The 57,671-nt window shown below is 72.4% G+C and carries 39 protein-coding genes and 1 pseudogene (2 of these 40 running past the window's edge); 15 read left to right on the top strand and 25 right to left on the bottom strand.

All coding sequences use genetic code 11. The features are described 5' to 3' along the window. The 11 genes from GGE06_RS43430 to GGE06_RS16600 all read right to left on the bottom strand — a co-directional run. Positions 1 to 965, bottom strand: partial view of a M28 family peptidase gene (locus GGE06_RS43430; RefSeq protein WP_184931144.1) — the 5' end (the start) only. It extends 1,447 nt beyond the left edge of the window; the window shows 965 of its 2,412 coding nt (coding positions 1–965); its start codon is at positions 963 to 965; its stop codon lies beyond the left edge, outside the window. A gap of 20 nt (positions 966 to 985) precedes the next feature. Next, on the bottom strand, positions 986 to 1,852 hold the full coding sequence (locus GGE06_RS16645; RefSeq protein ID WP_184931143.1) for an alpha/beta fold hydrolase: 867 nt from the start codon (positions 1,850 to 1,852) through the stop codon (positions 986 to 988). Between the two features lie 2 nt (positions 1,853 to 1,854). Further along, entirely contained in the window at positions 1,855 to 2,601 is a 747-nt protein-coding gene (locus GGE06_RS16640; protein WP_116159923.1) for a thioesterase II family protein, read from the bottom strand. Between the two features lie 9 nt (positions 2,602 to 2,610). After that, positions 2,611 to 2,802 (bottom strand): MbtH family protein, encoded by a 192-nt coding sequence (locus GGE06_RS16635; protein ID WP_116159924.1) that lies wholly within the window; start codon positions 2,800 to 2,802, stop codon positions 2,611 to 2,613. Then, entirely contained in the window at positions 2,799 to 4,079 is a 1,281-nt protein-coding gene (locus GGE06_RS16630) for an MFS transporter (RefSeq protein WP_184931142.1), read from the bottom strand. The genes GGE06_RS16635 and GGE06_RS16630 overlap by 4 nt, the downstream gene beginning before the upstream one ends. 2 nt (positions 4,080 to 4,081) lie before the next feature. Further along, positions 4,082 to 5,131 carry a cupin-like domain-containing protein gene (locus tag GGE06_RS16625; RefSeq protein ID WP_116159925.1) on the bottom strand — a complete coding sequence of 350 codons (1,050 nt, stop codon included), beginning with the start codon at positions 5,129 to 5,131 and terminating at the stop codon, positions 4,082 to 4,084. A gap of 55 nt (positions 5,132 to 5,186) precedes the next feature. Continuing rightward, positions 5,187 to 6,494 carry a diaminobutyrate--2-oxoglutarate transaminase gene (locus GGE06_RS16620; RefSeq protein ID WP_116159926.1) on the bottom strand — a complete coding sequence of 436 codons (1,308 nt, stop codon included), beginning with the start codon at positions 6,492 to 6,494 and terminating at the stop codon, positions 5,187 to 5,189. After that, the gene (locus GGE06_RS16615) at positions 6,491 to 11,062 is read right to left on the bottom strand and encodes a non-ribosomal peptide synthetase (RefSeq protein WP_116159927.1); all 4,572 of its coding nucleotides are present in this window, start codon (positions 11,060 to 11,062) and stop codon (positions 6,491 to 6,493) included. Before GGE06_RS16615 ends, GGE06_RS16620 begins: the two co-directional genes overlap by 4 nt. Beyond that, on the bottom strand, positions 11,059 to 25,872 hold the full coding sequence (locus GGE06_RS16610) for a non-ribosomal peptide synthetase (protein ID WP_184931141.1): 14,814 nt from the start codon (positions 25,870 to 25,872) through the stop codon (positions 11,059 to 11,061). Before GGE06_RS16610 ends, GGE06_RS16615 begins: the two co-directional genes overlap by 4 nt. 120 nt (positions 25,873 to 25,992) lie before the next feature. Then, positions 25,993 to 27,360 (bottom strand): serine hydroxymethyltransferase, encoded by a 1,368-nt coding sequence (gene glyA, locus GGE06_RS16605; protein WP_116159929.1) that lies wholly within the window; start codon positions 27,358 to 27,360, stop codon positions 25,993 to 25,995. 34 nt (positions 27,361 to 27,394) lie between these two features. Continuing rightward, positions 27,395 to 28,216: a TauD/TfdA family dioxygenase gene (locus GGE06_RS16600; RefSeq protein WP_181924571.1), complete on the bottom strand. Its 822-nt coding sequence runs from the start codon at positions 28,214 to 28,216 to the stop codon at positions 27,395 to 27,397. 345 nt (positions 28,217 to 28,561) lie between these two features. On the opposite strand from GGE06_RS16600, the gene GGE06_RS16595 reads away from it, so the two are divergent. Beyond that, the gene (locus tag GGE06_RS16595; protein WP_116159931.1) at positions 28,562 to 29,368 is read left to right on the top strand and encodes a 4'-phosphopantetheinyl transferase family protein; all 807 of its coding nucleotides are present in this window, start codon (positions 28,562 to 28,564) and stop codon (positions 29,366 to 29,368) included. On the opposite strand, the gene GGE06_RS16590 is transcribed toward GGE06_RS16595, so the two are convergent. From GGE06_RS16590 to GGE06_RS16580, 3 genes are all read right to left on the bottom strand, one after another. Continuing rightward, on the bottom strand, positions 29,328 to 29,540 hold the full coding sequence (locus tag GGE06_RS16590) for an MbtH family protein (protein ID WP_116159932.1): 213 nt from the start codon (positions 29,538 to 29,540) through the stop codon (positions 29,328 to 29,330). The genes GGE06_RS16595 and GGE06_RS16590 overlap by 41 nt on opposite strands. A gap of 58 nt (positions 29,541 to 29,598) precedes the next feature. After that, the gene (locus tag GGE06_RS16585; RefSeq protein WP_246532585.1) at positions 29,599 to 30,120 is read right to left on the bottom strand and encodes a helix-turn-helix transcriptional regulator; all 522 of its coding nucleotides are present in this window, start codon (positions 30,118 to 30,120) and stop codon (positions 29,599 to 29,601) included. Between the two features lie 199 nt (positions 30,121 to 30,319). Further along, complete coding sequence (locus GGE06_RS16580) at positions 30,320 to 31,315, bottom strand: helix-turn-helix transcriptional regulator (RefSeq protein WP_116159933.1); 996 nt, start codon at positions 31,313 to 31,315, stop codon at positions 30,320 to 30,322. A 159-nt stretch (positions 31,316 to 31,474) separates the two neighbouring features. Here GGE06_RS16580 and GGE06_RS43740 point away from each other — a divergent pair, with 159 nt between their 5' ends. Together GGE06_RS43740 and GGE06_RS16570 are read left to right on the top strand one after the other, a co-directional pair. Beyond that, positions 31,475 to 31,786 carry a hypothetical protein gene (locus GGE06_RS43740; protein ID WP_147321082.1) on the top strand — a complete coding sequence of 104 codons (312 nt, stop codon included), beginning with the start codon at positions 31,475 to 31,477 and terminating at the stop codon, positions 31,784 to 31,786. Positions 31,787 to 31,928: 142 nt separating this feature from the next. Then, positions 31,929 to 32,069 carry a hypothetical protein gene (locus tag GGE06_RS16570; protein ID WP_181924572.1) on the top strand — a complete coding sequence of 47 codons (141 nt, stop codon included), beginning with the start codon at positions 31,929 to 31,931 and terminating at the stop codon, positions 32,067 to 32,069. A gap of 579 nt (positions 32,070 to 32,648) precedes the next feature. Here the strand turns inward: GGE06_RS16570 and GGE06_RS43425 are convergent. Beyond that, positions 32,649 to 33,164 (bottom strand): MarR family winged helix-turn-helix transcriptional regulator, encoded by a 516-nt coding sequence (locus GGE06_RS43425; protein ID WP_116159936.1) that lies wholly within the window; start codon positions 33,162 to 33,164, stop codon positions 32,649 to 32,651. Between the two features lie 69 nt (positions 33,165 to 33,233). On the opposite strand from GGE06_RS43425, the gene GGE06_RS16560 reads away from it, so the two are divergent. The 4 genes from GGE06_RS16560 to GGE06_RS16545 all read left to right on the top strand — a co-directional run bounded on the left by GGE06_RS16560 (position 33,234) and on the right by GGE06_RS16545 (position 36,357). After that, positions 33,234 to 33,953, top strand: a complete 720-nt coding sequence (locus tag GGE06_RS16560) for a hypothetical protein (RefSeq protein WP_312883161.1) — start codon at positions 33,234 to 33,236, stop codon at positions 33,951 to 33,953. A 1-nt stretch (position 33,954) separates the two neighbouring features. Beyond that, positions 33,955 to 34,758, top strand: coding sequence for an SGNH/GDSL hydrolase family protein (locus GGE06_RS16555; RefSeq protein ID WP_184931140.1), 804 nt, complete (start codon positions 33,955 to 33,957; stop codon positions 34,756 to 34,758). Next, a complete protein-coding gene (locus tag GGE06_RS16550) occupies positions 34,755 to 35,405 on the top strand; it encodes an NAD(P)-dependent oxidoreductase (RefSeq protein ID WP_116159938.1) in 651 nt (216 codons plus the stop codon). Before GGE06_RS16555 ends, GGE06_RS16550 begins: the two co-directional genes overlap by 4 nt. 79 nt (positions 35,406 to 35,484) lie before the next feature. Further along, entirely contained in the window at positions 35,485 to 36,357 is an 873-nt protein-coding gene (locus tag GGE06_RS16545; RefSeq protein ID WP_184931139.1) for a Cof-type HAD-IIB family hydrolase, read from the top strand. Between the two features lie 111 nt (positions 36,358 to 36,468). Here GGE06_RS16545 and GGE06_RS16540 read toward each other — a convergent pair whose 3' ends face one another. From GGE06_RS16540 to GGE06_RS16525, 4 genes are read right to left on the bottom strand one after another with little or no spacing between them, the layout of a single operon-like run. After that, entirely contained in the window at positions 36,469 to 38,181 is a 1,713-nt protein-coding gene (locus GGE06_RS16540) for a sensor histidine kinase (protein ID WP_116159940.1), read from the bottom strand. A gap of 20 nt (positions 38,182 to 38,201) precedes the next feature. Then, positions 38,202 to 41,753 carry a thiol reductant ABC exporter subunit CydD gene (gene cydD, locus GGE06_RS16535; RefSeq protein ID WP_184931138.1) on the bottom strand — a complete coding sequence of 1,184 codons (3,552 nt, stop codon included), beginning with the start codon at positions 41,751 to 41,753 and terminating at the stop codon, positions 38,202 to 38,204. 29 nt (positions 41,754 to 41,782) lie between these two features. Then, positions 41,783 to 42,784: a cytochrome d ubiquinol oxidase subunit II gene (gene cydB, locus GGE06_RS16530; protein WP_184931137.1), complete on the bottom strand. Its 1,002-nt coding sequence runs from the start codon at positions 42,782 to 42,784 to the stop codon at positions 41,783 to 41,785. Between the two features lie 18 nt (positions 42,785 to 42,802). Beyond that, on the bottom strand, positions 42,803 to 44,311 hold the full coding sequence (locus GGE06_RS16525; RefSeq protein WP_184931136.1) for a cytochrome ubiquinol oxidase subunit I: 1,509 nt from the start codon (positions 44,309 to 44,311) through the stop codon (positions 42,803 to 42,805). A gap of 202 nt (positions 44,312 to 44,513) precedes the next feature. Here GGE06_RS16525 and GGE06_RS16520 point away from each other — a divergent pair, with 202 nt between their 5' ends. Then, positions 44,514 to 44,894, top strand: a complete 381-nt coding sequence (locus GGE06_RS16520; RefSeq protein ID WP_116159944.1) for a cyclophilin-like fold protein — start codon at positions 44,514 to 44,516, stop codon at positions 44,892 to 44,894. 40 nt (positions 44,895 to 44,934) lie between these two features. Here the strand turns inward: GGE06_RS16520 and hisC are convergent, their stop codons facing one another. Further along, positions 44,935 to 46,032 (bottom strand): histidinol-phosphate transaminase, encoded by a 1,098-nt coding sequence (gene hisC, locus GGE06_RS16515; RefSeq protein ID WP_116159945.1) that lies wholly within the window; start codon positions 46,030 to 46,032, stop codon positions 44,935 to 44,937. 391 nt (positions 46,033 to 46,423) lie between these two features. Between hisC and GGE06_RS16510 the strand changes: the two genes are divergently transcribed. The 3 genes and pseudogenes from GGE06_RS16510 (at position 46,424) to GGE06_RS16495 (ending at position 50,179) form a co-directional block, all read left to right on the top strand. Then, entirely contained in the window at positions 46,424 to 47,530 is a 1,107-nt protein-coding gene (locus GGE06_RS16510; protein WP_116159946.1) for a LacI family DNA-binding transcriptional regulator, read from the top strand. A 763-nt stretch (positions 47,531 to 48,293) separates the two neighbouring features. Continuing rightward, positions 48,294 to 49,390 (top strand): annotated as a pseudogene (locus tag GGE06_RS16500) (metallophosphoesterase). A 162-nt stretch (positions 49,391 to 49,552) separates the two neighbouring features. After that, a complete protein-coding gene (locus GGE06_RS16495; RefSeq protein ID WP_116159948.1) occupies positions 49,553 to 50,179 on the top strand; it encodes a hypothetical protein in 627 nt (208 codons plus the stop codon). A gap of 37 nt (positions 50,180 to 50,216) precedes the next feature. On the opposite strand, the gene thiC is transcribed toward GGE06_RS16495, so the two are convergent. Beyond that, on the bottom strand, positions 50,217 to 52,013 hold the full coding sequence (gene thiC, locus GGE06_RS16490; protein WP_116165419.1) for a phosphomethylpyrimidine synthase ThiC: 1,797 nt from the start codon (positions 52,011 to 52,013) through the stop codon (positions 50,217 to 50,219). Between the two features lie 199 nt (positions 52,014 to 52,212). Here thiC and GGE06_RS16485 point away from each other — a divergent pair, with 199 nt between their 5' ends. Then, a complete protein-coding gene (locus tag GGE06_RS16485) occupies positions 52,213 to 53,595 on the top strand; it encodes a YibE/F family protein (RefSeq protein ID WP_376773551.1) in 1,383 nt (460 codons plus the stop codon). A 98-nt stretch (positions 53,596 to 53,693) separates the two neighbouring features. Here GGE06_RS16485 and GGE06_RS16480 read toward each other — a convergent pair whose 3' ends face one another. The 4 genes from GGE06_RS16480 to GGE06_RS16465 all read right to left on the bottom strand — a co-directional run bounded on the left by GGE06_RS16480 (position 53,694) and on the right by GGE06_RS16465 (position 55,987). Continuing rightward, on the bottom strand, positions 53,694 to 54,134 hold the full coding sequence (locus GGE06_RS16480; RefSeq protein WP_116159950.1) for an SsgA family sporulation/cell division regulator: 441 nt from the start codon (positions 54,132 to 54,134) through the stop codon (positions 53,694 to 53,696). Between the two features lie 138 nt (positions 54,135 to 54,272). After that, positions 54,273 to 54,998, bottom strand: a complete 726-nt coding sequence (locus GGE06_RS16475) for an IclR family transcriptional regulator (RefSeq protein WP_116159951.1) — start codon at positions 54,996 to 54,998, stop codon at positions 54,273 to 54,275. Between the two features lie 282 nt (positions 54,999 to 55,280). After that, a complete protein-coding gene (locus GGE06_RS16470; protein ID WP_116165420.1) occupies positions 55,281 to 55,499 on the bottom strand; it encodes a DUF5326 family protein in 219 nt (72 codons plus the stop codon). Between the two features lie 170 nt (positions 55,500 to 55,669). Beyond that, positions 55,670 to 55,987 carry a cupin domain-containing protein gene (locus GGE06_RS16465; RefSeq protein WP_030685701.1) on the bottom strand — a complete coding sequence of 106 codons (318 nt, stop codon included), beginning with the start codon at positions 55,985 to 55,987 and terminating at the stop codon, positions 55,670 to 55,672. 51 nt (positions 55,988 to 56,038) lie between these two features. On the opposite strand from GGE06_RS16465, the gene GGE06_RS16460 reads away from it, so the two are divergent. The 3 genes in view from GGE06_RS16460 to GGE06_RS16450 are tightly spaced (at most 9 nt apart) and all read left to right on the top strand, a layout consistent with a single transcriptional unit that may run on beyond the window. After that, the gene (locus GGE06_RS16460) at positions 56,039 to 56,416 is read left to right on the top strand and encodes a phage holin family protein (RefSeq protein ID WP_116159952.1); all 378 of its coding nucleotides are present in this window, start codon (positions 56,039 to 56,041) and stop codon (positions 56,414 to 56,416) included. Between the two features lie 9 nt (positions 56,417 to 56,425). After that, on the top strand, positions 56,426 to 56,917 hold the full coding sequence (locus tag GGE06_RS16455; protein WP_116159953.1) for a low molecular weight protein-tyrosine-phosphatase: 492 nt from the start codon (positions 56,426 to 56,428) through the stop codon (positions 56,915 to 56,917). After that, positions 56,914 to 57,671: the 5' portion of a cystathionine gamma-lyase gene (locus GGE06_RS16450; RefSeq protein WP_116159954.1), read on the top strand. 382 nt of this gene lie beyond the right edge of the window; only the first 758 of its 1,140 coding nucleotides appear in the window; it begins with the start codon at positions 56,914 to 56,916; the stop codon falls past the right edge of the window. Before GGE06_RS16455 ends, GGE06_RS16450 begins: the two co-directional genes overlap by 4 nt.

The following is a 57,671-nucleotide window of genomic DNA, read 5'->3' as shown; positions in this document are numbered from 1 at the left end:
TGGTAGCCGTCCTCGAAGAGGGCGTAGTCGAGGCCCGACCACCCCTGGGCGCGCCACACCCGGCTGTCGGTGTCGGAGTTGATGAGGCCCGCCTGGAACAGCCACTGGCCGAGGACCGAGCCGTACGGCCGCGCGGTGTCGCCCGCGAGCTCGATCAGCCGGCCGTCGTCCTCGCCCGCCTGGAACAGGATGGGCAGTCCGCCCGAGCCGACGGCCTCCAGGTTCAGGAACCAGCGGACGTCCTTCGCCCACGGGTGCCCGGTGAAGGCGTCGGCGCCGGTGAGGCCGACCTCCTCGCCGCCGTTGAAGAGGTAGACGACCGTGCGGTGGTGGTCCTTGCCGGCCAGCTGCCGGGCGGCCTGGATCACCGCGCCGACGTTGACGCCGTCGTCGGCGGAGCCGGGGCCCTCCATCGCCGAGTCGACGTGGACGTTCACCAGGAGGGCGTCCTTGCTGTCGCCGGGCTGGCGGGCGATCACGTTCTCGACGGCGTAGTCGACGGCGCGGTCGTGGAAGCGGTACGAGCCGGTGGAGCGCTGCCGCTCCACCTCCAGGCCCGGGATCGCCTTCAGCTCGCGGGAGACGAGGTCGAGCCCCTCCGCGAGCTTCGGGCTCGCGGCGACGTGCGTGCCGAGGTCCTCCAGCCGCTGGGCCGTGGCCAGCGCGCCCCGGCCCGCCTCCCCGTCGGGCGCGGGACGGGTGGCCCCGTACGCCAGCGAGAAGGAGACGGCCAGGAGCGCCACGAGGACGGTCCAGGTCCCGGCGAACCGCCGGGCACCGGCCGGACGGCCGGAGGCAGCACCGGACCGACCGCCGGCCGCACCGCCCGGCCGACCGGCGTCCGCACCGCCGGGCCGACCGTCAGCCAGGCCGTCGGACGGAGCCGGGCCGTCGGCCCCGGAGGTTCCCGGGTCCTCCGACGGGGGCTCGTCGGCCGTTCCCGGCCGGGACTTCAGCATGCTCATCGCAGAGCCCTCTCCCTAGGTCATTCCCCGGACTGCGGCAGCTGCCGCAGTTCCCGCCACCACGTGCGCAGTTCGCGTACGACCGTCTCCTCGCGCTCGAGCGTGAGCGCGTGCGCCGCGTCCGGGACGCGGACCAGCGAGGCCTGCGGGACGGCGCGCTCGATCTCCTCCGCCGTGGCCCGCATGCCGAGCGTGTCGGCGTCGCCGACGAGCACCCGCACCGGCACGTCGAGCTTCGCCAGACGGTCGGCCGCGGGCTCGGGCCGCGTGAAGTCCGGAGTGTCCTTCTGCTGCGTGTAGTTGAGCCGCAGCATCTCGGCGACCGCCTCGCGCACGGCCGCCCGCTCGGGCGCCTGCTCGCGGCCGGGGCCGTCGACGAAGAGCCGCACCTCGAGGGCGATCAGCTCCTCGACCGTCCGGGGGACGTCGGCCGGCTCGGCGGTGTCCCAGGCCTCCTCGGCCTCCCCGACGGCTTCGAGCAGCGGGCGCTCCTCGTCCGCGACCGGGGAGTCGAAGCCCGAGACGTCGGGCGCGAGCAGGAAGAGGCCGTCCACCCGCTCGGGGTGCGCGAGGGCGAAGTCGATCGCGAGTCGCGCGCCGCGCGACTCGGCCACGAGCACGGTGGACTCGAGACCGTACGCGTCGAGGACGCTCCCGAGGTCGGCGAGGTCGGAGAACTCCCCGTCCAGCGTCGTCGTCGACCGGCCGAAGCAGCGGCAGTCGTAGGCGACGGAGAACATCTCCTCGCTCAGCGCCTCCATCAGCGGGTGCCACATCTGGCCGTGGGCGATGCCGGAGTGGACCAGGACGGCCGAGGGGCCGGCCGGGGCGCCGCTGCTCACGGCGTGCAGGGTGCCGCCGGGGACGGTGAGGGTACGCGTTTCCATGCTCATCCTTCGATTGACTGCAAGGGGCGGGTGTCGGACCGCTGATGACAGCCGACCACGAACGAGGCGACTTCCTCGACGTGTTGCAGGAGGAACATGTGACCGCCCTCCCACATCCGGACGGGGCAGTCGCCCTGCCCGTGCGCCGCCCAGGCCGTGAGGCCCTCGACGGGCACGCCGGGGTCGTCGGTGCCCCCGATCGCGTACACCCGGGCGGAGAGCTCGGGGCCCTCCGCGTACCGGTAGCCCATCGCCATCCGGTAGTCGGCGCGCAGGCCCGGCATGACGAGTTCGAGGAGGTCGGGCTGGGTGAAGAACTCGGGGGGCGTCACCCCGTGCGAGCGGAGGCTGGAGAGGATCTCGGCGTCCGTGGGCACCGGCCGGGGCGGCAGCACGATCGGCGCCACCATCCCGGACGCGATCAGGCAGTCGACCGGGCGGGAACGCTCCTGGAGGAGGCGGGCCAGTTCGAACGCGACGAGCGAGCCGAAGCTGTGTCCGAACAGGGTGGTCGGCCGCTCGTCCGCGCCGAGCTCGTCGGCCAGGGTGCGGACGAGCAGCCCCATGTCGTCCAGGGGCTCTTCGAGCATCCGGTGTTCGCGTGCGGGCAGATGGGGTGCCCACAGCTCCACCTCGGGGGGAAGCCATCGGGTCCAGCTCTCGTAGACCGTGCCGTTGCCGCCCGCGTAGGGCAGGCACACGATCCGGCTGGTTCCTTCACCGGCGCTGAGCCGTCGGAGCAGGGTCATGACGGACGATCAGCCCCGGGCGCAGCGCGGACGCATGTCGGTCCACACGGTCTCGATGCGGTCGAGGCACTCGTCCTTGCTGGCGGCCGGGCCGTCGGCCTCCCAGCCGGCGGGCAGCTCGCGGTCGCTGCGCCAGATCGAGTACTGCTCCTCTTCGTTGACCACGACGACGTAGTCGGGCTCTGCGGTGGTCACGCTCATGGGGTTACCTCTTCGGGTGTCGGACGGACGAGGGTGGGGGCGGCGGGGGCGGGCGCCGCGGAGAGCCGGCGGCCGTAGCCGGCGAAGACGAGGCTGATCGCGATGGAGGAGACCGCGATCACGGCCAGGGTCACGGAGCCGGAGGTCGCCTCCAGGGCGATGCCGGCCGCCAGGACGGACAGGGGTTTCAGGCTGAAGGCGGCGACCTGCGCGGTCGTCGTCACCCGGCCGAGGAGCTCGTCCGGGGTGAGCCGCGCCCGCAGCGTGCTGTAGACGATCGCGGAGAGCGACTCCCCGCCGCCGGCGAGGAAGACGACGCCGAGGGCCAGCGGTAGCGACGCGGTGCCGCTCAGGACGAGCAGCGCGACGCTCCCGAGGACCGTGCCGGCGCACATGACGGCGACGGTGGCGGCCTTCATCCGCGAGGCGAGCACGGCGCCGGCGATCGCCCCGACCGCGTAGACCGCGATGATCGACCCGAGCACGCCGGGCGACCAGCCGAGGTCCTCACGGATGAAGTACGTGGCGCAGATGACGACCGGCGAGGTGAAGAAGGTGACCGCCGCCCAGTAGAGCAGCGCCGCCCGGAGGAGCCGGTGCCCGGCGATGAACCGGAAGCCCTCCAGGACCTGCCGGCGCATCGGCGCGGGCGCCTGCTCCCGCGCGCTCTGCATCGGGCGGCGGATCAGCATCAGGGAGACCGCCGACACCGCGAAGGTCAGCGCGTCGACCGCCAGGGTGCCCGCCCCGCCGATGCCCGTCACCAGGACACCGGCGAGGGCGGGGCCGGCGATGTAGCCGAGCGCGTTGCCGATCGACAGGAGCGAGTTGGCCTCGCCGAGCCGTTCGCGGCCGACCAGCGAGGGCACGCAGGACAGGCAGGCCGCCTCGAAGACGGCGTACAGCACACCGACCGGCACGGCCACCGCGTACAGCACCGGCAGCACCGGCAGATCCAGCCAGGCGGCCAGCGGGACCGCGCCGACGAGCAGCGCGCGTCCCACGTCCGACCAGAGCATCATCCGCCGCCGGTCGAGCCGGTCGGCCCAGGCGCCCGCGGGGACGCCGATCAGCATCATGGGCAGCGCCGACAGCATGGCGATCACGCCCATGTGCAGTCCGGAGCCGGTGAGGGCCAGGACGAGCAGCGGCAGGGCGGTCTTGCTCAGCGCGTCGCCGAGCGCCGAGGCGCCCTGGCCGCCCGCGAACAGCAGGAAGTCGCGGTCCCGCAGCAGGTTGTGGCCCACGGCCGTGGCCGTGCTCGGAGGTGTGCTCACGGTCAGGCCCAGTCGTCCCAGTCCTTGGCGCCGGTCACGTTGCGCAGACCGCCCTGGGACTTGAAGTACATCTGCGCCAGGTAGCGCTCGGGGATGCAGGTCAGCCAGCCGAGCGCGTTGTCCTCGCCGACGATCTGGTGGCTGTACGAGATCGAGGTGTCCATGGCCTCGATGGCGTGCCAGTAGCCGCTGGGGACGTACAGCGTCTCGCCCGGGTGCAGGACGGTCTCCTCCACGACCACGTCCTTGAAGCGCGGGTGGCGCGTCAGGTCGGGGCGGCGGTAGTCGACCTGCGCCATGCCGAACTGGCGGCGGAACGGGCGCGGGTACAGCTTGGCGTGCTGGTCCGGGGAGACGAAGTAGCAGCGCTTGCGGCCGACGACCTGGCTCAGGTAGGCCGCGGTCTGCATGCCGTCGCTGTGGAACGGGGTGACGGTGCCCTTGCTGCCGACGAACATCACGGACGCGACCCGGGAGGACACGGTGGAGCGGGAGGCGCCCTTGCCGCTGCCGCGGTTGAGGAAGAGCTTGGCGAGGTACAGGCCGAACAGCTTCGCCGGGTTGACCGTGCCCGCCGGCAGCTTGGCCTTGAAGCGGATGTCGGCCCAGTTCGGCGCCAGGTCGGGGAGGTCGTAGTCCTCCTCGAGGCCCGGGTAGTGCTCGACCATCCGGTGGACCGGGTAGGCGCGCAGGTAGTAGGCCTTGCCCTCGTCGGTGTTCTTCTCGATCTCGTCGAGCAGGGCGGACAGCTTCATCCCGCGGAAGCCGCCGACGTTGCCGAGGATCAGCTCCTTGTCGAGCCGCTGGAGGTTGGCGTGGATGTCCAGGTCGCCGAAGTGCTCGCGGAAGTAGTCCAGGCTCCAGCGCTCCATGGCCGGCCACTCGTCCATCAGGCCGGTGATGATGGCGGGCTTGCGCTTGTACACGTACTCGCGCTTGAACATCTCGGGGTCGGGGTTGTGGAGCCGGTCGATGGCGTCGATCTTGACGGTCGCCTCGGGGAAGATCGTGCCGGCGACGGCCGCGTCCTGCTCGGTCTGGCTGATGGTCATCGTGGGTCCTGTTCGTAAGTCTGTGGGGTGACGGATGGGGGGACTGCGGGCCGCGTCAGTGGGAGAGCGCCGTGCGCAGGCCCTCGTGGATCAGCTCGCAGCCGTACCGGAGGACGTCGAGCTCCATGGTCAGAGCGGGCAGCAGCTTGAGGACGGCCTTGTCACGGCCGGTGGACTCGACGATCAGGCCGCGCTCGAAGCACCAGGCGACGACCTCGTCGGCGGCCCGGCGGCCTCCGGCGTGCGTCAGGTCGATGCCGATCGCGTGGCCCTCGCTGCGCACCTCGACGCCGGGCAGCGGGTGGCTCTCCCAGAAGTCGCGGAGCAGTTCGGCGCCGTTGCGGGCCTGGTCGAGGAAGGCGTCGTCCTTCCACAGGTCGAGGGCGGCGCAGGCGGCGACGAACGCCAGCTGGTTGCCGCGGAAGGTGCCCGGGTGGTCACCGGCCTTCCAGGAGTCGAGGCCCTCGCGGATGAGGAGGATCGACATCGGCAGGCCCAGGCCGCCGATCGACTTCGAGACGGTGATGAGGTCGGGGACGACCCCGGCCTGCTCGAAGGAGAAGAAGCCGCCGGTGCGGCCGCAGCCGGCCTGGATCTCGTCGGCGATCAGCACGATGCCGTACCGGTCGCAGAGCTCCCGCAGGCGGCGCAGGTCCTCGTCGGGGATGCGGTAGACGCCGCCCTCCATCTGGACGACCTCGAGGATCACCGCGGCGGGCACGTCGACGCCGGAGAGGTCGTCGCTCAGGAACTGCTCGAGGAGGTCGAGGGTCGGGAAGTGGCCGCGCGGGCCGACCGGGAACGGCAGGTGGGTGACCTCGCCGAGGGCCGTGCCGGCCACCTTGCGCAGCGAGTTGTCCGCCGTCGCGGCGAGGCTGCCGCGGCTGACGCCGTGGTACGCGCCGGAGAAGGCGATGACCTGGGAGCGGCCGGTGTGCTTGCGGGCCAGCTTCAGCGCGGCCTCGACGGCGTCGGTGCCGGTGGAGCCGCAGAACTGGACGCGGTGGTGCAGTCCGCGCGGCTCCAGGATCTCCCGGCCGAAGCGCTCCAGGAACTCGCGCTTGGCCGCCGTGTGGAAGTCCAGGGCGTGCAGGAGCCCGTCGCCCTGGAGGTAGGCCAGGACCTGACGCTTGATGTGGTCGTGGTTGTGGCCGTAGTTGAGGGCGCCGGCTCCGGAGAAGAAGTCGACGTACTCCGTGCCGTCCTCGGCGACCAGGGTGGTGCCGTGCGCCGAGGCGAGCAGCGTGGGGAACGCCCGGCAGTACGAGCGGACGGCGGACTCCCGGGTCTCGAACACCTCGGTGGACGTGGCGGGAGCGGAAGGGGCGAGAGGGGAGGCGGCGCGTTCTGCCATGACCGTCATCGGGGGTCTCCAATCGTGTGGGGGGCGAGCGGGAGCACCTGGCCGACGGTGGCGGCAGGTGTACGGGCGACGGAGGCGAGCAGCGCGAGGTAGTCGTCGAGCAGCTGCCGGGCGTCGGTGTCGGCGACGCGGTCGCCGTAGTACGACAGGGCGATACGGGGTTCGGCGTCGTCGGTGACGTCGAGGCGGAGCGCGTACTCGGTCTGGTTGCGGGTGCCGTCGCTCTCGGCGCCCTCGTGGACGCTCGCGGCCTGCTGGGCGCGGAGCGCCGAGGAGACCGGGTAGTTGGCGACGACGACGACCGAGTCGAACAGCGGTCCTTCGCCGGCGCCCATCCGCTGAAGCGTGCCGGTGGGGACCGAGGTGTGCTCGGCGCCCTCGACGCGGGCCAGCTGGAAGCGGTCGAACAGGGCGGTCAGGCTCTCGTCCCGGTCGATCTCCACCCGTACGGGCAGGGCGGCGATGAACAGGCCGACCGCGCGCTCCAGGCCGTCGACGGCCCGGTCGCGGCCCGCCGAGACCACGCCGACCGTGACGTCGGCACGCTCCAGGCGGGAGGCCGCGAGGAGCGACCAGCCGGCGCAGGCCAGGGTGGAGAAGGTGTGGCCGTGCTCGGCGCCGCGCTCGCGCAGCGTCCGGGCGACCGCCGGGTCGAGCCGGCCGGCGACCCGGGCGAACCGGGACGGGCCGAGGCTGCCGGGCTCCGCCGCGAGGCGGGACGGGAGGGCCCCGTCGAGCTGGTTCCGCCAGAAGGCGGCGTCCGCCTCCGGGTCGGTGTGCTCGGCGTCGAGCTCGGGGACCGGCGGGAGGCCGGCGTCGCGTCCTTCGAGGGCGGCGACGTAGAGCGCGAGGAGTTCGTCGAGCAGCACCAGGTTCGACCAGCCGTCGGCGAGCAGGTAGCTCTGGATCTGGCCCAGCCACCAGGTGTGGTGGCCGCGCACCAGCCAGACCCGCCACAGGGGCGGCTCGGAGACGTCGAAGGGCGTGGCCCGCTCGGCCTCCAGGAGGGCGATCAGCTCGTCGGCGACCGCGTCCGGCTCGTGGTCGCTCCAGTCGAGGACCTCGATGACCGGGGCGAGCTCCTCGGCGACGACCGGGGTCCAGGCGCCGTCGCCGTCGCGCCGGAAGCCGGTGCGCAGGGCGGGGTGGCGGTCGGTGAGCGCCCGCCAGGCGGCCCGGAAGCCGTCCGGGTCGATCTCGAAGGGCAGCTCGGTGGTGGACTGCATCTGGTACAGGCCGGGCACCCAGTCGTTCTCCAGGACGTCCAGCATGTGCTGCTGTCCGGTGGTCACCGTCGGCCCGGTGGGGCGGGGACGGGCGGACTCGGCGGCCGGGGCGGCCTCCCGCTCGTCGATCGCCTTCGCGAGCGACTCGATCGTCTGGTGGGCGAAGACCATGCGCGGGGTCATCTCCAGGCCGACGCGGCGGGCCGCGCTGACCATGCGGATGACGGCGATGGAGTTGCCGCCCAGGGTGAAGAAGCCGATGTCGACGGGGACGTCGTCGCGGCCGAGGGCCTCGCGCCACAGCTCCACCAGGGCCCGCTCGGTGTCGGTGCCCGCGGCCCGTCCGGTGACGGCGGCGACCGTGGGCGCCGGCAGCTCGCGACGGTTGATCTTGCCGTTGTGGGTCAGCGGGAAGGCGTCCATACGGACGAAGGAGGCGGGCACCATGTGCTGGGGCAGCCGCTCCGCCAGCTGACGCTTGAGCTCGGCGTCCTCGGGGACCTCCCCGCCGGTCGGCGCCACCAGGTAGGCCACCAGCGTCTTCGCGCCGTCGCGCGGGCCGTGCGCCGCGACCAGGCAGGAACCGCCGCCGATGACCTCCCGCAGGGCCGCCTCGATCTCACCGGTCTCCACCCGGTAGCCGTTGATCTTGATCTGGAAGTCGATGCGGCCGAGCAGCTCCAGGTTGCCGTCCGGCATCCAGCGGGCCCGGTCGCCCGTGCGGTACATCCGCGCCCCGGGCAGCGGGCTGAACGGGTCCGGCAGGAACTTCTCGCCGGTCAGCCGGGCCCGGTTGTGGTAGCCCCAGCCGACGCCGACACCGCCGAGGTACAGCTCGCCGGGGACGCCGACGGGCAGCGGGGACAGCGAGGCGTCGAGGACGTACGAGGTCTGGTTCGCCATCGGGACGCCGTACGGGATGCTGCGCTGCTCCGGCAGGACCTCGCCGATCAGGTGGATCGTCGAGTCCATGGAGACCTCGGTGGCGCCGCCCATGCTGACCAGCTGCGCCGACTCGATGAGCTGGGCCGCGCCGCGCTGCGGCAGCGCCAGCGGGATCCAGTCTCCGCCGAGCAGCACCAGGCGGATCGGCAGCCGCTCCCCGCCGCGTACCTCGGCCTCCTCGACGAGCAGGCCGAACAGCGCGGGGACCGAGTGCCACACGGTGACGGACTCGCGCTCGATCGTCTCGATCCAGCGGTGCGGCGAGCGCTCGTCCTCGGGCGTCGGGAAGACGACGGTCGCACCGGCCATGAGCGTGCCGAACACGTCGTACGCGCTCATGTCGAAGGCCAGCGCGGAGACGCCGAAGACCTTGTCGCCGGGACCGACCAGGAAGCGCCGGTTGAAGTCGGTGAAGTTGTTGACGCGGCCCCGGTGGTCGAGCAGCACGCCCTTGGGCAGGCCGGTCGAGCCCGAGGTGTAGATCAGGTACAGCAGGTCGTCCGGGCGGACGTCGCGCTCCGGCCGGGTCGCGGGGAAGTCCCCGGCGGAGGCCGGGTCGACGGCCGTGACGCCGTCGCCGGCGAGCCGGTCGTCACGGGTGACGACCAGGCGGGCGCCGGAGTCCGCCAGCATCCACTGGAGGCGCTCCGCCGGGTAGCCCGGGTCGAGCGGCACGTAGCCCGCGCCGGCCTTGGCGACGGCGAGCTGGGTGACGACCAGGTCGACACCGCGCTCCAGGCAGACGCCGACGCGCTCGCCGCGGCCCGCGCCCCGCTCGATGAGCAGGTGGGCGAGGCGGTTGGCGCGGGCGTCGAGCTCGGCGTAGCCGACCGCCTCGTCGCCGCAGACCACGGCGGCGGCGGCCGGATCCACGTCCGCCCACTGCTCGAACAGGCCGTGCGCGGTGGCGTCCTCGGGGTACTCCTCGCCCGTGCGGTTCCACTCCCCGACGACGAGCTCCCACTCGGCCGGGGTCAGCAGGTCCGCGTTGTCGACGTGGACGTCCGGGGTCTCGCACAGTCCGGTGAGCAGCCGCCGGTAGTGGCCGAGGAGGCGCTCGGCGGCGTCGGCGTCGATCACCGACTCGTCGAACTCCAGCGACACCATGACCTCGTCGTCCGTCACCGCGCAGGACAGGTCCAGCGGGAACTTCGCGGTGCCGGAGTGCAGGTGCGTCGGGGTCAGCGACAGGTCGCGCAGCCGCATCTCGTGGCCGGGGCCGTTGTTGAAGACGAACATGGCCTCGAAGAGCGGGCTCTCCGCCAGGGTCCGCTGCGGCGCGACCTTGTCGACCAGGACGTCGAAGGGGATCTGGTGCTCCTGCGCCCACAGCGACTCGCGGGTGATCCCGGCGAGCACGTCGCCCAGGGTGCCGGCCCCGGCGGACAGGTCGGCGACGACGGGAACGGTGTTCGCGAAGTAGCCGACCAGCCGCTCGGTCTGCCGGTTCCGGTTGGCCATGACCGTCCCGATGGCGAACCGGGAGGTGCCCGTGTACCGGTGCAGGAGCACCGCGAACGCGGAGAGCATCACGTTGAACGCGGTCGTGCGGTGCTCCTCGGCGGTGCGCTGGAGCTCGCGGCCGAACTGCGCGTCCCACTGGCAGCGGATGCGCCGCCCGGTGCGGGCCGTGCCCCGGTCGCCGCTCGCCGACAGGCCGAGCGGCTGGGCCCAGGCCAGCTGCTCGCGCCACTGCGCGACCAGCCAGTTGTAGTCCGCGGGCTCCTGCGCCCGCTCGTGCACGGCCGCGTCGGCGTAGTCGATGCCGAGCTCCGGCAGCCGGGGCGAGCGGCCCTCGCGGGCCGCGTCGTACAGCTCCGCGAGGTCCTCCAGGAGGACGCCCACCGACCAGGCGTCGGTCGCGATGTGGTGCACGACCAGCGCCAGCAGGTGGTCGTCGGCGGCGATCCGGAACAGCCGGCCGTGCATCACGGGCCCGCCGGCCAGGTCGATCGGCCGGGCCGCCTCGCGCTGCGCGGCGGCCATCGCGGCCTCCTCGCCGCCGGTCTCCTCGACCGGCAGCGGCACCGGCTCGGCGTCCCGCACGACCTGCTCCAGGCCGCCGTCCGGCAGCTGCCGGTAGACGGTGCGCAGGACCGCGTGCCGGGCGACGAGCCCGTCGAGGGCGGTGCGCAGCGCGGCGACGTCGAGCGCGCCGCGCAGACGCACGCCGTACGGCACGTTGTACAGCGGGCGGCCGTCCGCGAGGGACTCGGCGACCCACAGCTGCTCCTGGCCGCGGGAGAGCAGGACGCGGGCCGCGGGGTCGCGGCGGCGGATGGTGCGCGCCGCCGCCCGCTGCTTGCCGCGGGCAAGGAGGAGCTGGGCCATCAGCTCCCGCTTGGCCGCGGAGAGGCCCTTGACGGCCTCCCGCTTGGTGGAGACTTCCCCGATCATGCGTCCCTCTCCTCGCCGGCCGCGAGCAGCTCGCGGGCCTGGTCGTCGGTCACACCGTCGAGCAGCACCTCGAGTTCGAGGAGCTCGGCCTCGCTCAGCCCGGCCATCTGGAGCTCCTCCAGGGCCTGGGCGACACCGCGCACGGTGGGCTGCTCGAAGACGGTGCGCAGCGGCAGTTCGATGTCGGTCTGCGCGGCCAGTTCGGCCACGAGACGGGTGGCGAGCAGCGAGTGGCCGCCCAGGGTGAAGAAGTCGTCCAGCGCGCCGACCGCCGGGGTGCCGAGCAGCTCCTCGAAGACCGAGGCCACGAGCCGCTCGGTGGGGCCGGACAGCGCCTCGAAGCGCTGCCGGACCCGCTCGACGGTGACGTCGTCGCGCTGGAGGGCGCCGCGGTCCACCTTGCCGTTGGCGTTGCGCGGCAGCCGGTCGGCGAAGACGTAGCCGGTGGGGACCATGTAGCGCGGCAGGCGGGTGCCGAGCGCGGCGGCCAGGACGGCCGGGTCGTGCTCGGTGCCGACCACGCAGGCGACCAGGGTGGGCTCGCCGTCGCAGTCGCGCAGGACGACCGCCGCCTCCCGTACGGCCGGCAGCTCGCACAGCGCCGTCTCGACCTCGCCGGCCTCGATGCGGAAGCCGCGGATCTTCAGCTGGTCGTCGAGGCGGCCGAGGAACTCGAGCCGGCCGTCGGCGTGCAGCCTCACCCGGTCGCCGGTGCGGTAGAGCCGGGCGCCGGGGACCGTCGCGTACGGGTCGGGGACGAAGCGGTCCGCGGTGGCCTTCGGGTCACCGAGGTAGCCGCGGCCGACCACCGGGCCGCCGATGGCGAGCTCGCCCGGCACGCCGAACGGCACGCGCCGTCCCTGCGCGTCGAGGACGTACGAGGTGACACCGGCGACGGGGCTGCCGAGCGGGACCGGGCGGTCCGCCGGCGGCGGCGTGGACAGCACCGCGAGGTGGGTGTCGTCCGAGCACTCCGCGGGTCCGTAGGCGTTGACCATCGGGATCCCGGGGAAGCGGCGCAGCCAGTCCGCCGCGAGGTCCGGCGGCAGCGCCTCGCCCGTGGCGATCAGGAACCTGAGGCTCGCCAGGTCGCCGCCCTCCGCGTGGTCGAGCAGCGCCCTGATCATGCCGGGCACCAGCTGGAGCACGGTGACCCCGCGCTCCCGGACGAGGGCGAGCAGCGCCTCGGCGTCCCGGCTGGTGGCGTCGGGGCTGACCACCGTGGTCGCACCGCGCGTGACCGCGACGAGCATCTGCCAGACGGAGATGTCGAAGGACTGCGCGGCGGTCTGGGCGACGACGTCGCCCGAGGTCAGCTCCAGGTCGTGGGCCATCAGCTCCAGGTGGCCCAGGAGGCCGGCCTGTTCGATCTCCACGCCCTTCGGCTCACCGGTCGTACCGGAGGTGAAGATGACGTACGCGCGCCGGTTCGGCCGCGCGGCGGCGGCGTCGAGCGGACGGTCCGCGGCCGCGTCGTCGAGGACGAGGTGACTGCCGCGGGCCCTGCCGTCGCCGAGCAGGGCGGCGATGCGGTCCGCCTGCTCGTCGTCGGTGACCGCGACGACCTCGCCGAGCCGGTCGAGGATCGTGGCGATCCGCCGGTCCGGTACGGCCGGGGAGACCGGCACGTACGTGGCGCCGGCCGCGCCGCAGGCGAGGGCGGCGGCGATGTGCCGGGCGGAGCGCTCGGCGCAGACCACCACGGCCTGCTCGGGGCCGGTGGCGGCCGCGGTCAGCCGCTCGGCGAGCGCCGCGACGCGGTCCCGCAGTTCGCGGTAGGTCCAGACGGTGGTCCCGTCGATGACGGCGGGGGCGTCCGGGGTCTGCCGCGCCCAGTGTTCGAGGGCCTCGGCGGTCGTCTTCGTGGTGAGGGCGTCCGGTCCGGCGCTCAGGGCGTCCTGGGCCTCGGCCTCGGCGGCCGAGCGCAGTTCCAGGTCGGCCACGGCCCGCGTCGGGGTGGCGGTGATGCTGCCGAGCAGGGCCTCGAAGTGGTCGAGGAGCTGCTCGCCGGTCTCGGCGTCGAACAGGTCGGCGTTGAGTTCCAGGGTGGCGTGCAGGCCGTCCTTCTCCTCGGCCAGGTCGAGGCTGAGGTCGAACTTGGCGGTGCCGACGGGGGCGTGCAGCCGCTCCAGCCTGAGGTCGCCGAGGTCGATCTCCGAGTAGGGCGCGTTGTGCAGGGTGAACATGACCTGGAAGAGCGGGCTCACGCTCAGGTCGCGGTGGGGCTGGAGCGCGTCCACGACCCGGTCGAAGGGGACGTCCTGGTTGGCGTAGGCCGCCAGGGTCGTCGAGCGGACCCGTTCGAGGAGTTCGGTGAAGGACTCCTCCGCGGAGAGCTCGTTGCGGAAGACGATCGTGTTCACGAAGAACCCGACCACGTCCTCGATCTCGACCGAGCGGGTGCCGACCGGGGTGGCGACCGCGATGTCCGCCGCGCCGCTGTAGCGGTGCAGCTGGGCGTTGAAGGCCGCGAGGAGGGTCATGAACAGGGTCGCGTTGTGCTCGCGGCCCACGTGCCGTACCCCGTTGACCAGTTCGGCGTCGAGGATCCGGCGGACCGTCAGGCCGCGGTTGGTCATCGCCGCGGGCCTCGGCTTCTGCGCGGGGAACTCGAGGACGGACGCCGGCTTGGCCAGCGTCTCGCACCAGAAGTCGAGCTGCCCCTGGTAGTCGCCGCCCTCGACCCGGTCGCGCTGCCAGCCCGACCAGTCGGCGTACTGCACTTCGAGCTCGGGCAGCGGCGAGGCCGTGCCCTGGCGTCGTGCCTGGTAGAGGGCCGCGAAGTCGCGGACCACGATCTGCAGGCCCCAGCCGTCGGCGACGACGTGGTGGACGGTGAGGACGAAGACGTGGTCCTCGTCGGACAGCCGGATCAGGGTGGCCTGTTCGAGGGGCGCCTGGGCCAGGTCGAAGCGGTGCCGTGCGGCCTCGTCGACGAGCTCCCACATGCGCTGCTCGGCGTCCTCCTGCGGCTCGTCGCCCAGGTCGACGACCGTGAGCGGCATGGTGACCTCGCCGGCCGGCTCGACGATCTGGCTGACCCGGCCGTCGTCCATGACGATCCGGGTGCGCAGCACCTCGTGCCGGGCGACCAGCTCGTCCAGGGTGGCGGCCAGCGCCTCGGTGTCCAGCGGGCCGCGCATCCGCACGACCGTCGGGCTGTTGTAGGCGCCGGTGTCGCCCTCCAGCTGGTCGAGGACCCACAGGCGTTCCTGGCCGTACGAGGCGGGCAGGGCGCCGGTGCGGGGCAGGGCGGTGATCGGTTCGGCGACGGTGGTGCCGCCGGCGACGCCGTCGATGTGGGCGGCGAGGTCCCGCACGGTCTGCTTCTCGAACAGGGTGCGCAGCGCGATCTCGCAGCCGAAGACCCGGCGGATCCGGGACACGACCTGGGTCGCCATCAGGGAGTGCCCGCCGAGGTTGAAGAAGTTGTCCTCGGGGCCCACCTGGTGGGCGCCGAGCACGTCCTGCCACAGGCCGGCCACCAGTTCCTCGGTGGGCGTCAGCGGGGTGCGCGGTCCGTCCTCGTGGACGCCGGTCGCCGCCGAGGGCTCCGGCAGCGCCGCACGGTCGATCTTGCGGTTCGGGGTGAGCGGGAAGGCGTCGAGCGCCACGACGAACGCCGGGACCATGTAGTCCGGGAGCCGCTTGCGGACGTACCCCTTCAGCTCGTTGCCGGCCACCTTCTGACCGGGCCTGGCCACCACGTAGGCGACGAGGGCGGTCTCGCCGCTCGCGTCGGGGCGGGCCATGACGAGGGCGTCCTGGACCTCCGGCGCGGAGCAGATGACGTGCTGCACCTCGTCGGTCTCGACGCGGTAGCCGCGGATCTTCACCTGGTTGTCGGCGCGGCCGAGCGGGGTGACGGAGCCGTCGGCGAGGTAGCGGCCGAGGTCGCCGGTGCGGTACATGCGGTCGTCGTCGGACGTGCCGAACGGGTTGCGCACGAACTTGACGGCGTTGAGCTGCTCGTCGGCGTAGCCGAGCGAGAGGTGCGGGGAGCGGATGACGATCTCGCCGGGCTCGCCGACGCCGGCCTGCTGCCCGGCCTCGTTGAGGACGAGGAGCTGGACGTCCTTCATGCCGCGGCCGAGGGGGTACGTGACGCCCGGGTCGGTCTCGGCGGTGCCGTGGGCGGCGGGGACCACGTAGTAGCCGACCGCGCGCTGCGTCTCGGTGGAGCCGTACAGGTTGACGCAGGTCGCCGAGCCGGCCATGCGGGTGATGGCCCGTACGTCACGGCTGGTCAGCGTGTCGCCGAGGAAGAACACCCGCTCCAGGAGCGGCAGCGTGCCCGGGGCGACCGACAGCTGGTCGAAGAGCCGTGCCATCGGGGGCGTCATGTGGCTGACCGACACCTGGGCCGTACGGAACCACTGGGCGAGACGGCCCGGGGTCTCGACGTCGAGGCGGTCGGGCACGCAGATCGTGGCGCCCGTGACCAGCGGCGTGAACACCTCGCGGTGCAGCGGGTCGTGGCTGATGCCGGAGAGCAGGCTGTAGCGGTCGGTCTCGCGGAGCCCGAAGGTCTCCACCATCCACGGCACGAAGTGGGTCAGGGACCCGTGCGCGCCCCGGATGCCCTTCGGCTTGCCGGTGGAACCCGAGGTGAACGCGATGTACGCGCAGTCCCGCGGGCCCACCTGGACGGCCTCGGCCGGTTCGGCGCCCTGCGGCACCAGGTGCCGGGCGTCGGCGAGGCGGGACGGCAGCTCGAAGCGGCAGCGCAGGTCGAACCCCTGGAGCGCGGTGTCCACCGCGAGCGGCACGGCACCGGCCCCCTCCAGCTGGAGGAAGGCGCTCGGGCGGGCCACCGCCAGGCAGTCGGCGATGCGGTCGGCCGGGTAGCTCGGGTCGAGGATGGCGAACGAGGCTCCGGCGCGCATCACCGACAGGATCGCCCAGACCAGGGAGGCGCTGCGCTCGCCGTAGACGGCGACCACGTCGCCCTTGGCGACGCCCTGCTGGTTCAGCAGGCCGGACATGGCGGACGTCGCCCAGGCGAGGTCGCCGTAGGTGAGCTCCTGGCCCGGCTCGCTGATCGCGATCCGCTGCGGCTCGCGGGCGGCGAGACGCTCGAACTGCTCGACGACCGATCCGTACCAGCCGGCGTCCAGCGGTGCGGACGGGTCGGGCAGCTCGCGGCGCGCCTGCGGAGTGTCGAGCCGCAGGGCGTCGATCGGGCTGCCGCTGTCGGCGACGGCCTGCTCGATGACCCGGATCCACTGGGCGAGCAGCTCCCGCGTCGTGGCCTCGTCGAACCGCTCGCCGGCGTACATCAGGTCCAGCGAGAGGCCGGGACCGGCGGGGTCGACGTAGAAGGTGAGGTCGAACTTCGCGCCGAGGTCGGGGACGGCGAAGGTGTCGACCTCGATGCCCGGAAGACCGGACTGGCGCGGCGGGATGTTGAGCAGGTTCAGGTAGACCTGGAACAGCGGCGTGGTGTTCAGGTCGCGCTCGGGGGCCAGCTTGCCGACCAGCGTCTCGAACGGGACGTCCTGGTGCTCGTACGCGTCGAGGGTCGTCGTGCGGACCCGGTCGAGCAGCTCGGCGAAGGTCGGGTCGCCGGACAGGTCGGCGCGCAGCACCAGCGAGTTGATGAAGAAGCCGATCAGGTCCTCCACCTCGCGGTGGCGGCGGCCCGCGATGGGCACGCCGATCGCGAAGTCGCGCTGGCCGGCCAGTCGTCCCAGGGTGAGCTGGAGGGTGGCGGCGAGCACCATGAACAGCGTCGCCCCGGACCCGGCGGCGAGCCGCTCCATCGCCTCGCGCAGCTCCGGCGTGACGGTCGCCCGCACCCGGTGGCTCTTCTCGTCGTCCGCCGGGGCGGAGCCGGAGCGGGCGATCGGGAGGGTCAGCGAGGGCAGCTCGTCGAGCTTCTCGCACCAGTACGCGACGGAGGCGTCGAGCGCGCCGGAGTCCAGCTGGTGGCGCTGCCAGCGGGAGAACTGCTCGTACGTGACCGGGAGCGGCGGCAGCGGGGTCGCGGGCTCGTGGCCGGTCTCCTCCGCGTAGAAGTGCGTCAGGTCCCGCTTGAGGATCTCCATCGACCAGCCGTCGCCGACGATGTGGTGCAGCGTCAGCACCAGGACGGCGTCGTCGCGGCCGAGGTCCAGGAGCCGGACCCGCAGCAGCGGTCCCGCCGACAGGTCCATCGGCTGCGCGGCCTCGCGCTCGACGAGGACGAGGGCCTCGGACACCCGCTCCTCGGCGGTGACGCCGGTCAGCGCGGTGCGCGTCAGGGTGACGTCGGCGCGGTCGAGGACGGACTGCGTGAGGACGCCGTCCCGGTGGGCGACGACCGTGCGCAGCGTGGTGTGCCGGTCGACCAGGCGGCCGACGGCCCGCTGGAGCGCGGCCTCGTCGAGGGCGCCGGTGAGCCGGATCGCGCCGGCCAGGTGGTAGCGGCCGGTGAGGGCGTTCTGGCCGGAGCCGTTCTCGATCTCCTCCAGGAGCCACAGGCGTTCCTGCATCACCGACAGCGGCGCGTCGCCGCCGCCGGCGGCGTGGGCCGCGATCCCGCCGGAGGTGTCCCGGGCGGCGGCCGCGTCGCACAGGGCGGCGTAGTCGCGGAGCACGGGCGCCTCGAACAGGGCGCGCAGCGGGACCTCGCGGCCCAGCTCCTCGCCCACCTGCGAGGTGATCACGGTGGCGAGCAGGGAGTGGCCGCCGATGGTGAAGAAGTCGTCGCCGGCGCCGACCGCGTCGACGTCGAGGACCTGGGCCCAGACCCGGGCCACGGTCCGCTCGGTCTCCGTCTCCGGCTCGGCGAAGTCGGCGTGCGCGAAGTCGGCGCGGCGCGGCCGGCCGAGACGGCTCGGGTCGATCTTGCCGCCGGGCAGGCGGGGCAGTTCCGCGGAGGCCACGAACGCGGCCGGGACCATGTGCGGCGGCAGCTCCGCCGCGCACAGCTGCGCGAGCGCCTGCGGGGTCAGCTCCGGGTCGGCGGTCTCGACGTATGCCACCAGGACCCCGTCGAGGCCCCGGACCACGGCCTGGGTCACCCCGGGCAGGGCGAGCAGCACCGACTCGATCTCGGCGGGCTCGACGCGGTAGCCGCGCAGCTTGATCTGGCTGTCGCTGCGGCCGCAGTAGTCCAGGGTCCCGTCGGCGCGCAGCCGGACGAGGTCACCCGTGCGGTACATGCGGGCGCCGGGGACGGCGGAGAACGGGTCGGGCAGGAAGTGCCCGGCGGTCAGCGCGGGCCGGCCGTGGTAGCCGAGGGCCAGACCGGCACCGCCGGCGTACAGCTCGCCGACCGCTCCGGCGACCACCGGCCGCAGGTCCGCGTCCAGGACGTACGCCGTGCCGCCCGGCAGGACCGCGCCGAGCGAGGCGGGCTGCCCCGGCTCCAGGGCGGCGGCCGTGATGGCGACGGTGCACTCGGTGGGGCCGTACGCGTTGACGAAGCGGCGGCCCGGCTGCCACTGCTCGACCAGCTCGGCGCGGCAGGCCTCGCCGCCGGACACCAGGGTCTTCAGGTGCGGCAGGTCGCGGACGGGCAGGGAGGCGATCACCGACGGCGGCAGCAGGCAGACGCTGATGGCGCGCTCGGCCAGGACGTCGGCCAGGGCCTCGCCGACGAGGGCGTGCTCACGGCCGGCGACGCACAGGGTGCCGCCCGCGGCGAGCGTGGAGAAGATCTCCCAGACGGAGGCGTCGAAGCTCAGGCTGGCGAACTGCAGCATGCGCGAGCCGGCGTCGATCCCGAAGACGCCCGCCTGGGCCGCCGTGAGGTTGGCGAGCGAGCGGTGGGAGACGAGGACGCCCTTGGGGCGGCCGGTGGAGCCCGAGGTGTACAGCAGGTACGCGGGAGCGTCCGGGTCGGCCTGCGGCAGCGCCACGGCCTCGGCCGGGGCCTCGCGCAGCGCCTCCTCGACGAGTTCGCGGGTCACCAGACCGCGCGCCCCCGAGTCGGCCAGCATGAAGTCCTTGCGCTCGGCCGGGTAGGCGGGGTCGATCGGCAGGTACGCCGCTCCGCAGCGCTGCGCCGCGAGGACGGCGACGACCGCCTCGACGGACGGCTCGACCGCCACGGCGACGACGTCACCGGGACGCACGGCGAACCGGTCGGCGATCACACGGGCGACCTGCTCGACCCGGGTGCGCAGCTCGCCGTAGGTCAGCGCGCTGTCGGCGCCCTCCACGGCGATCGCGTCGGTGCGGCTGTCGGCGGCACGCTCGAACTGCGCCCAGAACGTGTCGGGGTGCTGCTCCGCGCCGGCCGGGGCCGGCCAGTGGCCGAGGGCCGCGGCCGCCGAGGGGGTCTCGACGCGCTCGTCGGGGCGCTGCGCCATCGCGCGGGCCGTCTCGGCGAACAGCCGGGCGACGAGCTGCGCGGTCCCGGTCCCGAAGAGGTCCGTGTTGAACTCGAGCCAGCCCGTCAGCGGGCCGCCGTCGTCGGTGATCTCGAAGGTCAGGTCGGTCTTGGCGGTGCCGGTGTACAGCGGGGCGGTCTCGACCCGCAGGCCGGGCAGGGCCGGCGAGGGCAGGGCTCCGCTGCGGACGTCGAGGATCGCCTGGAAGAGCGGGCTGCGGCTGGGGTCGCGGTCCTGGCCGCTCGCCTCGACGATCGCCGAGAACGGCACCCACTTGTGCGGCATCGCCTCCAGGGTGGTGGCGCGGACCCGGGCGACGAGGTCGCGGCCGGTGGCGCCGCCGGGCACCTCGAAGCAGAGCGGGACGGTGTTGACGAAGAAGCCGACGACGTCGTCGTAGGCGCCGTCGCCCGGGCGGTTGGCGTCGGGGACGCCGACGACCACCCGCTCCTGGCCGGTCAGCCGGGAGAGCGTCGAGGACAGGACTGCGGCCAGCGTCATGAAGACGGTCGCCTGCTGGTCGCGGGCGAGCGCGCGCAGCTGGTCCGAGTCGGCCTGGCCGAGCGTCAGCGGGACGCGCGCGCCGTCGAAGGTCTGCACGGCCGGACGGGTCCGGTCGAAGGGCAGGTCGAGGGCGAGCGGCGCGCCGGCGAGGTGTCCGGCCCAGAAGGCGAGGCCCTGCCGGCCCTCTTCGGAGTCGAGGCGGGCGCCCTCGTCGAGGGCCCAGCGGGCGTACTGGTGGACGACCGCGGGCGGCTCTCCGGCACCGGTGCCGGCACCGTGCGCGTACAGCTCGGCGAGCTCTCCGGCGATGATCTCCATCGTGCGGCCGTCGGAGACGATGTGGTGGAAGGCCAGGAGCAGGGCGTGCTCGTCGGCCCCGAACTCCACCAGGGCGGCGCGCATCAGCGGCGGCGTGTCCAGGTCGAACAGCTGCTTGACGTGCTCGCCGACGAGCTCGGAGAGCTCCGCCTCGCGGCGGGCGGGCGCGACCGAGGTCCGGTCGAGGACCTCGAAGGGGCAGGCCAGGCCGGTGTGCACGAAGGGCACGGGCCGGCCGCCCTCGTCCGTGAAGCCGGTACGCAGCGCCGGGTGCCGCTCGACGAGCGCGTCGAGCGCGCCGCGCAGGACGTCCCGGTCGAGCTCGCCGTACAGCCGGAGGACACCCGGGACGACGTAGGCGCGGGAGCCCGGGGCGAACTTCTCCAGGAACCACAGGCGGCGCTGGCCGAGCGACAGGGCCGGCTCGGCCTCGGCGGCGGCGTCCGCGGCGGCGGTCTCCACCGGCTCCGCGGCGGCCAGTTCGGCGATCCGCGCGGCCTGGGCGCGGACGGTGACGGACTCGAAGAACATCCGCAGCGGCGGCTGGACGCCGAACTCGCGGCGGACCCGGGTGTTCAGGTCGGCGGCGCGCAGCGAGTGGCCGCCGAGCGCGAAGAAGTCCTCGTCGGGACCGACCCCGGCGACTTCGAGGACCTCGCACCAGAGGGCGGCGAGCCTGCTCTCGAGCGGCGACATGTCGGCCGCCCCGGCGGAGCGGGACACGTCGAGGGCCAGCTCGCGCAGGGCGTGCGCGTCGACCTTGCCGTTCGAGGTGAGCGGGATGGCGTCCAGGACGAGGAGGCGGCTGGGGACCATGTAGCTGGGCAGCTCGCGGTTGAGCCAGTCGCGCAGCCCGTCGGTGCTGACGCCCGCGCCGGTGACGGCGGCGATCAGCTCGGTCTCGCCGGCGCCGCGGGTGGCGACGACGGCCGCCTCGGCGACCTCGGGGTGCCGGCGCAGCACCACGTCGACCTCGCCGAGCTCGATGCGGTAGCCGCGCACCTTGACCTGCTGGTCGGCGCGGCCGACGTAGCGCAGCTCGCCGTCGGCGGCGCGGCGCACCAGGTCGCCGGTGGCGTACAGGCGGCGGCCCGGCTCGGTCGCGAACGGGTCCGGGACGAAGCGCTCGGCGGTCTTGCGGGGCTCGGAGGCGTAGCCGCGTCCGACGCCGATGCCGCCGATGTACGCCTCGCCGACGACGCCGTCGGCGACGGGCCGCAGCTCGGCGTCGAGGACGTGGACGACCGCGTCGGTCATGTCGGCGCCGATGGACACGTCACGGGCGCGGGAGACCCGGCCCGACTCGGGGCCGAGGTGGGCGACGGTCGAGCACACCGTGGTCTCGGTGGTGCCCCAGCGGTTGTACAGCTCCACGTGGGCGCGGTCGGCCGCGAACCACTGGTCGAGCTTGTCGGGGTGGGCGGCCTCGCCGCCGATGAGGATCGAGCGCAGCTGCGGCGGCACCCGCACCCCGGACTCCAGGGCGGTGACGAGGACGTGGAAGAAGGCCGTGGGGATGTCGACGAGGTTGAGGCGCTGCTCCTCGCACCAGGCCCAGAACCGCTCGGGCGAGCCGAGCACCGACTCGTCGCGCAGCACCAGGGCGGCGCCCCGGGTCCACGCGGAGAAGATCTCCTCCAGGCAGGGGTCGAAGGTGAGCGGGGCGAACTGCAGCACCCGGTCGCCCTCGGCGACGTCGAAGGCGTCGAGGAAGGACAGCACGTAGCTGACGAGCGAGCGGTGCTCGATCTGCACGCCCTTGGGGCGGCCGGTCGAGCCCGAGGTGAAGATGACGTACGCGAGGTTGTCGCCGGTGACGGCGAGCGCGGGACGGTCCTCGGGGAGGTCCGCGCCGGACTCCTCGTCGACGCGGGTCGCCTCGCCCAGGGAGGCCGCGAGCGCGGCGGTCGCGCCGTGGCAGAGGATCCGCTCGCACCGGGCGTCGCCGACCATGTCGGCGAGACGGTTCTGCGGCAGCGTCGGGTCCAGCGGGACGAACGCGGCCCCGGACTTCATGACCGCGAGCATCGCGACGATCAGCTCGGGGGAGCGCTCCAGGCACAGGCCGACGGTCTGCTCGGGGCGCAGGCCGTCCTGCCGCAGCCGGTGCGCGAGACGGTTCGCCGCGGCGTCCACCTGGGCGTACGTCAGCTCCTCGGCGCCGGCCACGAGGGCGGTCGCGTCGGGGATGCGGTCGGCCGTCGCCTCGAACAGCTCGTGGACGGAGGTGATGCCCTCCTGGGTGCGGGCGGGGACGCCGGCCCGGGAGAGGGACTCGGTCGCGCCGGTCAGCCGCAGCGCGGAGACCGGGGACGTGCCCTGGACGACGATCTGCCGGAGCAGTTCGAGGAACTGCTCGCCGAGCTGCCCGGCGAGGGCCTCGTCGAAGCGGTCCGCGCGGACCAGCATGTGCGCGAGCAGGCCGCCGTCGGCCGGGATCGCGTGCAGGGTGATGTCGAACTGGGTGGCCAGCTCGCCCGCCGGGAACGGCTGGAGGGTGAGGTCGCCGAGGACCGCGCCGGTGCTGCCCGCGCCGAAGAGGACCGAGGTGACGTCGTCGGCGATCGCGGTGTGCGGCCGCTCGAAGACGACGGCCGTGTTGATCGCGGCCGAGGTGTTGCCCTGGGCGCGCAGCAGCTCGACGAGGCGGCTGACCGGGAAGTGCTGGTGGCCGAGCGAGCGGCGCAGCTGCTGTCCGGTGCTGCGGATCAGCTCGGTGACGGTGGGGTGGGCGCCGGGCTCGGCGCGGACCGGGATGGTGTTGGCGAAGTAGCCGAGGGTGTTGCGGAAGCGGGCCTGCGGACGGCCGGCCGTGGTGGCGCCGACGACGAAGTCACGGGCGCCGCTGTGCGCGGCGACGAGGACCTCGAAGGCCGCCATCAGGACGGAGAAGACCGTCGTGTCGCTCTCGCCCGCGGTCTTCTCGAGCGCGGCGAGCAGCTCGGCGTCCACCGTCACGCGGTGGCTCGCGATGCCCAGGTCGGGCTGCGGCACCTCCCGTACGGGGAGCGTGGGCGCCTGGACGTCACCGGCGAGGAGGTCGAGCCAGTAGCGCTCGTCGGCCTGCCACTGGGGGGAGCGCTCGTAGTCCTGCTGCCAGCGGACGAACTCCTCGTAGCCGACGGCCGCCGGGAGCTCGGGGGCCCGCTCGTGCAGCAGGTCGCCGTAGACGGTGGTCAGCTCGTCGAGCAGGGTCACCACCGACCAGAAGTCCGTGATGGCGTGGTGCTGCGCGAGCACCAGGACCGGTGCGCCGCAACCGGTGAACAGCTTCGCGCGGGCGACGTCGCCGTGCTCGATGTCGAAGGGGTCGAGGGCGCACGCGTCGACGCGGGCCCGGAGCTCCTGCTCCGTCCCGCCCGTCAGGTCGACGACGTCGAGCTCGAACGGCTTGGTGGGGTCGACGAGCTGCACGCGGCGGCTGCCGTCGACGCCGAAACCGGCGGTGAGGATGGGGTGGCGGGTGCCGATGTGGCGTACGGCGGCGGCGAGGACCCCGGCGTCGACCGGCTCCTCCAGCCGGACGGCGACGGAGACGTTCTGCCGGCAGTCCGGGCCTTCGAGGTCCCGCATGAACAGCAGCGACTGCTGACCGGCCGACAGCGGTACGGCTCCGCCGCGCTGCCCGGACGTCTGCCCGGACGGCGCCTCGGGGGCGGACTCCAGGCCCTCCTCGACCGCGGCCGCGACCTCGCGCAGGCTCGTCGGCTGGAGCAGCAGGCCCGGGTCGGTGACGACGCCGAGCTGCTCCTCGATGCGGAAGGCGAGGTCGACCGCGGCCAGCGAGTCGAGGTCGAGGTCGGCGACCATCGTGGCGGGCGCTTCGCCCTCGGCGCGGCCGACCAGGCTCAGGGCGCGCTCGATCGCGTCGACGCGCTCCTCGCGGGCGAGCGGGAGGAGTTCGGCGCGCGACGGCAGGGCGAGCTCGCGGCGCTCGCCGCGGGCGGCGGCGGTGGTGGAGCGGCGGTAGACCTCGCCCTCGACCTGCCCGGCGGTGTACGCCGTGCGGCCGGCCAGGCGCTGGATCTTGCCGCTGGAGGTCTTGGCCAGGCTGCGGGCGGCGAGCAGGACCACGTCGTGCAGGGCGATGCCGTGCTCCTGCTGGACGGCCGCGGCGATCGCGTCGGCGATCCCGGGGAGGTCCTCCTCGGTGGCGGAGGCGGCGACCTCGTGCAGGATCACGCACTGCTCGCCGTCGGCGGTCTCCACCGAGAACGCGGCGCCGCAGCCGGGGCGCGCGAGCGGCGAGGCCGCGACGGCGGTCTCCTCCAGGTCGTGCGCGTAGAGGTTGCGGCCGCGGACGACCATCATCTCCTTGAGGCGCCCGGTGACGAAGACCTGCTCGTCGAGGACGAAGCCGAGGTCGCCGGTGCGCAGGTACGGCTTCGGGTCGTCCGCGAGGCGGGCGCCGAAGGCCGTCTCGGTCGCGGCCTCGTCCTCCCAGTAGCCGGCGGCGACGGAGGCGCCGCGCACCCACAGTTCGCCGACCGTGCCGGGCGCGACGCGCTCGCCGGACTCCGGGTCGACGACGGCGAGTTCGTGGCGGTCGGCGACGAGGCCGGAGGAGACCAGGTGGTCGCCGTCCGGGAGTTCCTCGGCGCGGCCCTGCTCCAGGGCGGGGCGGTCGACGCGGATGCTGTGCGCGCCGTTGCCGCGGCCGGCGCCGGCGACGAACAGGGTGGCCTCGGCGAGGCCGTAGCAGGGCAGCAGCGCGGAGCGGTCGAAGCCGCTGACGGCGAAGGCGTCGGCGAAGCGCTCCAGGGTGCGGTTGCGGACCGGCTCGGCGCCGCAGAAGGCGACCCGCCAGGACGACAGGTCGAGGTTCTCCCGCTCGGCGGGGGTGCTCTTGTTGACGCAGAGGTCGAAGGCGAAGTTCGGGCCGCCGCTGACGGTCGCGCCGCGGCTGGAGATGGCCTCCAGCCAGCGCATCGGCCGGCGCATGAACTCGAGCGGCGACATCAGGACGTTGGACAGGCCGGACAGCATCGGCTGCAGGACACCGCCGAGCAGACCCATGTCGTGGTAGAAGGGCAGCCACGAGGCGACGACGTCGCCGTCGCCGAGGCCGAAGGCGCCGGCGATCGCGGAGCCGTTGGACAGCAGGTTCCCGTGGGTCACCACGACACCGCGCGGGGTGCCGGTGGAGCCGGACGTGTACTGGAGCAGGGCGACCGAGTCGGGGGCGAGGGCCGGCATGCGCCAGTCGTCGGCGCCCTCCAGCATCGCCTCCTCGGTGACGATCCACGGCAGCCGGGCCACCTCGGGCGCGTGCTGCTCGAACAGCTCACCGGTGAAGGCCTTGATCAGGCCGTCCGTGAGGACGATCTCGGCGCGGGAGCTCTGCACCACCGCGCGCAGCCGGGGCAGCGTACGGGCGACGCGCATCGGGTCCGGCGGGTAGACCGGGACCGCGACCATGCCGGCGTACAGGGTGGCCACGAAGCCCACGACGAAGTGCTCGCCCGGTGGGTAGAGCAGCATGACCCGCGCACCCGGCTTGGCCCGCTCCTGGAGCGAGACGGCTATCGCCCGCGCACGCCTGTCGATCTCGAGCATGCTGAGCTTCGTGTCGACGCCACCGGCGTCGGCGAGGAATTCGTAGCTTGCGTCGGCACCGCGCTCGGAGACGTTGCGGCGGATGACATCAACGACAGAATTGTTTGCGTACATAGACCGTTCTCACATCGGCGTGGAGTTTCGGGGCCCGGACGGGGGCGGAGTGGCTCGGAGGGCACACCGCGGGGGCGGGCCGGCGTCATGGGGGTTCGCCGGCCCGCCGGGGAATCGCGGTCAGTAGCCGGCGACCGGCCGGCGGTGGCAGATGCTGCGGATCCGCTCCTGGACGCGCGCCCGCAGCGCGGGGTCGAGGGCGTAGGTGTTGTTGGAGGTGTTCTCGAGGTCGGTCAGCACCTCGTGGACGAGCTCCGCGACCTCCGCGACGTCGGCCTCGTCGAAACCGCGGGCCGCCATGCTGTTGCTGCCGAAGCGCACGCCCGACGTGACGAACGCGGAGTGCGTGTCGCCGACGATCCGGTTCTTGTTGACGAGCACGCCGCACTGCTCCAGCGCCTTCTCGGCGTTGACACCGGTGACGCCGTACGACGTGAGGACGTCGGCCACGACGATGTGGTTGTCGGTTCCGCCGGAGATCACCCGCACTCCGCGGGCGACGAGCTGCCCGGCGAGGGCGGCCGCGAGGTCGCGGACCCGGTGGATCCGGGCGGCGAACTCCGGCGTGGTCGCGGCCCCCAGGGCGTAGGCCTTGGCGGCGATGCTGTTGACCACGGGCGCGCCCTGGATCAGCGGGAAGAGCCCGGTGTTCAGGGTCTGCTGGAGCGTGCGGCCGGTGGGGAGCACCATGTCGGCCGAGTCGCCGAGCATGATCAGGCCGCCGCGCGGGCCGTAGAGCTGCTTGTGCGTGCACGTCGTCACGACATGGGCGTGGGCCAGCGGCGAGGGGTGCAGACCGGCCACCACGAGGCCGGCGATGTGGGTGATGTCGGCCAGCAGGTAGGCGCCCACCTCGTCGGCGATGGCGCGGAACGCTGCCCAGTCGAGCGTACGCGGGTAGGCGGTGGTGCCCGCGATGATCAGCTTCGGGCGGTGCGCGAGCGCCTGCGCGCGGACCTCCTCGTAGTCGATGAGGCCGTCGGCCCCGAGGCCGTAGCTGTGCGCCTCGAAGATCTTGCCCGAGAGGTTGACCTTGGCACCGTGGCTGAGGTGGCCGCCGGCGTCCAGGTCGAGGCCCAGGATCGGGTCGCCCGGCTTCAGGAGCGAGTTCATCACGACCTGGTTGGCGGTGCTCGCCGAGTGCGGCTGGACGTTCGCGTAGCGGGCGCCGAAGGCCTGCTTGGCGCGCTCGACCGCGAGCTCCTCGACCTTGTCGACGTTCACGCAGCCGGCGTGGAACCTGCGGCCGGGGTAGCCCTCGGCCGTGACGTTGGCGAAGAAGCTGCCCTCGGCGAGCAGCGCCGCCGGGTTCACGGGGCTGCAGGAGGCGACCAGCGCGAGGGTCTCGCGCTGCCGGTGCAGCTCGTCGTCGAGGAGCCCGTACAGGGCCGGGTCCCCGAGCTCCATGGCGTGCAGGGCGTTCTCGTAGAAGGCCGAGAGCGGGGCGGTCGGAGGGGTGAGCGTGGGCAGTCCGACGGCTTGGGTCATGGGGCCGAATCCAAACTGTGAGGGGTGAGGGGGTTCAGAAGTTCGGCGTCGAGAGCATCGCCGCGACCTTGCGGTCGGGGTCCTCGAAGCCGCGCCGGCCGTGCATCACGCGCTTGTTGTCGATCATGACGATGTCGCCGGACTCCCACTGGAGGTCGACCCGCACCTCCTCGGTGGCGTCGAGCGCGTCCCAGCGGCAGTGCTGCGGGATGGACGAGCCGTCCTCGAAGGACACGAGCGCCCCGGAGCCCAGGTAGCTGTTGCACAGCGTGGGCGCGTCCACGTAGGGGGCCTGGGGGACCGCGGAGACGGTCCACTTCCAGTTGAGGTTGCCGGCCTCGTCGAAGTCGTACTCGAAGTCGTCGAAGGTGGCGAACAGCGCCTCCAGCTCGGCGCGGTCGGCCGTGCCGAACACGCGCTCCTGGTGCTCGGGGGCGGTCGGGAACGGCAGGCGCCAGGTCAGCCGCAGCTTGTCGAACAGCTCGCGGGTCTCCGGGGCGAGCCGCTTGTACGCCTCGACGCCGTCGTAGACCGTCGTCTCGCCGTCCTCGTCGGCCGGCCGCACGCAGTAGAACCACTGGAGGCCGGGGTGCAGCGGGCAGTAGCTCATCTCGGAGTGCGCCGGGATCGGGTTCCGGTGCGCGTCGACGAGGAGCACGGCGCCGTCGTCGGAGATCGTCTCCCGGTTGGGGTTCTGGTGGAAGAACAGCTTCGTCGAGAACTTCTGGACCAGCGCGCGGAAATCATCGGCGGTGGCGCCGAATCCACGGAACATCAGCGTGCCGTGCTGCTTGAAGAGTTCGGCGATCTCGGAGTGCGGGAGTTCGGCGAGGGGGAGATCTGCGCTTTCGATCACCAGACCGTGGTGGTCGGAAAGGGGAGAGGTTTTGAAGGGGGTTATCGCCATGAGAATTCCTACGGGAGAGAGAGGCCCTGACTTTTCATCACGACCGTGACGTTAGGCGGGCGTTCATACGGTGGGCAATATCGGGATCCTGGACTGATCCGGTCATTGCAGGGGCTGTCCAATTCCGTCCACGGGACGGGGTGCGCGGTGTCCCCGGAACAGGTGTCACGGCTTTCGGGGGCGTGTGCTCACGCCGTCCTGCCGCGACCATGGGAGGCCGATCGGTACCTCGGTACCTCCCCGTCCCGACCAGCGGAACGGCGGCGAACGGCAGTGGAAGGCAGGCGGTGGACGATGAGCTCGTGCCCCACGCCGTACGCGGCCGGCCACCGGATCGACCAGCCCCCGGTTCCCGTGCTCGGCCCGGCCGACTGCCACGTCTGGTGGGCGGATCCGGCCACGGTCACCGAGGCCTGCCTGGACCTGCTCGACGAGACCGAGCAGTCCCGGCTCCCGCAGCTGCGCCGCCTCGAGGACCGGCAGCGGTTCATCGCCGGCCGGGCCCTGCTGCGCACCGCGGCCGCGGGCTATCTCGGCCTGCCGCCCCAGTGGGTCGAGGTGGTCGCCCGCTGCCCCGACTGCTCCAGGAACCACGGGAAGCCCGAACTGCCGGGCACCGGGCTCCAGGTGTCGGTGTCCCACTCCGGCTCCCGGGTGGCGGTCGCCGTCACCCGCACGGGTCCCGTCGGGATCGACGTCGAGGAGATCAGCGCCTCCGTGGCCCCCGCGGAGCTGCTCCCCCACGTCCTCGGCCCCGCGGAGCCCCGTACCCCCGCCCACGCCACCATCGGCGGCTTCCACCGGATGTGGACCCGGAAGGAGGCGGTGCTCAAGGCCACGGGCCAGGGACTGCGGATACCGCTGTCCGAGGTCGGGGTGTCGGCTCCGGAGGAGGACCCGAGGGTGCTGTTCCTGGGCGGTCCCGCGGCCAGGCCCGCCGAGGACTTCGTCCTGGCCGACCTGGAGGCCGGTGCGGGCTGCGCGGCCGCGGTCGCCGTGATCGGCGGCGGACAGCCGGTCTTCACCGCCTACTCCCGGAGCACCCCCTCGGCCGCCGGGTTCAGTGCGGGGCCGCCGCCGGCTGCGGTGCCCGGGCGCTGAGCGGCCTCATGTCCGTCCACACCTGCTCGATGTGGTCGAGGCACTCCTGCCGCTCGCCGCTGAAGCCCTCCGGCTCCCAGCCGGCCGGCAGCTCGCGGTCGGCGGGCCAGAGCGAGTACTGCAGTTCGTGATTGCGGACCACGAGCTGGGTGCCGATGCCTTCGGTCGTCATGTCTCCACCTGCTGTCGTTGTCGGGGTTCGGGGTGCGCGGACGGTGCGCGCGGGATGGTCAGGGGATGGTCAGGGCGGCGCGGACCAGCTGCGCCTTGTTGTGCGCGCCGAGCTTGGAGCGGATGCGCTTCACGTACGTGTCGACCGTGTGCTGGCTGATGCCGATCCGCCGGGCGGCCTGGTCGTGGGTGCAGCCCTCGACGAGGTGCCCGAGCACCTCGCGCTCCCTCGGGGAGAGCGTGGCGACGCCCTGCCGTACGGGCGCCGGCCCGGGTGCCGCCACCCGCCGGATGGCGTCCACGAGCAGCAGGGGCGCGTCGTCGAGCGGAAGGGTGGCGCCCGTCCGCTCCGAGCCCGGCTCCGGTCCTCGGGTGAGGAGGACGGTGCGGGCGGCGGGGACGGCGGGCGGCAGCTCGCCGAGCAGGCCCCGGTCGAGCACGAGGCAGTCGACCGACCCGGGCGCCACCGCGAACGGCGTGCTCGCGGCGAACGCGACCTGGATGTCGGCCTCCGCGTCGAGCAGATAGCGGATGCCGAGCAGGGCGAGCTGGTTCTCGACGAAGATCCCGGCACGTGTCATGTCGTCGTCTCCCCGTCTTCGCCCGGTCCGGTCCGCTCCGGCTCCACAGGACCAATCTCCGCGATCGGAGCACCCACCGGAAGGCGACTCCGGTGGCCCGTTGGGGCCCTGGACAGAAAGGGACACCGGGGTACGGAAGCCGGGGCACGACGAAGGGACCGGCCCCTGAGGGCCGGCCCCTGAAACGGTCACGGCGGCGTCAGCGCTGGTCGGAGATCCAGCCGTTCTGCACGGCGCGGACGCCCGCCTCGAAGCGGCTGCGCGCCCCGAGCCGGGTCATCAGCTCGGAGGCCAGCCGCCGCGCGGTCCGCGGCGACACCCCGAGCCGCTTCGCGATGGTCTCGTCCGTGTGGCCCTCGGCCAGCAGGACGACGACGGTGGCCTGCTGGTCGGTGAGGCCCTGCTCGTCGGCCCTGCTCTCCTCGTTGAGCGGCCGGGCGTCGTTCCAGACGCTGTCGAACAGCGCGCACAGCGCGGTCAGCGTGCCCTGGCCGGTCAGGACCACGGCGCCCTCGGCGCTCTTGTCGCTGTTCACGGGGATGACGGCGGTCTTGCGGTCGAAGACGATCATCCGGGTCGGCAGGGTCGGCACGGTGCGCACCTCGCCGCCCAGCGTGGACAGCCAGCTCACGTACTGGAGGGTGTGCGGGCTGTTGCGGGCGCTGTTGAGGTAGACCGTCCGCATCCGGACACCCCGGTCGAAGAGCTCCTGGTTGAGCGGCTTCGCGGCCTCGATGTGCTCCGGCCGCTGGGGCCCGTCCGGGGCGAAGGTCATGACCTCCTCCCGGGTGTCCCGGCTGAGGGCGGCGAGCCCGTCGCGGATCTGGTCGATCCCGGTCAGCCGCTCGCTGTGCGGGCGGGTTTCGGCCGGCCGTATCTCCTCGTACTCCGCGATCAGCTGGGCCGCGGCCGCCCGGGATTCCTCCAGCCGTTTCTGGTGCGCCGCGAGCTCGGCCTGCTGGCGTGCCATGAGCATTTGGAGGCCGACCTCGGGCGACACCGGCCAGAGCGTGCCCTCCTGGTCATAGGAGGGACGCAGCAGCGCCAGTTCGCTCAGGGTGTCGAGACCGTGCCGGACCTGCTCGGGAGTGAGTTCAAGGCGCACGGCGAGGTCCGCCACACCCTCACGCGGCCGCGCCAGAAGGCCCCGGTAGACGGCCTCGGCAATGGAATCAAGTCCGAGCGACTTGAGCACGGCTCATCTCTCCCCCCGGAGATCTCACGGTTTAGTGGCTCCATCATCACATGGGGGGCCCGTTTTCTACAGAAGGCGGCCTGGACTGTACCGGCCATTGCCGGAATGGGACTTCTGTTCTTCTTCTTCCCGGTTCGTCCTTTGAGGAAAATGCCGGATGTGTATCTCGTTCATACCGAACTCCTCAACAGGAAGGCGGAGTTGTGCGTCCCTCAGAACCTCGCGGATCTCCTCCGTGACCTGGCGCTTCCCGGCGACGGCGTGGAGCACGTGGTGATCCACCCCCGTCCGGGCCACGGACTGACGGTGGGGGTCTATCTGCTCGCCGACCGACTCCGGGTCGCGGAGGAGACGGCGGCGCGGCTGTGCCTGCGCGCGGTCACCGAGATCGGTCCGCTTCCGGGGTGGCGGGTCGGCCGCTCGGAGGCGCCGCTGCTCGCGCCGTACGGCTTCGACGGATTCGTGGGCTGAGGCCCTGGACGCGGCCCGATGACCTGTTCGGTCCAGGGCCCGTTCCGTCCACCTGAAGTCCCTTCCGATGCTCTTTCGGCTTGGCGAAGCTTTGTCTCACCGAAGGAACACGACCCCCACCGATTCGTAAGGGACTCATACCTTGCTGCGCTTCCGTTCCGCCCGCTGGGCTGCAGTCATCCTCACGGCTCTCGCTCTCCTGGTCCCGGCTTTCGACGGGGCCGGCGACTCCGCCGACACCGTGGTCACCGCCGCCGCCCTGGACGACGTGATCTGGGGCTGACGCCCGCTCCGACGCCTCGCCGTCGGTCCACGGAACAGGACGCCGGGCGCCCCGGGGCGCCCGTCCAGAACGCCGAACGGCACCGAAGACAGAGTCTTCGGTGCCGTTTCGTCGTATGCACGGACCCCGTGGCCCGTTCAGGCCGTCCGCCGCTCGTGGCTCCGCCACAGGGCGAGCAGGACCGGAAAGTCGTCCAGGACCTCGCCCACGAGGACCGGCTCCCGCGCCGGGTGTCCCATACCGGCCTGCTCGCACTCCGCACAGAGGGCCATCCCGAGGCTCGCGACCCACGCCCCGCACGGGACACCGCAGGAGTCGCACTCCGCACGTCGCCGGCCCGCGACCATGCCCGCCCTCCCTGGATACGCCGTCAGCTCCCAGGAATCTTCCCCGTCGCATCGAAAACGAACGGGTGTTTTACGGCCACGTCCCGGCGGCCACGTCCGGCGACCACGTCCCGGCGCACCGGAATGCCACGGGCCGGATGGCACAGGCCGGAACGCCGCGGGCCGGATGGCACGGGCCGGAATGGCGCGGGCCGAAATGGCCGCGGGTCGGAACGCGCCCGTCCCGCCCCCCTCAGCGCGGGCGCTTCGACAGGTGGCGGTAGCCCGGGTGGACGCCCGGGGTGAGGCCCTGCTGCTCGGCGATCCGCCCGAGGAGCGCCGTCAGCCGGTCCCGGTCCTCCTCGTCGAGCGCCGCGAACAGGTCGTCCTCGTGCAGCGCGGCGACCTCGCGGACGCGTCCGAGCGCGCGGCGCCCGTCCTCGGAGAGGTGCAGCTCGTGGTGGCGGCGGTCCTCGGCGCTGCGGCGCCGCTCGACGAACCCCTTCTTCTCCAGGTTGTCGATGAGCGCGACGACCCGGCTCGGAACGACCCCGAGGTCGGTGGCGAGGGAGCGCTGACTCCGTCCCGGCTCCATGGCGATCATCCGCAGCAGGCCGACGTCCGGCGGGGCGAGGCCGAGCTCGCCGACGCGCTCGCCGAAGCGTCCCGCCGCGTGCGCCCCGAGCTGGGCGAGGAGGAACGCTCCGCCGCGCGGGGGCGGGGCGGACGCCGCCCCGGGATCTTCCACTGGTTGCCGGTCACTGCTCACGGAGTTATCGTACGCCACAAGAACGATTCTCCCCTGTGAACTATTCTCCTCACAGAACGGACAGGACCCGTGTCTGCAGAGACCCGCACCCGGCCCGCGGAAGCCCCTCGGAAGGAAGCCCAGGGAGGACCGCCGCCCGGCGTGCTCGCCGTGGTGTTCACCGGGCTGTTCCTGGCGGGGCTCGTGCTCAGCACCGTGCTCGCCGGCGGCGAGCCCTTCCCCTCGCCCTTCGGCGGGACGGGCGCGACCGCCGAGATCGTGGCCTGGTTCCGGGCCCACTCCGACGCCGTCCGGATCTCCGGCGCCCTCCAGTTCGCGGCCTCGGTCCCGCTGGCCGTCTACGCCGCCACGGTCTCGGCCCGGCTGCACCGGCTCGGCGTCCGCGCCCCCGGCGCGACCATCGCCCTGGCCGGGGGCCTCCTCGCCGCCGGATTCCTGGCCCTCTGCGGCCTGGTGAGCTGGACCCTCTCCCGTACGGAGGTGCTCGAACTCCCTTCGCTCGTCCGGGCCCTCCAGTACCTGGCCTTCGGGACCGGTGGCCCGGGCCACGTCGTGACGCTGGGCCTGCTCGTCGCCGGGATCGCGGTCCCCGGGCTCCTCGCCGGACTGCTGCCCCGCGCGCTCGCCGTGACCGGTCTCGTCCTGGCGGCGGTCGCCGAACTCTCCACCCTCACCCTGCTCTTCGACGGCGCCGCCCTGCTGCTGCCGCTGGCCCGCTTCACCTGCCTGGGCTGGCTGATCGCCGCCGGCTTCCTGCTGCCCCGTCGCCGCACCCGCAAGGAGCACTGACATGACCGAGAACCTTACGCACAAGCTCGTGCGCTTCCAGCAGCCCGAGAAGACCCTGCGCTACCTGGGCGAACTGCCCGACACCCGCCTCGCCGACCTCTTCGGCCTCGACACCGAGGCGTACCGGAAGCTGCTGAAGGACCTCGATGACCAGACCAGGGACACCGCGGCCCAGCTGCTCGATGACCCCGCCTTCGCCGAGCGGGCCGGCCGGCTGCCCTTCCGGCCGGGGCAGCGGATCGTCGCCCTCGGCGAGAGCACCACCGCCGACCGGCTCTCCTGGTTCTCGATCCTGCGCCACCTCCTCCCGGAGGGCGTCGAACTCGTCGACCTCGCCGTCTCCGGTTCCACCACCACGCAGGCCCTCGCCCTCCTGCCCCAGCTCGCCTTCCTGCGGCCCGACTGGATCCTGTGCATGCTCGGCGCGAACGACGCCCAGCGCCTGGGCCGCGGCGCGGAAGCGGCCGGCACCCGGCTGGTCAGCGAGGCGGAGACCGAGCGCAACCTCCTCGCCCTGCGGGACCTCTCCGGCCTCGGCCCCGACCGCTGGATCTGGCTCACCCCGAGCTCCGTGGACCAGGAACGGGCCGACGCCTACCCGCACTTCCGTCGCGCCGGGATCGGCTGGACGAGCGAGGACGTCGACACCGTCGCCGACTTCCTCCTCGGACGCCCGGAACTCACGGTCGACACCCGGCGGGCCACCGAAGGCCTCCACCTCGACGACGGCGTCCACCTCACCCTCGAAGGCCAGCGGGCCGTCACCGTCGCGCTCGTCGACTCGCTCGCGCGGGAGGCGTCATGAAGCTGATGCTCTTCGGCGTCACCGGCGGTACGGGCGCACAGCTCCTGGCCCAGGCCCTCGGCGCCGGCCACCAGGTGACCGCCGTCGCCCGCGACCCCGCCCGGGTCCCGGTCACGGACCCGGACGCGCCGCTGACCGTCCTGCCCGGCGACGCCCTCGCCCCCGAGACCTGGCGGCAGGCGGTCGCCGGCCACGACGCCGTCCTCTCCTGCCTCGGCAGCACCGACCGCAAGCACCCCACGACCGTCTACTCGCAGGGCACGCGGAACCTCGTCGAGGCCATGCGCGCCTCCGGCGTCGGCCGGCTGCTCTGCCTCTCCTCCGCGGGCCTGGAGATCACCCCGGAGGTGCCGCTGCCGCAGCGCCTCGTCACCCGGTACGTGATCCAGCGGCTCTACCGGCACGGTTACGCCGACATGGCCCGGATGGAGAGCCTCGTCCGCTCACCCGCCGCGGACGGCACCGCCTGGACGGTCGTCCGGCCCCCGATGCTGACCGACGGCCCGCTGACCGGCACCTACCGGACCGCCGAGAACGCCCGTCTGGAGCGGCCGAAGTCCCTCTCGCGCGCCGACCTCGCGCACTACCTGCTCACCCACGTCGACGACCGCCGCGCCCACCGGGCCGTCGTGGAGGTCGCGTACTGAAGGCACCGCCCCGAGAACCCGCGCACTCATATGTGCAGCTCCTCGCACGCCCGTGCGCCCGGTGGGGAAGAATGGTGCGGTGACCTCTCCCCGTTCCCCGCGCCCTTCCGCCCCGGTGGCCCGGCTGATCGCCACCGACCTCGACGGCACCCTGCTGCGCGACGACAAGTCCGTGTCCCCGCGCACGGTCGCCGCCCTCGCGGCGGCCGAGCAGGCCGGGATCGAGGTCTTCTTCGTCACCGGCCGCCCGGCCCGCTGGATGGACGTGGTCAGCGACCACGTCCACGGGCACGGGATGGCGATCTGCGCCAACGGCGCCGCCGTCGTCGACCTGCACGCGGGAGGCACCTTCCTGGAGGTCCGCCCCCTGGAGCGGCCGGTCGCGCTCGACGTCGTCCGCGCCCTGCGCGCCGCCGCGCCGGGGACCTCCTTCGCCGTGGAGCTCACCACCGGCATCCACTACGAGCCGCTGTACCCGCCCTTCTTCCTCGACCCCGGCGCCACCGTCGCCACCGCCGAGAAGCTCCTCTTCGAGGAGACGCCGGGCTCGGCGGCCCCGGTGCTGAAGCTGCTCGCGCAGCACCCCGAGCTCGACCCCGACGTGTTCCTCGCGCTCGCGCGGGAGGCCGCGGGCGACCTGGCCGCGTTCACCCGCTCCAGCCCGACCGCCCTCATCGAGATCAGCGCGCTCGGCGTCTCCAAGGCCTCCACCCTGGCCCTGTGCTGCGCCGAGCGCGGCATCGCGGCCGAGGAGGTCGTCGCCTTCGGCGACATGCCGAACGACATCGAGATGCTGAGCTGGGCCGGCCGCTCGTACGCGATGGGCAACGCCCACGCGGACGTCGTCGCCGCCGCCTCGGGCCGCACGGTGAGCAACAACGAGGACGGCGTGGCCGTCGTCATCGAACAGCTCGTCGCCGAGGCACTGGCCGCGGCGGAGCCCCAGGGCTGACGTCCGGAGCGGGGACCTTCCGGGCCTGAGGCCCGACGCTCGGACCGGCGGCCTCCCGGGCTTGAAGCCCGCCGCCCGGACCGGCGGCCTCCCGGGCCTGAAGCCCGACGCTCAGAGCGGTGCCTCCCAGACCACCGTCGTGCCACCGCCGTCCTCGCCCAGGCCCGGGTCGCACCAGCTCGCGCCGCCCAGCGACTCGGCCCGGCGGGCCAGGTTGCGCAGGCCGCTGCGCCGCCCGCCCGCCGGGATGCCGATGCCGTCGTCGGCGACCGAGAGGCGCACCCCGGCGGAGCCGTCGGGCAGGGTGACCCCGGCGTCGACGACGACCTCGATGCGGCTCGCCTCCGCGTGCCGGAACGCGTTGGACAGCGCCTCGCGCAGCGCGGCGATGAGGTTCTTCCCGGTGAGTTCCCCGACCGTCGAGTCGATCGCGCCGAGGAAGCGGTGCGCGGGCTTGAAGCCGAGCGGCACGGCCGCCATGTTGATCTCCCGCAGGACGCGGGTGCGCAGCCCCGACGGAGCCTCGGCGGGCCCCTGCTGGAGCGCGAAGATCGCCGTACGGATCTCCTGGATGGTCACGTCCAGTTCGTCCACGGCCTTGCCGACGCCCTCGCGCACGGCGGGAACGATCGACTTCCGCTGCGCGCTCTCCAGCATCATGCCGGTGGCGAAGAGCCGCTGGATGACCAGGTCGTGCAGGTCGCGGGCGATCCGGTCGCGGTCCTCGAAGACGGCGAGGCGCTCCCGGTCGCGCTGGGCGTCGGCCATCATCAGGGCGAGGGCGGCCTGCGAGGCGAACTGGGTGGCGAGCGTCCGCTCCATCTCCGTGAACTGCCGGGCGCCGCGCGCCCGTGGCGTGGCGAGCGCGCCGAGGACCCGCCCGCCGGACTGCAGCGGCAGGATCATGCTCGGTCCGTACGAGGACGTCAGCCGGCTCAGCATGCGCGGGTCCGTCGAGGCGTCGGCCACGAAGACGGCCTCGCCGTCCAGGAGTTCCTTCACGACGGCGCTCCCGGGCGGGACGACCATGCCCAGCGACTTCACGGGCCGGGGCGAGGAGACGGCGACGATCTCCAGGCCGCCCTCCTCGGCGGGCAGCAGCACGATCCCGGCGTCGGCGTCCGCGAGCCGGCGCGCCTGCTCGGCGACGACCGTGAGCGCGTCGTCCGCGTCGCCGCCGGAGAGCAGCGCGGTGGTGACGGCGACCGAGCCGTCGATCCACCGTTCGCGCTGCCGGGCCGCCTCGTACAGGCGGGCGTTGCCGATCGCGATGCCGGCCTCGGTGGCGAGGACCCGGACCATGTGCACGTCGTAGTCGTTGAACTCGCCGCCGCCGTGCTTCTCCGCGAGATAGAGGTTGCCGAAGATCTCGCCCTGGACCCGGATGGGGACGCCGAGGAAGCTCCGCATCGGCGGGTGTCCCGGCGGGAATCCCGCCGCGCGGGGATCGGCGGACAGATCGGCGAGGCGGATGGTCTGCGGGTCGCGGATCAGCGCGCCGAGGAGTCCCGCGTGCCCGTCGGGGCGGTGGCCGATGCGCCGGGCCACGTCCTCGTCGACGCCGAAGGTGACGAAGTCGGACAGCCCCTCGCCCTCGTCGTCGACGACGCCGATCGCCGCGTACCGCGCGTCGGCGAGCTCGGCGGCGGTCTCGCAGATCCGGTCGAGCGTGGAGTGGAGTTCGAGCCCGGTGCCGACGGAGCGCATGGCCTCCAGGAGCTGCGGCACGCGGGCGGTGAGCTCCGTGGACAGCCCCTGGAGGCTGCGGGTGGCCTGGGTGGCGACTTCCAGGGGGTCCGATGCGTCGGACGCGGCAGCGGTCATGGGCTTGAGCCTAGTAAGTCCTATTTGGCGAGAAAAGTCGGCTGGTCTGCGCCCCTCAGAAGCGCATCCGTCTGCCCCTCCTGCTCCAGCATCCGCCGCAGCGGGCCGTCCACCGCCGCGAGCTCGGCGTACGGGCCGCGCTGCACGGTCCGGCCCCCGTCGAGGACCACCACCTCGTCGACGGCGTCGAGTCCGTGCAGCCGGTGGGTGATGAGGACGGTCGTGCGGCCCTCGGTGGCCCGGAGCAGATCGTCGGTGAGCGCGTCGGCGGTGGTCAGGTCCAGGTGCTCGGCGGGTTCGTCGAGGACGAGGACCGGGAAGTCGGCGAGGAGGGCCCGGGCGAGCGCGAGCCGCTGCCGCTGGCCTCCGGAGAGCCGGGAGCCGTGCTCGCCGACGAGCGTGTCGAGTCCGGCGGGCAGGCCGTCGACCCAGTCGAGCAGCCGGGCCCGGCGCAGCGCCTCGCGCAGCTCCCCGTCGTCCGCGCCGACCTTGGCGAGCCGCAGGTTCTCGCGGACGGAGCTGTCGAAGAGGTGGGCGTCCTGGGCGCAGAGCCCGACGAGCCGCCGGACGGCGTCGCCGTCGAGCTCCCACGCGGGGACACCGCCGAGCCGATACGTGCCGTGCTCCACGTCCAGGAACCGCAGCAGCACCTGGGCGAGCGTGGTCTTGCCCGATCCCGAGGCGCCGACGACGGCGACCCGGCGCCCGGCCTCCAGGGTGAGCCCGAACCCGTCGAGCGCGAGCCGCTCCTGCCCGGCGTACCGGGCCGAGAGCCCGGACAGCTCCAGCGGGAACGGGCTCGCCGGGGGAGCGGCGGGCGTCCGCGGCTCCTGTACGGGGACGGGGGCGTCGAGCACCTCGAAGACCCGCTCGGCACTGCGCTTGACCCGCTGCCGGTACTGGACGGCGAGCGGCAGTCCGGTGACGGCCTCGAAGGCGGCGAGCGGCGTCAGGACGATCACGGCGAGGGCCACGCCGTCGAGCCGCCCGTCCCGCACGGCCTGGACGCCGACGAGCGCGGCGGCCGCGACCGTCAGGCCGCAGACGAGGGCCGAGAGCCCGGCGCCGAGCGCGGTGGCGGCGGCCTGCCGGGAGGCGATGGAGGTGAGGGCGCGGTCGGCGTCCCGGGCCCGCTCGATCCGGCCCCGGAGCGCACCGGAGACGGTCAGTTCGGCGCAGCCGCGCAGCAGATCGGCCACGGCGGTCGCGAGGGTGCCGCGCGCGGGGGCGAGCCGCCGCTCGGCCCGGCGGGCGAGGGCCCCGCCGGCGGCCGGCACGGCGACGCCGGCGACCAGCAGGCCGACGGCGAGGACGGCCCCGGCCTCGGGCAGCATCCAGGCGGTGAACCCGACGGAACCGACCCCCACGAGGAGTGCGGCGCCCACCGGGAGCAGCCAGCGCAGCCAGTAGTCCTGGAGCGCGTCGACGTCCTGCACGAGCCGCGCGAGGAGGTCACCGCGCCGGGTGCGGCCGAGGCCGGCCGGGGCGATCCGCTCAAGCCGCCGGTAGACGGAGACCCGCAGGTCGGCCAGCATCCGCAGGACGGCATCGTGCGAGACGAGCCGCTCGGCGTACCGGAAGACGGCCCGCCCGATGCCGAAGGCGCGCGTGGCGGTGACGGCCATCATCAGATAGAGCACGGGCGGCTGCTCGGAAGCCCGGGAGATGAGCCACCCGGACACCGCCATGAGCCCCACGGCCGACCCGAGCGCCAGACTCCCGAGCAACAAGGCCAGCGCAATCCGCCCCTTGAGCTCCCGGGCCTGGGCACGTACACGCGCCAGGGCCGCCGTACGACGTGTGGGCGTCGGCTCCGCACCGGTGGTGGGCGTGCGCTCCGCCCCGGGCGGGCACACCTCCCCGACGGACCCGTCGCTCACCGTCGCACCCGCACCCCCGGGACCCGCACCGACCCCGGCCCCTGCCCCTGCCCCGCCGACCGTCACCACCCGGTCCGCGACAGCGAGCAGCGCAGGCCGGTGCACCACGAGCAGCACCGTCCGCCCCGCCGCGAGGCGACGCACCGCCTCGACGACCCCCGCCTCGGTGACACCGTCCAACGCCGCGGTCGGCTCGTCGAGCAGCAGCACCGGTCGATCCGCCAGAAACGCCCGCGCCAGCGCAAGCCGCTGCCGCTGCCCGGCCGAAAGCCCCGCACCGTCCTCGCCGAGGACCGTCTCGATCCCCCGCGGCAGCCCCGCGACGAACCCGTCCGCCCCCGCGTCCCGCAGGGCCTCCCGTACCGCCGAGTCAGACGCGTCCGGCCGGGCGAGTCGTACGTTCTCGGCGACCGTCCCCGCGAAGAGGTACGGCCGCTGCGGCACCCAGGCGATCCGGGACCGCCACTCCTCAAGGTCCAGCGACCCCAGGTCGACGCCCCCGACCCGTACCGAACCGCCCTCCTGCGGCACCGCGAACCCGAGCACGACGTCGAGGAGCGTCGACTTCCCGGCCCCGCTCGGCCCGACCAGGGCCACCGTCTCGCCCGGCTCGACCGTCAGCGTCGCCGCGTCGAGCGAGGGCTCGGCGCGCCCCGCGTGCCGCACCGTCACCCGGTCCAGCTCGACCCGTACGGAGGCGGGCACCGCCCCCGTACCGGCACCCCGCACCGGTGCTTCCAGGACCTCGAAGATCTCCTCCGCCGCCGCGAGCCCCTCCGCCGCCGCGTGGTACTGCGCCCCCACCTGTCGCAGCGGGAGGTACGCCTCGGGCGCCAGGACCAGGATGACGAGCCCGGTGTACAGATCGAGCTCACCGTGGACGAGCCGCATGCCGATGGTCACGGCGACGAGCGCGACCGAGAGGGTCGAGAGCAGCTCCAGGGCGAAGGAGGAGATGAAGGCGATCCGCAGCGTGCGCATCGTCGCGACGCGGTACTCCGAGGTGATCGCCCGGATCGACTCGGCCTGGGCCTTCGCGCGGCCGAAGATCTTGAGGGTGGGAAGGCCGGCCACCACGTCCAGGAAGTGCCCGGAGAGCCGCGAGAGCAGCTTCCACTGACGGTCCATCCGGGCCTGGGTGTACCAGCCGATGAGGATCATGAAGACCGGGATGAGCGGCAGCGTGACCACGATGATCGCCGCCGAGACCCAGTCCTCGGTGACGATCCGGGCAAGCACCGCCACCGGCACGACCACCGCGAGACCCAGTTGCGGCAGATAGCGGGCGAAGTAGTCGTCGAGGGCGTCCACGCCCCGGGTGGCGAGGGCGATCAGCGAACCGGCCTTCTGGCCGCTCAGCCACCCCGGTCCGAGCGCGGCCGCGCGGCCGAGGAGCCGGCCGCGCAGCTCGGACTTGACCGCCGCGCTCGCCCGGTGGGCGGCGAGCTCGGTCAGCCAGGAGACCAGCCCCCGCGCCACCGCCACTCCGGCGAGCAGCAGCAGCGCGGTGGTCAGATCGGAAACCGACTGGGCCTTCTGGAAGGCCCCCACCACGATCTCGGCGATGAGCATCGCCTGGGCGATGACCAGCGCCGCTCCGACGAGGCCGAGCACGACCACCGCGACGAGGAAGAGACGGGTGGCCCTGGCGTACCGGAGCAGGCGCGGGTCGATCGGTTTCACGTGAAACATGCCCCTCTGGTGAGCGGTGGACGTCGGCCCTAGTGGGCTTCGGCGATGTGCTGCGTGCCGATGCGCTTGCGGAACACCCAGTAGGTCCAGCTCTGGTAGAGCAGCACCAGCGGGGTCGCGATGCCCGCGCACCAGGTCATGATCTTGAGCGTGTACGGGGTCGACGACGCGTTCGTCACGGTGAGGCTCCACTCGGGGTTGAGCGAAGACGGCATGACGTCCGGGAAGAGCGCCAGGAAGAGCATCGCCACGGCGGCGGCGACCGTCACTCCCGACAGCGCGAACGACCAGCCCTCGCGCCCCGCCCTGATGGCGGCGATCGCGCCGACCAGCGCCACCACGGCGACCAGCATCGCCGCGAGGCTCCAGCCGTTCCCCGTGTGGACCTGGGTCCAGATCAGGAAGCCCAGCGCGACCACCGCCGTGACCAGGCCCAGCCTGAACGCGAGCGCCCGCGCCCGCATCCGGATGTCCCCGACCGTCTTGAGCGAGGCGAACACCGCGCCGTGGAAGGTGAAGAGGGTCAGCGTGACCAGGCCGCCGAGGAGCGCGTACGGGTTGAGCAGGTCCCAGAAGTTGCCGACGTACTCCATGTCGCCGTCGATCTTCACGCCCCGGACGATGTTGCCGAAGGCCACGCCCCAGAGGAACGCGGGGATCAGCGAGGTCCAGAAGATCGCCTGCTCCCAGTTGCGCTGCCACTTCTCCTCGGGCCGCTTGGCCCGGTACTCGAAGGCGACGCCCCGGACGATCAGGCAGACCAGGATGATCAGAAGCGGCAGGTAGAAGCCGGAGAACAGCGTCGCGTACCACTCGGGGAACGCGGCGAAGGTCGCGCCGCCGGCGGTGAGCAGCCACACCTCGTTGCCGTCCCAGACGGGTCCGATGGTGTTGATGAGGACCCGCTTCTCGACCCGGTCACGGGCGAGCAGCTTGGTCAGGATGCCGACCCCGAAGTCGAATCCCTCGAGGAAGAAGTAGCCGGTCCAGAGGACGGCGATGATGACGAACCAGACGTCGTGGAGTTCCATGCCTCGATCTCCTGAGCCTCAGTACGAGAAGGCCATGGGCCGGTCGGGGTCACGGGAGTCCCCGCCGATCTTGGTGGGCGGGTTGAGGTCGTCCTCGGTGAGCTCCGGCGGGCCCGCCTTGACGTACTTGACGAGGAGCTTGACCTCGATGACGGCGAGGATCGCGTAGAGCGTGGTGAAGACGATCATCGAGGTGAGGACCTCGCCCTGGGAGGTTCCGGGGGAGACCGCGTCACGGGTGCGCAGCACGCCGTAGACGACCCAGGGCTGACGGCCCATCTCGGTGAAGATCCAGCCCCAGGAGTTGGCGATCAGCGGGAACGCCATCGTCCAGAGGGCGATGATCCAGTACCACTTGCCCAGGCGGGGGTTGAGCGCCTTCCGCCTGAACAGGACCAGATTCGGCACCTCGTCCTCACCGGTCCGCATCCCCGGCGCCAGCATGAACTTCTTCCGGGTCAGCCAGAGACCGACCACGCCGACGGCCAGCGAGGCCATGCCGAAGCCGATCATCCAGCGGAAGCCCCAGTAGGCGACGGGGATGTTGGGCCGGTAGTCGCCGGGCCCGAACTTCTCCTGCTCGGCCCTGTTCACGTCGTTGATGCCCGGGACGTACGAGCTGAAGTCGTCGTTCGCGAGGAAGGACAGCAGGCCCGGGATCTCTATGGCGACCGTGTTGTGGCCCTTCTCGACGTCGCCGTAGGCGAAGACGGAGAAGGGTGCGGGCGCCTGGCCGTCCCAGAGCGCCTCGGCGGCGGCCATCTTCATCGGCTGCTGCTTGAACATGACCTTGCCGAGCAGGTCGCCGCTGACGGCGGTGCCCATGCCGGCGATGATCAGCGTGATCAGGCCGAGCCGCAGCGAGGTCCGCATGACCGGGATGTGCTTCTTGCGGGCCAGGTGGAACGCGGAGATGCCCACCATGAACGCGCCGCCGACCAGGAACGCCGCCGTGATCGTGTGGAAGAACTGGGTGAGCGCGGTGTTCTGGGTGAGCACCTGCCAGAAGTCGGTGAGCTCCGCCCGGCCGCGCTCCTTGTTGATGCGGTAGCCCACGGGGTGCTGCATCCAGGAGTTGGCCGCCAGGATGAAGTACGCGGAGAGGATCGTGCCGATCGACACCATCCAGATGCAGGCGAGGTGGATCTTCTTCGGCAGCTTGTCCCAGCCGAAGATCCACAGACCGATGAAGGTCGACTCGAAGAAGAAGGCGATGAGCGCCTCGAAGGCGAGCGGGGCGCCGAAGATGTCGCCGACGAACCGGGAGTAGTCGGACCAGTTCATGCCGAACTGGAACTCCTGCACGATCCCCGTGACCACACCCATGGCGATGTTGATCAGGAAGAGCTTGCCCCAGAACTTCGTCGCCCTGAGGTACTTCTCCTTCTCCGTCCGCACCCAGGCGGTCTGGAGCCCGGCCGTGAGCGCGGCGAGGGAGATCGTCAGCGGGACGAAGAGGAAGTGGTAGACGGTGGTGATGCCGAACTGCCAGCGCGCCAGAGTCTCTGGCGCCAGAGCTAGGTCCACGACATCTTCTCCTTACATCGCGTGGTCACATCGGCAGTTTGCCCCTTTGATCCCACCCATTTCGGGAGGAACAAGGACACGCTTGTGAACGCGTTCACATTCACAAGCATTATGGCTCATACGAAATCCGTACCGTAGGGCGGGGTCCTGTACCGAAGGTCACACCTTCCCAAGGCCTTCAACATATTGTTGAATCCGGGCCATGACCCTTCGGATACGCATCTCCTGGCCGGCCGGACACACCACGGCCACCCTCGACGAAACCCCCACGAGCAAGGCGCTCGCGGGGGTTCTCCCGATCTCCTCCACCGCCCGGACCTGGGGCGAGGAGGTCTACTTCGACACTCCGGTCTCCGTCCCCGTCGAGGACGGCGCGCGCCAGGTCGTGGCCCCGGGCACCGTGGCCTTCTGGACGGACGGCGACGCGCTCGCCCTCCCCTACGGGCCCACCCCGATCTCCCGGGGCGACGAATGCCGGCTCGCCGGTCCCTGCAACCTCCTGGGCGCGCTCGACGGCGACCCGCGGATCCTGGCCACCGTCAGGGACGGCGACCCGATCCGCCTGGAGCTCGTCGGCGGCTGATCAGCCCTCCCCGAAGCTGATCGGCCTCCCCTGAAGCCGGTCAGCCGTCCTTGCGGAAGCCCTCCGCCGCCTTCAGGAACAGGTCGTTGGCCTCGCACTCACCGATCGTGACGCGCACGCCCTCGCCCGCGAACGGCCGCACCATCACGCCGTGCCGCTCGCACTCCGCCGCGAAGTCCATGGTCCGCTCGCCGAGCCGCAGCCAGACGAAGTTCGCCTGGGTGTCCGGCACGGTCCAGCCCTGGGACACGAGCCCCGCGTGGACCCGCTCGCGCTCCGCCACCAGCGAGCCGACACGCCCGAGCAGTTCGTCCTCGGCGCGCAGCGAGGCCACCGCCGCGTCCTGCGCCAGCTGGCTCACGCCGAACGGCACCGCCGTCTTGCGCAGCGCCGCCGCCACCGGCTCGTGGGCGACCGCGAAGCCGACCCGCAGCCCCGCCAGGCCGTACGCCTTGGAGAAGGTGCGCAGCACGGCGACGTTGGGCCGGTCGCGGTAGAGCTCGATGCCGTCCGGGATCTCGCGGTCGCGGACGAACTCCTTGTACGCCTCGTCGAGCACGACCAGGACGTCGGAGGGCACCCGGTCCAGGAACCGCTCCAGCTCCGCGCGGCGCACCGCGGTGCCCGTGGGGTTGTTGGGGTTGCAGACGAAGATCAGCCGGGTCCGGTCGGTGATCGCCTCGGCCATCGCGTCGAGGTCGTGCACCTCGCCCTCGGTCAGTGGCACCTGCACGGAGGTGGCCCCGCTGATCTGCGTGATGATCGGGTACGCCTCGAAGGAGCGCCAGGCGTAGATCACCTCGTCGCCCGGGCCCGAGGTGGCCTGGAGCAGCGACTGCGCGACGCCGACCGAGCCGGTGCCGGTGGCGATGTGGGAGACGGGCACGCCGAAGCGGTTCGCCAGCTCCTCCGTCAGGCCGGTGCAGGCCATGTCGGGGTAGCGGTTGAAGTTCGCGGCGGCGGCCAGCGTGGTCTCCATGACCCCCGGCAGCGGCGGGTAGGGGTTCTCGTTGGAGGACAGCTTGAAGGCCACGGGACCGCCCGCGGCGGCCGGCTTGCCCGGCTTGTAGGTGGGGACGCCGTCCAGCTCGGCGCGCAGCTTGGGGCTGCCGGTGCTCTTCCCGCTGGTCTCGCTCACAGTGTGGCCTCCTCGACCGTCCGTACCGCCAATACTCCTCACCTTAAGAGGATTCGCGCCCTCTGCGAATGGGCCGCGGACAACAGGAGGGACACGCTGTGGATACGGCCCCGCTCGCGGCCGGGTCGTGGGGGAGCGCGCGGTCGGGTGGCGTGCGCCGGTGGCGGGCGCCGTGGCGCGCATCCCCCGTAGAGGTGAGTTGAGACCTCTTCGAGACCTCGCCCCCTCGCCAGGCCTACGCCGTTCGATGGCCATGGATCACACGCGAATGACCCTAACTACCTTTGATTTCCTGCCTCTTGAGCCTTTTCGATCATGCAGAAACGTGCCTGTCAACGCCTGCATATGCGGCCGTCCCGACAGCCCCTCATCGCCCTACTATCGGCTCGCCATGACAGCAGCAGGGAAGCACCAGGTGAGCCGGGCACAGACCCGGGGAAGCCGGCAGGGCCGGGCAGGCATCCGGGACGTGGCCGCCGCCGCCGGGGTCTCCATCACGACTGTCTCCGACGCGCTCAACGGCAAGGGCCGACTCCCGGACGCCACCCGCCGCCACGTCCGCGAGGTCGCCGACAGGCTGGGCTACCGCCCATCCGCGGCGGCCCGCACGCTCCGTACCGGCAAGTCGGGACTCATCGGCCTGACCGTGACCACGTACGGGGATGAACCTTTCACCTTCACCGAATTCGCGTACTTCGCGGAGATGGCCAGAGCAGCCACATCGGCGGCACTCGCCCGGGGCTACGCCCTGGTCATCCTCCCCGCCACCTCCCGCCATGACGTCTGGTCGAACGTCGCCCTCGACGGCACCGTCGTCATCGACCCCTCCGACCACGACCCGGTCGTCACCGAACTGGTCCGCCAGGGCCTGCCCGTCGTCTCCGACGGACGCCCTGCCGGCACCCTTCCGGTCACCGCCTGGGTCGACAACGACCACGAAGCCGCCGTCCTCGACCTGCTCGACCACCTCGCCGACGCCGGCGCCCGCCGGATCGGCCTCCTCACCGGAACCACCACCGACACGTACACCCGCCTGTCCACCACCGCGTACCTCAACTGGTGCGAACGGGTCGGCCAGGACCCCGTCTACGAGGCCTACCCGGCGCACGACCCGTGCGCGGGCGCCGTCGCGGCCGACCGGCTGCTCGCCCGCCCGGACCGGCCCGACGCCGTGTACGGCCTCTTCGACCCCAACGGAACCGACCTCCTCGCGGCCGCCCGCCGCTACGGACTGCGCGTCCCGGACGACCTGCTGCTGGTCTGCTGCAGCGAGTCGACCGTCTACGCCACCACCGAACCGCCCATCACGACCCTCTCACTCAAACCGCGCCGGATCGGCACGGCCGTCGTCCAGCTCCTCATCGACGCCATCGAGGGGATCGACGCCGACGGACCGGTCGAGCAGGTGATACCGACCGAACTGATCGTCCGCACGTCCTCGCAGCGGCGTCCGCCCCGCACCACGGTCAGCCCGCCGCGCTCACCCGCCAAGGACTGACCCGCCGCCGTCCGACCCGCCGTCCCCGCCCCTGCCCGTGGGCAGGGACGGCGAAACCGTCACCGCACCTGCCTCGACCCTGGACTAGACCTTCTCAATTCGGGCGAAACAACCGGTGAACCCGGAGTGGACCCGGATTCACCACCCCTGGTGCGTCACACGGAAGGGCCCTCATTCCTATGATGGGCGGACGACACCGCGGACCACTCCGACCAGGCCGGTCCGCGATGTGCAGGGCATCGCGACGGTGTGGAGGGGTCGATGACTCAGGGGGCCGGTCAGGAGCCCGTGGTGCGCACGGCGACATTGCGCGACTTCCGCGTACCTCCGTACGCGCGCGTACCCGTGCAGGGCCACGCCGCCGAACCGCCGGCCCCGGAGGACCCGCCGGTACCGCCGAGGGCGGAGTACGCCCCCGTCGAACACGTGTCGCCCACGGAGCTCGGGTCCCCCGCCGAACACCCGGTGCTCGCCACGCCCCTGGCACGTGTCGAGCACCGATCTCCCGGTGCGCCCCTGGCAGTTGCCGCCCACCCGGCATCCGCCGAGCACCTCCCCCCGGTCGCCCCCTCGCCGGTCGAGGCCGTCCGCGTGCCGGCCCCACCGGCCGAGGCCCCGCCGGTCCAGGCCCCGTCGGCCGAGGCCGCCCCGCGCGAGGCCCTCGCGGCCGAGGCCTTCCCGGCAGCGCCCCTCGCCGCACCGCAGGCAGCCGCACCGCAGGCCCCCGCACCGCTCCAGGCCGCCGCGCCCCAGGCACCGGCACCTGCTCCCGCGCCGCAGGCCCCCGCCCCCATGCCCGCCGACCCGACGATCCTCCTCGGTCAGCGTCTCGCCCCCGCCTACACCACCGCCACCACCGGGGTGTCGTCGATCGTCTCCGTCGCCACCGGGCACCCCGGCAACGCCTTCCCCGAGGGCGAGCCGCCCGAGGGGTACACGCCGACCGAGCGCGACCTCCCGGTCATCAAGCGCGGCGACACCGTCCAGGTCCCCGTCACCCCCGAACCGGCCCCCGCCCCGGAGCCCGGGAACGGCGACGGACCCGGCCCGCTGTACGTCGTCGGCGACGTCCACGGCTACCTCGACGAGCTCCTCGCCGCCCTCCACGCCCAGGGCCTCATCGACGAGAACGGCGGCTGGGCCGCGGGGAACGCCCGGCTCTGGTTCCTCGGCGACTTCACCGACCGCGGCCCCGACGGCATCGGCGTCATCGACCTCGTCATGCGCCTCTCCGCCGAGGCCGCCGCCGCGGGCGGCTACTGCAAGGCCCTCATGGGCAACCACGAGCTGCTGCTGATCGGCGCCAAGCGCTTCGGCGACACCCCCGTCAACTCCGGCGCGGGCACCGCCACCTTCCAGGCCGCCTGGCTGCTCAACGGCGGCCAGAAGCACGACATGGACCGGCTCCAGGACGTCCACCTCCAGTGGATGTCCCGGCTCGACGCCGTCGTGAGCGAGGACGACCACCTCCTCCTGCACTCGGACACCACCGCGTACCTCGAGTACGGCCAGACGATCGCGGACGTCAACGACACGGTCCACGAGATCCTCAACCGGAACGACGCCGACGAGGTCTGGGACCTCTTCCGGAAGTTCACCAAGCGCTTCGCGTTCCGCGACGACGGCGGCCCGCAGGCCGTCCAGGAGCTGCTCTCCACGTACGGCGGCAGCCGGATCGTGCACGGCCACAGCCCCATCCCGTACCTCCTCGGCCAGGTCGGCACGGAGGACGGCGAGGACGGCGCGGGCCCGGTCGTGGACGGACCGCACGTGTACGCGGACGGGCTCGCGATCGCCATGGACGGTGGAGTGACCATGGCCGGAAAGCTACTGGTCGTCCAACTCCCCCTGAACGGCTGACGCATAACCCTGCGCATCCGGGGAAGTCGATTTCCGGAAACACCCTGTCAGGCCGTGGCGTCACCGCAATACCATCGGGTCATCCGTAGCAGGCTCTCCTCCGTTTCCGCCCGGCCGAGCGTTTCCGACGGCTGATCCTGGCGGCCCACGGAGCATCGGGGGATGCACATGAACGTGGCTCCGCACCTGCTGACCGAGGACCGCGCCGAGTACGAGCGGCTTCTCGACGACGCACTGAGCACCGCCCACGCACGTCCGGAACTCGCCGGAGTCGGAACGAGGCTGACGGTCGCTCAGCTGCGTTCCATGACGATGAACGCGACAGCGCTCGTCACCACCGCCGCGGCGAGCGAGTACGACCACTTCGTGAAGGTCCGCGAGCAGAACCGGGCCGCCCTCGGGGCCCGGCCCCCCCGAGCGGAACCCGGCGCGGGCGCCGGTGTCGTCGCCATCGTCAACGTGATGGTGCCCGTCCTCGCGGGCACGGCCGCCGCGATATTCCTGCTGGTCGGAGGCGTTCTGCACGCCCTCGCCCCGAGCGTGGTGTTCGGCGGGACGCTGCTGACGGCAGGCCTCGTCTTCGCCGCCCTGGCCGCGGCCGGCCTGCTGTCCGCGGGCGTCGGCCTCCTCGTGACCGCCCTCCGCAACGCACCCGCCGAGGCCCCGCCCCTCGACGACGAACTCACCCGCGCCCGCGAGGCCTGGCGCCACGCCCTCCTGGAGCGCGGCATCGTCCCCTTCCTCCGCGACGCCCTCGCCGCCGCGGCACCCCCGGACGCGCTCGGCTAGCGCCGTACGTTCCGGGGGACACCGCGAGGTCGGAGGATCAGTCCGCCAGCGGCAGGTAGAGCCGGTTGCCCTGCGCGGCGAACTCGGCCGACTTGGCCAGCATCCCCGCCCGGGCCTCTTCCTCGTCGGCCTGCGGGTCGTCGCCGCCGAACTGCTCGGTGATGCTCCGGCTGATCTTCATCGAGCAGAACTTCGGACCGCACATCGAACAGAAGTGCGCGGTCTTCGCGGGCTCCGCCGGCAGCGTCTCGTCGTGGAACTCGCGGGCCGTGACCGGGTCCATGGCCAGGTTGAACTGGTCCTCCCAGCGGAACTCGAACCGCGCGTCCGAGAGCGCGTCGTCCCACTCCTGCGCGCCCGGGTGCCCCTTGGCGAGGTCCGCCGCGTGCGCCGCGATCTTGTACGTGATGACGCCCGTCTTCACGTCGTCCTTGTTCGGCAGGCCCAGGTGCTCCTTGGGCGTCACGTAGCAGAGCATCGCCGTGCCCCACCAGGCGATCATCGCGGCACCGATGCCCGAGGTGATGTGGTCGTACGCGGGCGCGACGTCCGTGGTCAGCGGGCCGAGCGTGTAGAACGGCGCCTCCTCGCAGATCTCCTGCTGGAGGTCGATGTTCTCCTTGATCTTGTGCATCGGGACGTGTCCCGGGCCCTCGATCATCGTCTGCACGTCGTGCCGCTTGGCGATCGTGTTCAGCTCGCCGAGCGTGCGCAGCTCCGCGAACTGCGCCTCGTCGTTGGCGTCCGCGATCGAGCCGGGACGCAGACCGTCGCCGAGCGAGTACGTGACGTCGTACGCCGCGAGGATCTCGCAGAGCTCCTCGAAGTTCGTGTAGAGGAAGTTCTCCTGGTGGTGCGCGAGACACCAGGCGGCCATGATCGAGCCGCCGCGCGAGACGATGCCGGTCTTGCGGCGCGCGGTGAGCGGCACGTACGGCAGGAGCACGCCGGCGTGCACGGTCATGTAGTCGACGCCCTGCTCGGCCTGCTCGATGACCGTGTCCTTGTAGATCTCCCAGGTCAGCTCCTCGGCCTTGCCGTCGACCTTCTCCAGTGCCTGGTAGAGCGGCACGGTGCCGATCGGCACGGGGGAGTTGCGCAGCACCCACTCGCGGGTGGTGTGGATGTTGCGGCCGGTGGACAGGTCCATGACCGTGTCGGCGCCCCACTTGGTCGCCCAGGTCATCTTCTCCACCTCCTCCTCGATGGAGGAGGTCACGGCGGAGTTGCCGATGTTGGCGTTGACCTTCACCAGGAACCGCTTGCCGATGATCATCGGCTCGATCTCCGGGTGGTTCACGTTCGCCGGCAGCACGGCGCGGCCCGCGGCGATCTCCTCCCGTACGACCTCGGGGGAGACGTTCTCGCGGATCGCGACGTACTCCATCTCCGGGGTGATCTCGCCCCGGCGGGCGTACGCGAGCTGGGTCACGGCCTGGCCGGTGCGGCCGCGGCGCGGCAGCCGGGGGCGGCCGGGGAAGACGGCGTCGAGGTTCTTCAGCCCACCGCCGCGCGGCGAGGTGTGCTTGATGCCGTCGTCCTCGGGGCGGACCGGGCGGCCCGCGTACTCCTCGGTGTCGCCGCGCGCGATGATCCAGTTCTCGCGCAGCGGCGGAAGGCCCCGCCGGACGTCGGTGTCGATGGCGGGGTCGGTGTACGGGCCGGACGTGTCGTACAGCGTCACGTCCTTGCCGTTGGTGAGGTGCACCTGGCGGACGGGCACCCGGAGGTCGGGGCGGGAGCCCTGGACGTACCCCTTGTGCCAGCCCGGCGTGCGCTCGCCCTGGCCGTCGTTCTGGTCGGAGGCAGGCGTGCGTGCATCCTGAATGGTCATGAGACCGAATCTCCCTACGCCGGCATTACCCGGTAACAGGTTCGGCGGTCGGCGCAGCCTCCTCCCGTACGTGCGTACGGTGATCAGCGCCCTCTCAGCCCGGTGCTCCGAGCTCCCGCGTGTGCAAAGGTGCCACCACGCTAGCGTCATCCCGGCCATGCTGAACAGTGGGCCCCGCCGTTCTTGCGATGATCGGCCGGTGACTTCCCCCCAGCAGACCCCCGAGCCACACGTTCACCCCCACGATCCCGTACACGGACACGGGCACGGAGGTGGAGGTGGGCACGGCCATGGCGGCGGAGGCGGGCACAGCCACAGCCACGGACCCGCCGCCCCCGTCTCGCGGCACCTGCGCAAGGTCATCGCCGCGGTCCTGATCCCCTTCGCCACCGCGGTCGTCGTCGGGCTCGCGGTGCTGTGGCCGGGCGGCGCCCCGGCGCACGAGCGCACCGGCGTCGGCTTCGACCGGCAGACCCAGCAGGGCAAGGTCGTCTCCGTCGAGCACGTCGACTGCAAGTCGGTGAACGCCGCCCAGGTCCCGCCGACCGGCGACACCTCCACCCCGGAGGGGCGCGAGGCGGCCGACGGCCGGCAGGGGCAGTGCGAGAAGGCGACGGTCGAGGTCACCACCGGTCCGGACCAGGGGCGCAGGTTCGTCGAGATCGTGCAGCCGGACGCGCCGCGTCAACTGGACGAGGGACAGGGCGTGGTGGTGGCGTACGCCCCCGACGCCCCGCACGACCTGCAGTACTCGGTGACCGACGTGAACCGCAAGCTGCCGCTGGCGCTGCTCGCCGGGATCTTCGCCGTCGCGGTCGTGGTCGTCGGCCGGATGCGGGGCGTCATGGCGCTCGTCGCGCTCGCCGTGAGCTTCCTCGTGCTGACGTACTTCATCCTGCCGGCGATCCTGGAGGGGTCGAACCCGCTGGTCGTGGCGGTGGTCGGGTCGAGCGCCATCATGCTGATCGCGCTCTACATGTGCCACGGGCTCTCGGCCCGCACCTCGGTCGCCGTGCTCGGCACGCTGATCTCACTGCTGCTGATCGGTCTGCTGGGCTCGCTGTTCGTCGGCTGGACCTCGCTCAGCGGCAACACCGACGACTACACCGGTCTGATCCACGGCCTGTACCCGGAGATCGACATGTCCGGTCTGCTGCTCGCCGGGATCATCATCGGTTCGCTCGGCGTGCTCGACGACGTGACGGTCACCCAGACCTCGGCCGTCTGGGAGCTGCACCAGGCCGATCCGGGCATGGGGCCGCGCGGCCTGTACCGGGCCGGGATCCGGATCGGCCGCGATCACATCGCCTCGGTCGTCAACACGCTGGTGCTCGCCTACGCGGGCGCCGCCCTGCCGCTGCTGCTGCTCTTCTCCATCGCCCAGAGCAGCATGGGGACGGTGGCCAACAGCGAGCTGGTCGCCGAGGAGATCGTGCGGACCCTGGTCGGGTCGATCGGTCTGGTGGCGTCCGTTCCGGTCACCACGGTGCTCGCGGCCCTGGTCGTCTCCGCCGACCGGCCGGCGTCCGGGGGCGGGAAGCCGACGGCGGTACGGGGAGGGCGCCGCCGTCGCGCCAAGTAGGACGCGGGTACGGAGGGTTCGGGGCCGGCCCGGCTCGGGGGAGGGTCCGGCTCGGAGACTTCGTACGACGCGCGCGGGTTCTGCTCGGCGGTCTCCGCTCAGGCGGGGCCGGCGTTCTCCTCGGCCAGGATCCGGCCGAGGGCGGCCTCCAGGTGGTCCTCGAAGTCACCGAGCGTCCGCTCCTGGCCGAGCGGAACCAGTTTGTCCGTGCGGTCGAGGAAGGCCACCAGCGGCGGCGCGCTGGCCCTGAACAGCGCGCGGTCACCGCCCACCTGGAGTCTGATGGAGACGTCCGAGAGCCCCTCGGGCTCCGTCGGGGCGATGTGCACGTCGCCGTCCCCGCTCGGCCGGTTGATCCCGTCGAGCAGCAGCTCCCTTCCGAACGCCCAGGTCACAGGCGCGTCTCCGGGAAGGTGGAAGGTCATCCGCACCGCGTAGGGATCCCGGGTCTCATATCGGAGTTCGACCGGGATCCTGAAGGAGAGCTCCTCGGAGACGAGGAAGCTCATCAGGACCTCGGCCTGAACCGACTCTCGCATCATGTACCCCGCAGTAGATGAAGCAGTTGTGTAAACACAGCTGCTGAAAGCTGTGACCGAAACGGCCAGGAATGATCCCCCGTGGCCCTCTTGACGCAATCGTGCTGTACGCGTTAGCAGATCACAAGGAGTGATTTTTCAGATACTGATAGAGAACGCGAGGGAGCTGAGGAGCCTCCCGATCTCCGTACGTAGCCGCTCGACTGCTGGGAGCAACCGTTCTTCCTGGTGGAGGGGGAGGGAAATGGCCATGGCGCCCGCGGCGGAGCCCGCAGTGATGGGAATGGCGGCACAGACCGTGCCGAGCGCATATTCCTGACGCTCCACCAGGGGCTCCATTCGCCCCAAACCGCCCAAACGCTCCAAAAGCACACGGCGATTACGCACCGTGTACGGAGTGATGGCTTCCACCGGGTGGCGGTCGAGGTGGTCTTGACGAGATTTCGGATCGAGTTGACTCAGCAGGCACTGCCCGATCGCATGGGCGTGCGCGGTCTCGCGGAAATCGGCCCATTCCTCCACCGCGGGATTGGAAGGGGTGTCGGAGACGGCGACGAGCTCGATCTCCCCCTCGCGGTAGAGGGCGAAGTAGATGGGTACGCCGATCTCGTCCCGCCAGCGGGCCAGGGAGTCTTCGATCTTGATGCGACGATTCTGCACAGCTCCGCCGCCGGCCAGTCGGACGGCGGCGTCGCCCAGGACGAACACACCCTTGTCGCGGACCAGATAGCCCTCGTGCGTCAGGGTGCGGAGCAGGTGGTACGTCGTGGGCAGCGGAAGGCCCGTCTCACGGGCGAGCTGTTTGGCCGGGGCGCCCTCCGTGTGGGAGGCCACCGCCTCCAGGAGTCTCAGCGCCCGCTGCACCGAGCCGATCAAGGTAGGCGCAGCCGTCTGCGTAGCCGTGGCCAAAGGTCACCCCCAGGCGTGACGACGGATGCACTGCACCCGCCCGCGGGGGCCGCCCCCGCGCGCCCGCCGGGCCTGGGAAACCGCTGGTCAGTATCGAGGTCTACAGCTGTAGTCCCCCACGCGGCGGAGAGATTCCACTCTAGTGGCAGCCCTGGGACCGACACCCGGATTAGACCGGCGCGTTCCCTCTCGCGGGCTAATGCCCTCCGTCGCGTCCATACCGATGAGTAGCTTGTGTTACCAGTCCTGACGCGAGCGGGCGGAGGAGCTGAACTTCCTCACGACGTAGACCAGTCCGGCGACGAGGGCCACGAAGAGCAGCGCCTTGAAGAGCAGACTGACCACGAAGGTCAGGACGCTGGTGATCAGCCCGCCGAAGACGAGCAGCGCGAGAAGGGGTATGGCGACCCACTTCACCCACCAGGGCATCCCCGCGAGAATCTCCCGTACGGCCATCGTCCCTACCTCGCTCTCGAAGATCCGCTCGGCGCGCTCTGCGCCGAACACCCTCAAGGCTAGGGGCGGGACGAAGCCCGTGGGGGCCCCGCGGCCCCCGCTCTCCCCTGATCCGCCCCCTAGGGGGTCGGCCCGCGCAACCCCGGTTCCGCTCGGCCGGCCGGCGGCCCTCAGCTCTCCGGCGGGGAGAAGACCACCATGACCCGCAGGTCCTCGCTGATGTGGTGGAACCGGTGCTCCACCCCGGCCGGCACGTAGACCACGCTGCCCCGCGCCACCTGGGTCGTCTCCGTCCCGACCGTGATCGCCGCCCGGCCGCTGACCACGAAGTACACCTCGTCCTGGCCGTGCGGCTGCTGCGGGTCGAGCTCCCCCGCGTCGAGCGCGTACAGGCCCACCGACATGTTCCGCTCGCGCAGAAACTGGAGGTACGCCCCCTTGTTGGCGGCGCGCTCCGCCTCCAGTTCGTCCAGCCGGAATGCCTTCATCGCCTGCTCGCCCCTGCCGTAGGCCCGATCGTGTCTGCCACGATCAGACACATGAAGAATTTCGTAGTCAAGACGCTCGCGAACGCGGGCGCGCTGGGAGTCGCCATCTGGCTGCTCCAGGACATCACCCTGACCGGTGAGAGCACCGGCAAGAAGGCCTGGACCCTCATCCTCGTGGCCCTCGTCTTCGGCCTGGTGAACTTCCTGGTCAAGCCGATCGTCAAGCTGCTGACACTTCCCCTCTTCATCCTGACGCTCGGCCTGATCACCCTGGTGGTCAACGCCCTGATGCTGCTCCTCACGTCCTGGCTGGCCGAGCAGTTCGACCTCAGCTTCCACGTGGAGGGCTTCTGGACCGCCGTCCTCGGCGGTCTGATCATCTCCGTCGTCTCGTGGGCGCTGAACGTCGTGCTCCCCGACGGCGACTGAGTGGGGACCATGGCCTACCGCGTCTGCTTCGTCTGCACGGGCAACATCTGCCGCTCGCCGATGGCCGAGCACGTCTTCCGCCGCCGGGTGGAGGAGGCCGGCCTCGGCGAGCTGGTGGAGATCGACAGCGCGGGCACCGGAGGCTGGCACGAGGGCGACACGGCCGACCCGCGCACGGTCGCCGTGCTCGACGAGAACGGATACACGTCCGCGCACACCGCCCGGCAGTTCCGCTCCTCGTGGTTCCCCGCCCTCGACCTGGTGATCGCCCTGGACGAAGGGCATCTCCGGGAGCTCCGGGAACTCGCCCGCACCCCCGACGAGGCGTCGAGGATACGGCTCCTGCGCTCCTACGACCCGGCCGCCGGCGCCGGACTCGACGTCCCCGACCCCTATTACGGGGGCCGCGAGGAGTTCGAGGAGTGCCTGGAGATGGTGGAGGCCGCGAGCGAGGGACTGCTCGCGGCCGTACGCGCGGAACTGGAGGAACGGACACCGTGAAGGACGACGAACTCGGCGACGGCACACGGGCGGTACGGGCCGGGCTGCCCGAGCCCGTGAAGTACGAGCCGACCCTGCCGGGGCCGGTCTTCGCGGCCCACTTCCACCTGCCGGGCGAGCCGACCGGCCCGTACACCTACGGCCGCGACGAGAACCCGACCTGGACCCATCTGGAGCGGGCGATCGGCGAACTGGAGGCGCCGGGGGAGGAGGGCGTCGAGACGCTGGTCTTCGCGTCCGGCATGGCCGCGATCTCGGCCGTCCTGTTCTCCCAGCTGAAGGCCGGCGACACGGTCGTGATGCCGACCGACGGCTACCAGGCCCTGCCCCTCGTGCACGAGCAGCTGCGGGCGTACGGCGTCGAGGTCCGCACCGCGCCGACCGGCGGCGACGCCCAGCTGTCCGTACTGGACGGGGCGAAGCTGCTGTGGATCGAGACCCCGTCCAACCCCGGGCTCGACGTGTGCGACATCCGCCGTCTGGTGCGCGAGGCGCACGCGGCCGGGGCGCTCGTCGCCGTCGACAACACCCTCGCCACCCCCCTCGGCCAGCGCCCGCTCGCCCTGGGCGCGGACTTCTCCGTCGCCAGCGACACCAAGGGCATGAGCGGGCACGGCGACATCCTGCTCGGCCACGTGTCCTGCCGGGATCCCCTGCGGGCGGCGGAGGTACGGCGCTGGCGCAAGATCGTCGGCGCCATCCCCGGGCCCATGGAGGCCTGGCTCGCCCACCGCTCGCTCGCCACGCTCCAGCT

The sequence above is a fragment of the Streptomyces nymphaeiformis genome (assembly GCF_014203895.1).
Taxonomy (GTDB): domain Bacteria; phylum Actinomycetota; class Actinomycetes; order Streptomycetales; family Streptomycetaceae; genus Streptomyces; species Streptomyces nymphaeiformis.
This window is presented reverse-complemented; position numbering and strand designations above follow the sequence as displayed.

Excerpts from the sequence above, each read along its gene's own strand:
- GGE06_RS16645 (WP_184931143.1), bottom strand. The coding sequence starts at position 1,852 with ATGGAAACGCGTACCCTCACCGTCCCCGGCGGCACCCTGCACGCCGTG.
- GGE06_RS16640 (WP_116159923.1), bottom strand. The coding sequence starts at position 2,601 with ATGACCCTGCTCCGACGGCTCAGCGCCGGTGAAGGAACCAGCCGGATC.
- GGE06_RS16635 (WP_116159924.1), bottom strand. The coding sequence starts at position 2,802 with ATGAGCGTGACCACCGCAGAGCCCGACTACGTCGTCGTGGTCAACGAA.
- GGE06_RS16625 (WP_116159925.1), bottom strand. The coding sequence starts at position 5,131 with ATGACCATCAGCCAGACCGAGCAGGACGCGGCCGTCGCCGGCACGATC.
- GGE06_RS16620 (WP_116159926.1), bottom strand. The coding sequence starts at position 6,494 with ATGACGGTCATGGCAGAACGCGCCGCCTCCCCTCTCGCCCCTTCCGCT.
- GGE06_RS16615 (WP_116159927.1), bottom strand. The coding sequence starts at position 11,062 with ATGATCGGGGAAGTCTCCACCAAGCGGGAGGCCGTCAAGGGCCTCTCC.
- GGE06_RS16610 (WP_184931141.1), bottom strand. The coding sequence starts at position 25,872 with ATGTACGCAAACAATTCTGTCGTTGATGTCATCCGCCGCAACGTCTCC.
- glyA (WP_116159929.1), bottom strand. The coding sequence starts at position 27,360 with ATGACCCAAGCCGTCGGACTGCCCACGCTCACCCCTCCGACCGCCCCG.
- GGE06_RS16595 (WP_116159931.1), top strand. The coding sequence starts at position 28,562 with ATGAGCTCGTGCCCCACGCCGTACGCGGCCGGCCACCGGATCGACCAG.
- GGE06_RS16590 (WP_116159932.1), bottom strand. The coding sequence starts at position 29,540 with ATGACGACCGAAGGCATCGGCACCCAGCTCGTGGTCCGCAATCACGAA.
- GGE06_RS16585 (WP_246532585.1), bottom strand. The coding sequence starts at position 30,120 with ATGACACGTGCCGGGATCTTCGTCGAGAACCAGCTCGCCCTGCTCGGC.
- GGE06_RS16555 (WP_184931140.1), top strand. The coding sequence starts at position 33,955 with ATGACCGAGAACCTTACGCACAAGCTCGTGCGCTTCCAGCAGCCCGAG.
- GGE06_RS16550 (WP_116159938.1), top strand. The coding sequence starts at position 34,755 with ATGAAGCTGATGCTCTTCGGCGTCACCGGCGGTACGGGCGCACAGCTC.
- GGE06_RS16540 (WP_116159940.1), bottom strand. The coding sequence starts at position 38,181 with ATGACCGCTGCCGCGTCCGACGCATCGGACCCCCTGGAAGTCGCCACC.
- cydD (WP_184931138.1), bottom strand. The coding sequence starts at position 41,753 with ATGTTTCACGTGAAACCGATCGACCCGCGCCTGCTCCGGTACGCCAGG.
- cydB (WP_184931137.1), bottom strand. The coding sequence starts at position 42,784 with ATGGAACTCCACGACGTCTGGTTCGTCATCATCGCCGTCCTCTGGACC.
- GGE06_RS16520 (WP_116159944.1), top strand. The coding sequence starts at position 44,514 with ATGACCCTTCGGATACGCATCTCCTGGCCGGCCGGACACACCACGGCC.
- GGE06_RS16510 (WP_116159946.1), top strand. The coding sequence starts at position 46,424 with ATGACAGCAGCAGGGAAGCACCAGGTGAGCCGGGCACAGACCCGGGGA.
- GGE06_RS16495 (WP_116159948.1), top strand. The coding sequence starts at position 49,553 with ATGCACATGAACGTGGCTCCGCACCTGCTGACCGAGGACCGCGCCGAG.
- thiC (WP_116165419.1), bottom strand. The coding sequence starts at position 52,013 with ATGACCATTCAGGATGCACGCACGCCTGCCTCCGACCAGAACGACGGC.
- GGE06_RS16480 (WP_116159950.1), bottom strand. The coding sequence starts at position 54,134 with ATGCGAGAGTCGGTTCAGGCCGAGGTCCTGATGAGCTTCCTCGTCTCC.
- GGE06_RS16470 (WP_116165420.1), bottom strand. The coding sequence starts at position 55,499 with ATGGCCGTACGGGAGATTCTCGCGGGGATGCCCTGGTGGGTGAAGTGG.
- GGE06_RS16465 (WP_030685701.1), bottom strand. The coding sequence starts at position 55,987 with ATGAAGGCATTCCGGCTGGACGAACTGGAGGCGGAGCGCGCCGCCAAC.
- GGE06_RS16460 (WP_116159952.1), top strand. The coding sequence starts at position 56,039 with ATGAAGAATTTCGTAGTCAAGACGCTCGCGAACGCGGGCGCGCTGGGA.
- GGE06_RS16455 (WP_116159953.1), top strand. The coding sequence starts at position 56,426 with ATGGCCTACCGCGTCTGCTTCGTCTGCACGGGCAACATCTGCCGCTCG.